This window comes from Endozoicomonas sp. 4G, from assembly GCF_023822025.1.
Taxonomy (GTDB): domain Bacteria; phylum Pseudomonadota; class Gammaproteobacteria; order Pseudomonadales; family Endozoicomonadaceae; genus Endozoicomonas_A.
This window is the reverse complement of the sequence record NZ_CP082909.1, coordinates 3,995,377-4,052,500: the sequence shown is the minus strand read 5'-3', so window position 1 is coordinate 4,052,500 and position 57,124 is coordinate 3,995,377. Positions and strand designations below refer to the sequence as shown.

General features: G+C 48.5%; 56 protein-coding genes, 1 tRNA gene and 3 rRNA genes (2 of these 60 running past the window's edge). 36 read left to right on the top strand and 24 right to left on the bottom strand.

Annotated elements, in window-relative coordinates; translation table 11 throughout:
* The 4 genes from K7B67_RS15820 to K7B67_RS15805 all read left to right on the top strand — a co-directional run.
* Positions 1 to 1,946 (top strand): 23S ribosomal RNA (locus K7B67_RS15820) (it extends 1,004 nt beyond the left edge of the window).
* Between the two features lie 199 nt (positions 1,947 to 2,145).
* Positions 2,146 to 2,261 (top strand): 5S ribosomal RNA (gene rrf, locus K7B67_RS15815).
* 78 nt (positions 2,262 to 2,339) lie between these two features.
* Positions 2,340 to 2,455: ribosomal RNA gene (rrf, locus tag K7B67_RS15810) — 5S ribosomal RNA — on the top strand.
* A gap of 18 nt (positions 2,456 to 2,473) precedes the next feature.
* A tRNA-His gene (locus K7B67_RS15805) sits at positions 2,474 to 2,549 on the top strand.
* A 49-nt stretch (positions 2,550 to 2,598) separates the two neighbouring features.
* Here K7B67_RS15805 and K7B67_RS15800 read toward each other — a convergent pair.
* Entirely contained in the window at positions 2,599 to 4,179 is a 1,581-nt protein-coding gene (locus K7B67_RS15800) for an FGGY-family carbohydrate kinase (protein ID WP_252176850.1), read from the bottom strand.
* A 112-nt stretch (positions 4,180 to 4,291) separates the two neighbouring features.
* Here K7B67_RS15800 and K7B67_RS15795 point away from each other — a divergent pair, with 112 nt between their 5' ends.
* The gene (locus tag K7B67_RS15795; RefSeq protein WP_252176849.1) at positions 4,292 to 4,999 is read left to right on the top strand and encodes a glycerophosphoryl diester phosphodiesterase; all 708 of its coding nucleotides are present in this window, start codon (positions 4,292 to 4,294) and stop codon (positions 4,997 to 4,999) included.
* 46 nt (positions 5,000 to 5,045) lie between these two features.
* Here K7B67_RS15795 and yjgA read toward each other — a convergent pair whose 3' ends face one another.
* On the bottom strand, positions 5,046 to 5,573 hold the full coding sequence (gene yjgA, locus K7B67_RS15790; protein WP_252176848.1) for a ribosome biogenesis factor YjgA: 528 nt from the start codon (positions 5,571 to 5,573) through the stop codon (positions 5,046 to 5,048).
* 11 nt (positions 5,574 to 5,584) lie between these two features.
* Between yjgA and K7B67_RS23895 the strand changes: the two genes are divergently transcribed.
* Together K7B67_RS23895 and pmbA are read left to right on the top strand one after the other, a co-directional pair.
* Positions 5,585 to 5,707, top strand: coding sequence for a hypothetical protein (locus K7B67_RS23895; protein ID WP_256484483.1), 123 nt, complete (start codon positions 5,585 to 5,587; stop codon positions 5,705 to 5,707).
* A 35-nt stretch (positions 5,708 to 5,742) separates the two neighbouring features.
* The gene (pmbA, locus tag K7B67_RS15785) at positions 5,743 to 7,098 is read left to right on the top strand and encodes a metalloprotease PmbA (RefSeq protein WP_252176847.1); all 1,356 of its coding nucleotides are present in this window, start codon (positions 5,743 to 5,745) and stop codon (positions 7,096 to 7,098) included.
* 32 nt (positions 7,099 to 7,130) lie between these two features.
* Here the strand turns inward: pmbA and mgtE are convergent, their stop codons facing one another.
* The 13 genes from mgtE to K7B67_RS15720 all read right to left on the bottom strand — a co-directional run bounded on the left by mgtE (position 7,131) and on the right by K7B67_RS15720 (position 17,842).
* Positions 7,131 to 8,489: a magnesium transporter gene (gene mgtE / locus K7B67_RS15780; protein WP_252176846.1), complete on the bottom strand. Its 1,359-nt coding sequence runs from the start codon at positions 8,487 to 8,489 to the stop codon at positions 7,131 to 7,133.
* A 47-nt stretch (positions 8,490 to 8,536) separates the two neighbouring features.
* On the bottom strand, positions 8,537 to 8,806 hold the full coding sequence (locus K7B67_RS15775) for an HPr family phosphocarrier protein (protein ID WP_252176845.1): 270 nt from the start codon (positions 8,804 to 8,806) through the stop codon (positions 8,537 to 8,539).
* A complete protein-coding gene (rapZ, locus tag K7B67_RS15770) occupies positions 8,803 to 9,663 on the bottom strand; it encodes an RNase adapter RapZ (RefSeq protein ID WP_252176844.1) in 861 nt (286 codons plus the stop codon). The genes K7B67_RS15775 and rapZ overlap by 4 nt, the downstream gene beginning before the upstream one ends.
* Before the next feature lie 262 nt (positions 9,664 to 9,925).
* Complete coding sequence (locus tag K7B67_RS15765; protein WP_155160602.1) at positions 9,926 to 10,207, bottom strand: virulence factor; 282 nt, start codon at positions 10,205 to 10,207, stop codon at positions 9,926 to 9,928.
* Positions 10,208 to 10,628: 421 nt separating this feature from the next.
* On the bottom strand, positions 10,629 to 11,081 hold the full coding sequence (locus tag K7B67_RS15760) for a PTS sugar transporter subunit IIA (RefSeq protein WP_252176843.1): 453 nt from the start codon (positions 11,079 to 11,081) through the stop codon (positions 10,629 to 10,631).
* 14 nt (positions 11,082 to 11,095) lie between these two features.
* Complete coding sequence (gene raiA, locus K7B67_RS15755; RefSeq protein ID WP_252176842.1) at positions 11,096 to 11,407, bottom strand: ribosome-associated translation inhibitor RaiA; 312 nt, start codon at positions 11,405 to 11,407, stop codon at positions 11,096 to 11,098.
* Between the two features lie 194 nt (positions 11,408 to 11,601).
* A complete protein-coding gene (locus tag K7B67_RS15750) occupies positions 11,602 to 13,056 on the bottom strand; it encodes an RNA polymerase factor sigma-54 (protein WP_252176841.1) in 1,455 nt (484 codons plus the stop codon).
* 179 nt (positions 13,057 to 13,235) lie between these two features.
* Positions 13,236 to 13,961, bottom strand: a complete 726-nt coding sequence (lptB, locus tag K7B67_RS15745) for an LPS export ABC transporter ATP-binding protein (protein WP_252176840.1) — start codon at positions 13,959 to 13,961, stop codon at positions 13,236 to 13,238.
* Between the two features lie 98 nt (positions 13,962 to 14,059).
* Entirely contained in the window at positions 14,060 to 14,647 is a 588-nt protein-coding gene (gene lptA / locus K7B67_RS15740) for a lipopolysaccharide transport periplasmic protein LptA (RefSeq protein ID WP_252176839.1), read from the bottom strand.
* Entirely contained in the window at positions 14,631 to 15,179 is a 549-nt protein-coding gene (lptC, locus tag K7B67_RS15735; protein WP_252176838.1) for an LPS export ABC transporter periplasmic protein LptC, read from the bottom strand. The genes lptA and lptC overlap by 17 nt, the downstream gene beginning before the upstream one ends.
* A 54-nt stretch (positions 15,180 to 15,233) precedes the next feature.
* On the bottom strand, positions 15,234 to 15,770 hold the full coding sequence (locus K7B67_RS15730) for an HAD family hydrolase (protein ID WP_252176837.1): 537 nt from the start codon (positions 15,768 to 15,770) through the stop codon (positions 15,234 to 15,236).
* Positions 15,767 to 16,741, bottom strand: a complete 975-nt coding sequence (locus K7B67_RS15725) for a KpsF/GutQ family sugar-phosphate isomerase (RefSeq protein ID WP_252176836.1) — start codon at positions 16,739 to 16,741, stop codon at positions 15,767 to 15,769. The genes K7B67_RS15730 and K7B67_RS15725 overlap by 4 nt, the downstream gene beginning before the upstream one ends.
* Before the next feature lie 150 nt (positions 16,742 to 16,891).
* Positions 16,892 to 17,842 carry a calcium/sodium antiporter gene (locus K7B67_RS15720; RefSeq protein ID WP_252176835.1) on the bottom strand — a complete coding sequence of 317 codons (951 nt, stop codon included), beginning with the start codon at positions 17,840 to 17,842 and terminating at the stop codon, positions 16,892 to 16,894.
* A 393-nt stretch (positions 17,843 to 18,235) separates the two neighbouring features.
* On the opposite strand from K7B67_RS15720, the gene K7B67_RS15715 reads away from it, so the two are divergent.
* From K7B67_RS15715 to K7B67_RS15660, 12 genes are all read left to right on the top strand, one after another.
* Positions 18,236 to 19,051, top strand: a complete 816-nt coding sequence (locus tag K7B67_RS15715) for an ATP-binding cassette domain-containing protein (RefSeq protein ID WP_252176834.1) — start codon at positions 18,236 to 18,238, stop codon at positions 19,049 to 19,051.
* Positions 19,048 to 19,842, top strand: coding sequence for a lipid asymmetry maintenance ABC transporter permease subunit MlaE (mlaE, locus tag K7B67_RS15710; RefSeq protein WP_252176833.1), 795 nt, complete (start codon positions 19,048 to 19,050; stop codon positions 19,840 to 19,842). The genes K7B67_RS15715 and mlaE overlap by 4 nt, the downstream gene beginning before the upstream one ends.
* Position 19,843: 1 nt before the next feature.
* Complete coding sequence (gene mlaD / locus K7B67_RS15705; RefSeq protein ID WP_252176832.1) at positions 19,844 to 20,305, top strand: outer membrane lipid asymmetry maintenance protein MlaD; 462 nt, start codon at positions 19,844 to 19,846, stop codon at positions 20,303 to 20,305.
* 40 nt (positions 20,306 to 20,345) lie between these two features.
* On the top strand, positions 20,346 to 20,645 hold the full coding sequence (locus K7B67_RS15700; protein ID WP_252176831.1) for a nucleotidyltransferase domain-containing protein: 300 nt from the start codon (positions 20,346 to 20,348) through the stop codon (positions 20,643 to 20,645).
* 78 nt (positions 20,646 to 20,723) lie between these two features.
* Positions 20,724 to 21,392 (top strand): ABC transporter substrate-binding protein, encoded by a 669-nt coding sequence (locus K7B67_RS15695; RefSeq protein WP_252176830.1) that lies wholly within the window; start codon positions 20,724 to 20,726, stop codon positions 21,390 to 21,392.
* A gap of 78 nt (positions 21,393 to 21,470) precedes the next feature.
* A complete protein-coding gene (locus K7B67_RS15690; protein WP_252176829.1) occupies positions 21,471 to 21,788 on the top strand; it encodes an STAS domain-containing protein in 318 nt (105 codons plus the stop codon).
* A 143-nt stretch (positions 21,789 to 21,931) separates the two neighbouring features.
* Positions 21,932 to 22,171: a BolA/IbaG family iron-sulfur metabolism protein gene (locus tag K7B67_RS15685; RefSeq protein ID WP_252176828.1), complete on the top strand. Its 240-nt coding sequence runs from the start codon at positions 21,932 to 21,934 to the stop codon at positions 22,169 to 22,171.
* A 25-nt stretch (positions 22,172 to 22,196) separates the two neighbouring features.
* Complete coding sequence (gene murA, locus K7B67_RS15680) at positions 22,197 to 23,459, top strand: UDP-N-acetylglucosamine 1-carboxyvinyltransferase (protein ID WP_252180592.1); 1,263 nt, start codon at positions 22,197 to 22,199, stop codon at positions 23,457 to 23,459.
* Positions 23,460 to 23,515: 56 nt separating this feature from the next.
* The gene (locus K7B67_RS15675) at positions 23,516 to 24,151 is read left to right on the top strand and encodes a DUF2441 domain-containing protein (RefSeq protein WP_252176827.1); all 636 of its coding nucleotides are present in this window, start codon (positions 23,516 to 23,518) and stop codon (positions 24,149 to 24,151) included.
* A gap of 81 nt (positions 24,152 to 24,232) precedes the next feature.
* Entirely contained in the window at positions 24,233 to 24,877 is a 645-nt protein-coding gene (gene hisG, locus K7B67_RS15670; RefSeq protein ID WP_252176826.1) for an ATP phosphoribosyltransferase, read from the top strand.
* Positions 24,878 to 24,929: 52 nt separating this feature from the next.
* The gene (gene hisD, locus K7B67_RS15665) at positions 24,930 to 26,234 is read left to right on the top strand and encodes a histidinol dehydrogenase (protein WP_252176825.1); all 1,305 of its coding nucleotides are present in this window, start codon (positions 24,930 to 24,932) and stop codon (positions 26,232 to 26,234) included.
* Positions 26,235 to 26,368: 134 nt separating this feature from the next.
* Entirely contained in the window at positions 26,369 to 26,941 is a 573-nt protein-coding gene (locus tag K7B67_RS15660; protein WP_252176824.1) for a hypothetical protein, read from the top strand.
* 7 nt (positions 26,942 to 26,948) lie between these two features.
* Here the strand turns inward: K7B67_RS15660 and K7B67_RS15655 are convergent, their stop codons facing one another.
* Positions 26,949 to 28,094, bottom strand: coding sequence for a trypsin-like peptidase domain-containing protein (locus K7B67_RS15655; RefSeq protein WP_252176823.1), 1,146 nt, complete (start codon positions 28,092 to 28,094; stop codon positions 26,949 to 26,951).
* A 164-nt stretch (positions 28,095 to 28,258) separates the two neighbouring features.
* Between K7B67_RS15655 and K7B67_RS15650 the strand changes: the two genes are divergently transcribed.
* The 4 genes from K7B67_RS15650 (at position 28,259) to K7B67_RS15635 (ending at position 32,110) form a co-directional block, all read left to right on the top strand.
* Positions 28,259 to 29,020 carry a Nif3-like dinuclear metal center hexameric protein gene (locus K7B67_RS15650; protein WP_276576706.1) on the top strand — a complete coding sequence of 254 codons (762 nt, stop codon included), beginning with the start codon at positions 28,259 to 28,261 and terminating at the stop codon, positions 29,018 to 29,020.
* Between the two features lie 372 nt (positions 29,021 to 29,392).
* Positions 29,393 to 30,604, top strand: coding sequence for a glycine C-acetyltransferase (locus tag K7B67_RS15645; RefSeq protein WP_252176822.1), 1,212 nt, complete (start codon positions 29,393 to 29,395; stop codon positions 30,602 to 30,604).
* Positions 30,605 to 30,626: 22 nt separating this feature from the next.
* Complete coding sequence (gene tdh, locus K7B67_RS15640; RefSeq protein WP_252176821.1) at positions 30,627 to 31,652, top strand: L-threonine 3-dehydrogenase; 1,026 nt, start codon at positions 30,627 to 30,629, stop codon at positions 31,650 to 31,652.
* A gap of 80 nt (positions 31,653 to 31,732) precedes the next feature.
* Entirely contained in the window at positions 31,733 to 32,110 is a 378-nt protein-coding gene (locus tag K7B67_RS15635; RefSeq protein ID WP_252176820.1) for a VOC family protein, read from the top strand.
* Between the two features lie 158 nt (positions 32,111 to 32,268).
* On the opposite strand, the gene K7B67_RS15630 is transcribed toward K7B67_RS15635, so the two are convergent.
* The 5 genes from K7B67_RS15630 to pstS all read right to left on the bottom strand — a co-directional run bounded on the left by K7B67_RS15630 (position 32,269) and on the right by pstS (position 36,681).
* Positions 32,269 to 32,670, bottom strand: a complete 402-nt coding sequence (locus K7B67_RS15630) for a hypothetical protein (protein ID WP_252176819.1) — start codon at positions 32,668 to 32,670, stop codon at positions 32,269 to 32,271.
* A gap of 251 nt (positions 32,671 to 32,921) precedes the next feature.
* A complete protein-coding gene (gene pstB / locus K7B67_RS15625; protein WP_252176818.1) occupies positions 32,922 to 33,785 on the bottom strand; it encodes a phosphate ABC transporter ATP-binding protein PstB in 864 nt (287 codons plus the stop codon).
* Entirely contained in the window at positions 33,782 to 34,624 is an 843-nt protein-coding gene (gene pstA / locus K7B67_RS15620; RefSeq protein WP_252176817.1) for a phosphate ABC transporter permease PstA, read from the bottom strand. Before pstA ends, pstB begins: the two co-directional genes overlap by 4 nt.
* Positions 34,624 to 35,550 (bottom strand): phosphate ABC transporter permease subunit PstC, encoded by a 927-nt coding sequence (gene pstC / locus K7B67_RS15615; RefSeq protein ID WP_252176816.1) that lies wholly within the window; start codon positions 35,548 to 35,550, stop codon positions 34,624 to 34,626. The genes pstA and pstC overlap by 1 nt, the downstream gene beginning before the upstream one ends.
* Before the next feature lie 81 nt (positions 35,551 to 35,631).
* A complete protein-coding gene (pstS, locus tag K7B67_RS15610) occupies positions 35,632 to 36,681 on the bottom strand; it encodes a phosphate ABC transporter substrate-binding protein PstS (protein WP_252176815.1) in 1,050 nt (349 codons plus the stop codon).
* A 350-nt stretch (positions 36,682 to 37,031) separates the two neighbouring features.
* Here pstS and K7B67_RS15605 point away from each other — a divergent pair, with 350 nt between their 5' ends.
* Positions 37,032 to 38,306, top strand: coding sequence for an MFS transporter (locus K7B67_RS15605; protein ID WP_252176814.1), 1,275 nt, complete (start codon positions 37,032 to 37,034; stop codon positions 38,304 to 38,306).
* A gap of 220 nt (positions 38,307 to 38,526) precedes the next feature.
* Here the strand turns inward: K7B67_RS15605 and K7B67_RS15600 are convergent, their stop codons facing one another.
* Positions 38,527 to 40,701 (bottom strand): heavy metal translocating P-type ATPase, encoded by a 2,175-nt coding sequence (locus K7B67_RS15600; RefSeq protein WP_252176813.1) that lies wholly within the window; start codon positions 40,699 to 40,701, stop codon positions 38,527 to 38,529.
* Between the two features lie 257 nt (positions 40,702 to 40,958).
* Here K7B67_RS15600 and K7B67_RS15595 point away from each other — a divergent pair, with 257 nt between their 5' ends.
* Positions 40,959 to 41,294 (top strand): hypothetical protein, encoded by a 336-nt coding sequence (locus K7B67_RS15595; protein WP_252176812.1) that lies wholly within the window; start codon positions 40,959 to 40,961, stop codon positions 41,292 to 41,294.
* Here the strand turns inward: K7B67_RS15595 and K7B67_RS24000 are convergent.
* Positions 41,231 to 41,488 (bottom strand): transposase, encoded by a 258-nt coding sequence (locus tag K7B67_RS24000; RefSeq protein WP_346658236.1) that lies wholly within the window; start codon positions 41,486 to 41,488, stop codon positions 41,231 to 41,233. The two genes, K7B67_RS15595 and K7B67_RS24000, sit on opposite strands and share 64 nt — an antisense overlap.
* 70 nt (positions 41,489 to 41,558) lie before the next feature.
* Between K7B67_RS24000 and K7B67_RS15590 the strand changes: the two genes are divergently transcribed.
* On the top strand, positions 41,559 to 42,941 hold the full coding sequence (locus K7B67_RS15590) for a transposase (protein WP_252176811.1): 1,383 nt from the start codon (positions 41,559 to 41,561) through the stop codon (positions 42,939 to 42,941).
* 52 nt (positions 42,942 to 42,993) lie between these two features.
* Positions 42,994 to 43,968 carry a Fic family protein gene (locus K7B67_RS15585; protein WP_252176810.1) on the top strand — a complete coding sequence of 325 codons (975 nt, stop codon included), beginning with the start codon at positions 42,994 to 42,996 and terminating at the stop codon, positions 43,966 to 43,968.
* Here K7B67_RS15585 and K7B67_RS15580 read toward each other — a convergent pair.
* Entirely contained in the window at positions 43,949 to 44,431 is a 483-nt protein-coding gene (locus tag K7B67_RS15580) for a heme-binding protein (protein WP_252176809.1), read from the bottom strand. The genes K7B67_RS15585 and K7B67_RS15580 overlap by 20 nt on opposite strands.
* A 198-nt stretch (positions 44,432 to 44,629) precedes the next feature.
* Here K7B67_RS15580 and K7B67_RS15575 point away from each other — a divergent pair, with 198 nt between their 5' ends.
* The 9 genes from K7B67_RS15575 to K7B67_RS15535 form a co-directional block, all read left to right on the top strand.
* Complete coding sequence (locus K7B67_RS15575) at positions 44,630 to 45,313, top strand: response regulator transcription factor (RefSeq protein ID WP_252176808.1); 684 nt, start codon at positions 44,630 to 44,632, stop codon at positions 45,311 to 45,313.
* Entirely contained in the window at positions 45,291 to 46,637 is a 1,347-nt protein-coding gene (locus tag K7B67_RS15570; RefSeq protein WP_252176807.1) for a HAMP domain-containing sensor histidine kinase, read from the top strand. The genes K7B67_RS15575 and K7B67_RS15570 overlap by 23 nt, the downstream gene beginning before the upstream one ends.
* Before the next feature lie 161 nt (positions 46,638 to 46,798).
* A complete protein-coding gene (locus tag K7B67_RS15565) occupies positions 46,799 to 48,244 on the top strand; it encodes a hypothetical protein (RefSeq protein ID WP_252176806.1) in 1,446 nt (481 codons plus the stop codon).
* Between the two features lie 198 nt (positions 48,245 to 48,442).
* On the top strand, positions 48,443 to 49,816 hold the full coding sequence (locus tag K7B67_RS15560; RefSeq protein WP_252176805.1) for an RING-HC finger protein: 1,374 nt from the start codon (positions 48,443 to 48,445) through the stop codon (positions 49,814 to 49,816).
* 67 nt (positions 49,817 to 49,883) lie between these two features.
* Positions 49,884 to 51,455 carry an RING finger protein gene (locus K7B67_RS15555; RefSeq protein ID WP_252176804.1) on the top strand — a complete coding sequence of 524 codons (1,572 nt, stop codon included), beginning with the start codon at positions 49,884 to 49,886 and terminating at the stop codon, positions 51,453 to 51,455.
* A gap of 67 nt (positions 51,456 to 51,522) precedes the next feature.
* Complete coding sequence (locus K7B67_RS15550) at positions 51,523 to 53,070, top strand: RING finger protein (RefSeq protein ID WP_252176803.1); 1,548 nt, start codon at positions 51,523 to 51,525, stop codon at positions 53,068 to 53,070.
* Positions 53,071 to 53,209: 139 nt separating this feature from the next.
* On the top strand, positions 53,210 to 55,003 hold the full coding sequence (locus K7B67_RS15545) for a hypothetical protein (protein WP_252176802.1): 1,794 nt from the start codon (positions 53,210 to 53,212) through the stop codon (positions 55,001 to 55,003).
* Between the two features lie 19 nt (positions 55,004 to 55,022).
* Positions 55,023 to 56,489 (top strand): RING finger protein, encoded by a 1,467-nt coding sequence (locus K7B67_RS15540; protein WP_252176801.1) that lies wholly within the window; start codon positions 55,023 to 55,025, stop codon positions 56,487 to 56,489.
* Positions 56,490 to 56,553: 64 nt separating this feature from the next.
* Positions 56,554 to 57,124 carry the 5' end (the start) of a hypothetical protein gene (locus K7B67_RS15535; protein ID WP_252176800.1) on the top strand. 1,019 nt of this gene lie beyond the right edge of the window, so the window shows 571 of its 1,590 coding nt (coding positions 1–571); the start codon lies at positions 56,554 to 56,556; its stop codon lies beyond the right edge, outside the window.

Sequence of the window (57,124 nt, the reverse complement as noted above, 5' to 3'; positions counted from 1 at the left end):
TAGTTAAGTGGGAAACGATGTGAGAAGGCCCAGACAGCCAGGAGGTTGGCTTAGAAGCAGCCACCCTTTAAAGAAAGCGTAATAGCTCACTGGTCGAGTCGGCTCGCGCGGAAGATGTAACGGGGCTCAAACTATTCACCGAAGCTACGGGGTTCAGTGGTCAGTTTTCAGTGGTCAGTTGTCAGTATGAGAAGACTGATGACCGACCACTGAAAACTGACCACTGCAACCGGTAGAGGAGCGTTCTGTAAGCCGTAGAAGGTCAACCGGGAGGTGGGCTGGAGGTATCAGAAGTGCGAATGCTGACATGAGTAACGATAAAGGGAGTGAGAGGCTCCCTCGCCGGAAGACCAAGGGTTCCTGCGCAACGCTAATCGGCGCAGGGTGAGTCGGCCCCTAAGGTGAGGTCGAAAGACGTAATCGATGGGAAACAGGTTAATATTCCTGTACCCCTTTTGACTGCGATGGAGTGACGGAGAAGGCTAGGCCAGCCCGGTGATGGTTATCCGGGTTTAAGGTCGTAGGCTGTGGACTCAGGAAAATCCGGGTCCACAAAGCCGAGAACTGATGACGAACCCACCAAGGTGGGGAAGTGGTTGATGCCAGGCTTCCAGGAAAACCTTCTAAGCATCAGGTCAAAAGGGACCGTACCCGAAACCGACACAGGTGGTCAGGTAGAGAATACCAAGGCGCTTGAGAGAACCTGGGTGAAGGAACTAGGCAAAATGGCACCGTAACTTCGGGAGAAGGTGCGCCGCTGCTGGTGAAGGGACTTGCTCCCCGAGCTGGCGGTGGTCGAAGATACCAGGTGGCTGCGACTGTTTATTAAAAACACAGCACTGTGCTAACACGTAAGTGGACGTATACGGTGTGACGCCTGCCCGGTGCTCGAAGGTTAATTGATGGGGTTATCTTCGGAGAAGCTCTTGATCGAAGCCCGAGTAAACGGCGGCCGTAACTATAACGGTCCTAAGGTAGCGAAATTCCTTGTCGGGTAAGTTCCGACCTGCACGAATGGCGTAACGATGGCCACGCTGTCTCCACCCAGGACTCAGTGAAATTGAAATCGCTGTTAAGATGCAGTGTATCCGCGGCTAGACGGAAAGACCCCGTGAACCTTTACTACAGCTTCACAGTGGATCTTGATGTTGCTTGTGTAGGATAGGTGGGAGGCTTTGAAGTGTGGACGCCAGTCTGCATGGAGCCAACCTTGAAATACCACCCTGGCAATATTGAGGTTCTAACCCAGGTCCTTTACCAGGATCGGGGACATTGTGTGGTGGGTAGTTTGACTGGGGCGGTCTCCTCCCAAAGAGTAACGGAGGAGCACGAAGGTTGGCTAAGCACGGTCGGACATCGTGCGGTTAGTGTAATGGTACAAGCCAGCTTGACTGCGAGAGGTACATCTCGAGCAGGTACGAAAGTAGGTCATAGTGATCCGGTGGTTCTGAATGGAAGGGCCATCGCTCAACGGATAAAAGGTACTCCGGGGATAACAGGCTGATACCGCCCAAGAGTTCACATCGACGGCGGTGTTTGGCACCTCGATGTCGGCTCATCACATCCTGGGGCTGAAGCCGGTCCCAAGGGTATGGCTGTTCGCCATTTAAAGTGGTACGCGAGCTGGGTTTAGAACGTCGTGAGACAGTTCGGTCCCTATCTGCCGTGGACGTTGGAAGTTTGAGGAGAGCTGCTCCTAGTACGAGAGGACCGGAGTGGACGAACCACTGGTGTTCGGGTTGTGTCGCCAGACGCATTGCCCGGTAGCTAAGTTCGGACGGGATAACCGCTGAAAGCATCTAAGCGGGAAGCCCCCTTCAAGATGAGACTTCCCTGGCCTTAAGGCCCATAAGAGACGTTGAAGACTACGACGTTGATAGGCGGGGTGTGTAAGCGTTGTGAGGCGTTGAGCTAACCCGTACTAATGACTCGAGAGGCTTGACCATATAACGCCAAAGCGATCTAGCAGCTGAAAGCTTGAAGCTGGAAGCTTGAAGCCGTACACAGTGAACGAGAGTGTTGAGCAAGAATAGACAGCGCAGCTTAAAAAAAGATTTGGATTCCAGAGCCTTAGCTTTCGAGAAACAGCTTCAAGCCTCCAGCTTAAAGCTTCCAGCTCAAGAGCCAACGGCTCGACCAGTTTTGCCTGGTGACCATAGAGCGTTGGAACCACCCGATCCCATCCCGAACTCGGTAGTGAAACGACGCATCGCCGATGGTAGTGTGGGGTTTCCCCATGTGAGAGTAGGTCATCGCCAGGCGCTTATTTTGAAACGTTGAAAGTACTTCAGCGTTTTGCTTCGAAATGATTAATAAAATCTTGAAGCAAACCAGTTTTGCCTGATAGCCACAGAGTATTGGAACCACCCGATCCCATCCCGAACTCGGAAGTGAAACGATGCATCGCCGATGGTAGTGTGGGGCTTCCCCATGTGAGAGTAGGTCACTGTCAGGCATTGAATAAATAAATGTGGTGGGCGTAGCTCAGTTGGTAGAGCCCCGGATTGTGATTCCGGTGGTCGTGGGTTCGAACCCCATCGTCCACCCCACTTTTAAAAAAGGTCTGGCTATTATGCCGGACCTTTTTTATTTCTGCATTCATGATTCATGACTCATGATCTTCTGATACTTCTGCTGATCTTCATACAGCTCAAGATAAATCCGGTATTTTTTGTCGTAGTAGCCTGCAAGGGATGTTTCAGGGTGCAGGGTTTCCCTTTGCTGGCTCATCACCCCCATAGCATCTTTTATGGACGTGTAAGTACCACAGGCGACAGCGGCTACCAGAGCACCTGATAGCAACATACAGTCGGGTTCTTCAGGCATTTTGGCTGGTATACCGGTGATGTTGACGTGTTCCTGAACAAACAGTGGGTTTTTGGCTAATCCACCACAGGGGCGGAGTTCATTGAAGCAGTAGCCATTTTCAGTAAGCCGTTCGATATTGTGCCTGGCGCCCAGTGCGATGGCCTGAATACAGGCCAGGTACCACAAGGCAAGGTTTTCAATGCTTTGATCGAGGGTCAGCCCAGTCATCATCCCTTTCAGGCTCATGTCCATCCTGGGGCAGCGGTTACCGGCAAAATAAGGTAAAAGATGAATGTCGTATGTTAGCAGGGGGATCGGCTGAGACTCTCCAGCCATGTTTTTCAGAACCTTGTTAAGGTATGAGTAAATGGTCTTATGGTTTCGTTTCGATTCATTCAAAGCGTCAGTATAGGAAGGGTGGCTGGTTATCAGGTGGTCAATTAAGGCTCCTGCTGCTGATTGCCCTACGATGTTGTGGTAAAAACCTTCAAGTGCCGAAGGCATGGGTCCCCAGGCTCCTTTAATAGTTCTTGCCGAACGGCTGCTGGCGACATAAATCGTTGAGGTGCCTACTACCATGCTGAGTTTGTTTTCCAAACAGCTATATTCCTTGTCCGACTGAATGGGGCCCAGGACAGCAAGACTGCCACCTGTACCATCAACAACTCCAGCAGCAACCGGTGTGCCTGCTGGCAGCCCTGTTGTTTCTGCTGAAGAGGCGCTCAAACCTCCGGGAATGGGGGAGGCGGGTAAAAGTAATTCTCCCCGTCTCAATTCGGGTTTATCAATACCTAGAACCTCGAGTACTTCCTGCGGTTCACAGGTCACTTTGGAGAAAAGGGATCGGGTAGTGACTCCTGTGAGTTTCCAGGTCAGGAAGTCATAAAGATCAAGAATCAGCCCGCATTGTGACCACAATTCAGGCTGCTCCTGCTTGAGCCAAAGCATTTTGGAAAGACACATCTCAGGAATTTGTTGACCGGGGGCATTTTGGCCAGAGCTTGTCTCGAACTGTTTGTTAATGATTTCTGATTGAGGTTGTGCACGATGATCCATCCAGCCAAGGATATTGGCTTCTGGATTATCTGGCAGGTGAAGGGGTTCCAGATTCTGATTGAGCAAAACCTGAGAGGCAGTAGCGTCAATGCCAATAGCTTTTATAGTGACTGGATGGTGATATTGCTCAATCAGTTGCCTGACAGAGACAATGAGGCAGCCATAGACGTCATCAGAAGACTGTTCCATTATGCCGGGGCTCTGCCATAGCTTTAGTTGCTGGATGTTTTTTGCCAGTACCTTTCCCTTTGTGCTAACCAGAGCAGACCGCAAACTGGCTGTACCGACATCAATACTGAGTAGCGCATCGCCCATCGTTAATACTCCTGATAACAATTTTCTATGCTGCCTGCGGCTTTATGCCGCAAAAGTAAGCATAATAGCAGACGAGTAAATCAGCGGGCTTTGAAGGGGTAAGCAGATGTTTATGGACTCAGTAATCGGGCATCGGGGTGCAGCCGCCCTGGCTCCGGAAAATACCTTGGCTGGCATTCAGAAGGCGGCCGATTTGGGACTGAAATGGATAGAGCTGGATGTAACTCTGCTGGGAGATGGTTCAGCGGTAATGTTCCATGATTCAACAATGAGCAGAACCACTTCAGCAAGTGGGCATTTAAAGAGAAAGAATCTGGATCAGGTCGCTGTCCTGGATGCCGGAAGCTGGTTCTCAGAGGCGTTCGCCGGTGAAAAGGTACCCACACTGATTGAAGCACTGACTTTAATCAAAAAGCTGAATTTGGGCCTGAATCTTGAGTTAAAGCCAAACCGTTGTGATTTAAAGCTTCTGGTTGAGGAAGTGGTGGCAGCCCTGGAGGCCGCTGATTTTCCTGAGGATCAGCTGCTGGTCTCAAGTTTTAATCATAAGGCTCTGGTTTTGTATCGGGCAAAAGCCGACAGCAGGATCGGCTGTCTTTTCGAATCGCTGCCTCGAAACTGGAAGCATAAAGCCAAACAGGTTGATGCCAAAACGATTCATTTGAACGGCAAAAAACTGAAAGAGAAAAAAGCGCAGGAAATCAAAACGGCAGGATATGAGTTGTATTGCTATACCGTTAACGAAAAGGATATGGCTGATCGATTAAGAGGCTGGGGAGTTGATGGCGTTTTTACGGATAACCCTTCTTTAATTGGTTAACAGGATTTCAACAGAGTGCCAGCGGGCACTCTGCTGCAACGTAAGATCAGTGTCCTTCGTCTACTTCCCGCAAGTATTTGAACAGCTTTCTGGAAGCGGCGGGTGGCTTTTCCTGTTTGGCTTCCTTTTGAGCGTTACGCACCAGTTGTCGTATGTGTTGATGATCGGCTTCAGGGTATTTCTCGAGGTATTCAGTGAGTACCTCATGCCCCTCATTGATCAGGCGGTCACGCCAGCGCTCCAATTGATGAAAGCGACGATTGTATTCCTCACTGGTGGAATCCAGGCTTTCCAGATACTTCTGGATAGGTTCCAGCTCCTGGTCTCGCATTAATTTGCCAATGAAGCCCAAATGCCGTTTGCGGGCATTATGGCTTTTAATGCGCTTGCTCTCATCCAGCGCTTCTCTCAGGCGTTCATTCAAAGGCAGTTTGTCCAGCACGCCGGGCTTCATATCCATCAAACGGGCACCGATGGCTTTGAGCTCGTCCATATCGCGTTTGAGCTCGGATTTGCTGACGTAAATGATTTCTTCAGCGTCGTCTTCAAATTCGAAGGGTTCTTGGTCTGACATGATTCAGGTCTATGCAAAGAGGTGTCGGCATTTTACTCCAGTTACAGGCATTCAGCCATGAGCGCATAAGGAGCCATGAGCGTGGTTTGTTTCTCGTTCACTATGGGCATTTGCAGCTGGGCACGGCACAATAGGGCTTACACGTATAATTCTGGAAGGCAGGAAGTTCATGGGTGATAAAACCAATGCTGTACTGGATCCCCGTTCTGAAGAGGATCGTCTGAAGACGCTGGTCAGCGATATTCTGGATGAAGCCCGACGTCAGGGGGCAGATGCCTGTGAAGTCGGTGTCAGTCTGGACGCAGGTCTTTCGGTGGGGGTCAGGATGGGGGATGTTGAAACGGTGGAGTTTAACCGTGATCAGGGTTTTGGTATCACCGTTTATCAGGGCAAGAAAAAAGGATCAGCCAGTACTTCAGACAGCACACCTGAAGCCATCAGAGAGACGGTGAAGGCGGCCTGCGATATAGCTGGATATGCCTCGGAAGATCCCTGTGCCGGTCTTGCTGATGCTGAGTTAATGGCGACAGAGCTGCCAGAGTTGGATCTTTATCATCCCTGGGGCATTGATGCCGAGGCAGCCATAGAGCTGGCTTTGAAGTGTGAAGAAGCTGGCAGAACGTTCAGCAGTAAAATCAAGAATTCTGACGGTGCCAATGTTGGTACCCACCAGGGCTGTCGTGTCTATGGAAACAGTCACGGCTTTATAGGCAGTTATATTTCCAGCCGTCATAGCCTGAGCTGTGTTCTGATTGGTGAAAAAGCTGGTGAAATGCAGAGAGATTATTGGTACACCGTCGCCCGTGATGGCAATGATCTGGAGTCTGCAACGGATGTGGGTCGCAAGGCGGCAGAAAGAACGATAGCCCGTCTTGGTGCCAGAAAAGTACCAACGGGTCAGGTCCCTGTTCTGTTTGCGGCAGAAGTGGCTTCAGGTCTGGTATCTCATCTGCTGGAAAGCATCAGTGGCGGCAGCCTTTATCGACGGGCCTCATTCCTGCTGGATCATCTGGGTAAGCCAATATTTCCTGACTGGGTGCGCATCCATGAGCAGCCGCACCTGAAAAAAGCACTGGGTTCAGCCAGCTTTGATAATGATGGTTTGGCGACCCGGGCCAAGGATTTTATCTCAGACGGGGTTCTGGTCAGCTATCTTCTGAGTACTTATTCTGCCCGTAAACTCGGTATGGAAAGTACTGCTAACGCCGGAGGTGTTAATAACCTGTTTCTCGATAGTAATGCGGGCGACAGGGAAGCGTTATTGAAACAGATGGGAACGGGCTTGCTGGTGACGGAGCTGATGGGTCAGGGGGTGAATACTGTCACCGGCGATTACTCAAGAGGTGCAGGAGGCTACTGGGTTGAAAATGGCGAAATACAATATCCGGTATCGGAAGTAACCATCGCTGGAAACCTGAAAGATATGTTTATGAACATGGCGGCTGCAGGGAATGATTATGACCGCAGAGGGAGTATTCAGACCGGTTCAATCCTGATCAGTGAGATGACTCTGGCGGGTGAGTGATAATGGCTCAGCCTGTTGTCCAACAGGCTGAGTCAACCATAAAACAAGGTAGCCAGCCCCAGAAAGGAAAGAAAACCAATCACATCAGACGCCGTAGTCAGTATGATAGTGCCCGCCAGTGCAGGGTCAATTTTCATGGATTTGAGGATAACGGGCAGGCTGGCACCGACGATAACGGCAGTGCTGATATTGATAATCATGGCGCAGGCAATAACCAGTGAAATAATCGGGTCGTGAAACCATAAATAAGCGATCAGGGAAACCAGCGCAGCCCAAAGTATCCCATTAAGAAATCCGGCCATTAATTCACGACTGAGAAGCCATCGAAGGTTGGTTCGACTGATCTGGCCCAGGGCCATGCCTCGAATTACCAGCGTCAGAGCCTGACCGCCGGCATTGCCGCCCATTCCCGCAACAATCGGCATCAGCACCGCCAGGGCAACGACCTTGTCGATGGTGGCCTGAAACATACCAATGACAGAGGCGGCAATAAAGGCGGTTATCAGGTTGATGCCCAGCCAGATAGCGCGCCGACGGGCTGTTTTCAGTGCCGGGGCAAAGGTGTCTTCATCGTCGTCCAGGCCTGCCATGCTCATCATGGAGTGTTCAGCTTCTTCCCGGATAACATCCACTACGTCATCAATCGTAATACGGCCCAGCAGCTGCCCCTGCTCAGAAACCACCGGTGCTGATACCAGGTCCTGCCGTTCAAACAATTGGGCGACCTGACTGTCTTCCGTATCGGCGGGGATGGGTTGCAGGTCGGTTTGCATCACTTCAAACACCGTGGCTGAAGGGGCAGTGGTCAGGAGTACTGATAACGGTAGTGCGCCAATGTATTCATCTCTGCGGTTGACGACAAACAGACTGTCTGTCATTTCCGGAATATCCTGATGGCGTCTGAGGTAGCGAAGGACAACATCGAGTGTGCTGCTGGGGCGGATGGTGATGACATCGGTATTCATCAGTCCACCGGCGGTATCTTCCGGATAAGAGAGCACCGCTTCCACCCGTTGCCGATCCTGGCTGTCCATGGAATCCAGTACTTTTCGGGTGATGGTGTCGGGCAGCTGCTGGAGGAGGTCAGCGATGTCATCAACGTCCTGGCCGGCAGTAATGGCTTTCAGTTCTGCCACATTCATCCTGTCCAGGAAAAACTGTCGTACTTCGTCACTCAGCTCCTGCATGACATCGCCTTCCATCTCGCGATCGATCAGGCGCCAGAGCAGGCTGCGGAGCTTGGGAGGAGAGGATTCCAGCAGGTGAGCTGCATCCGAAGCCGGAAGGCCGTTCAGCATACGTCTGAGTTCAGGAGAAACGCCGTGCTCCAGGGCTTCGTTGAGTTCCTGAAATGCTCTGTCTCCGATACTCAGTTGTAGCTGTTGTACCATAGGTGCTTGCCCGGCTGTATAAACAGAGATTGAATGACGAAAAGTGACTATTCACCTTCTTCAAAAAAATCATTGATCAGATGGCACAAAGCCGCACAGGCCTCATTTTCATCATGACCTTCAAACGTTAAATCAAGGACAGAGCCTTTTCCAGCAGCCAGCATCATAACCGCCATAATACTTTTGCCATCCACTTCACGGCCATTAAAGCCCACCTTCACCTGGCTGGCAAAAGCCGACGTTGTGGAAACAAATTTGGATGCTGCCCGTGCGTGTAGACCGAGCTTATTAATGATGGTGATTTTTTTCTGGATCATTGTTGAGAAAGCTCCCGATGCCTGACCTGAACACAGTCAAAACGTTCTTTGAGCCAATCGCCCAGTTTTTCGCTGATAAATACGGAACGGTGCTGCCCCCCGGTACAACCGATCGCAATGGTCATATAACTGCGTTGCCCGGATTCGAACCTGGGTAACCATTTTTCCACGAATGTACTGAGATCTTCAAACATCTCATTGACCATGGGCTCTGATGCCAGGAAATCTTTAACCGGTTGATCCTGACCGGTGTAGGGTCTTAAGGCTTCAACCCAGAAAGGATTAGGCAGGCAGCGAACGTCAAAGACGTAGTCGGCATCAACCGGCATGCCGTGCTTGAAGCCAAAAGACTGGATCATCAGGGTCATGCTTTTGCTGGTGGCGCCGCAGACTCGTTGTCTTATCTGTTCTCTGATTTCATGGACAGACAGGGGGGAAGTGTCCAGCCTGACATCGGCTTCTTCCGCCAGAGGAGCCAGCAGCTTCTGTTCCAGGTTGATGGCTTCTGTGAGGGATACCTCATCGTTGCTGAGAGGGTGGCGGCGGCGCGTTGAGCTGTAGCGCTTCATCAATGTGTTGCTGTCTGCGTCCAGGAAGATGACCTGACACTTAATGCCCTGTTTTTTTAATTTATCAAGCAACGTCGGAAAGCGTTCCATGGCGCCCGGTACATTACGGACATCAAGACTGACCGCCATACGGGTCAGTTCCCCCAGGCTGCTTTTGAGGTTGGTCGGCAGGTCATTCAACATGCTGGCAGGGAGGTTGTCTACGCAGTAAAACCCTTCATCTTCAAGGGCGTGAAGGGCGGAACTTTTGCCGGAGCCTGAACGTCCACTGATGATGATCAACTTCATTGTGTGTGTCCTTCCCGATGGTGTGACCGTATAAACAGGTTTCTCACCTGGTTCTGCGTGGGGCAAGTCTATCAAAACTTAATGAGATTAGAACCAGCCGTTTTCTTTTATTCCAAGCATAGTTCGGATATTTCTATTTCATGCAGTTTTGATGGATAACTTGATGGGGGCACGCCATAGAAAGGAAAAAAATCGCATATTAAGGGTCTCTAAATAGCCTACGAGCAGCATACTTGATACCCTTGCATAGCTGATCTTTATGTCAGCCTTCCTTGATCATTTCAGTGAAATCAGACCACTGCTCAACTCTGAAAGCTCTAATGTCTCTCACGGAAGCTGGGAACCAAGGTAACGATTTTAAAGCGGTAATGGCACGAAACAGATTGGCCATGTTTTCGTCTTCAGTTACATAGAGGCTTCCCTGTACCCGGTTAAAACCAAGTTTGGACAAGGTCGAGCCAATCTCGATATAAGCCTGCGGTACACCTTTCGGGTGATGTTTCTCGGTTTCTGCAACCACAAGATCAAAGGCAATAGCGAACATCAGTGAGCCACCGGATCATTTTTGATATTCGAATACCTATACTCGGTCTCTTCGCCTGACTCAGGGATCTGAATTAATACTATCCAATCATCCTGATCAACCGGCCTGACGGGAGCGACAATTTTATATGCTGGTCCTAACTCACCAAACTGTCGATATTGACCGATCAGTTGAGGGGCAGGAAATGGTTCATGGGGCATTTTCAAGTCACCTTGTCATCAACACTCACTTAAGAGTAGGGAGTTGAGAAAATTGTTTCAAGAGTAGTTTTTGAGAGCCCGAAAGCAAGATTTTTCGGGACAGATTTTTGGGGCGGTCTATCCCACTGAACCGGCAGAGCTGGCAGGATATTACGGAGTAGAAAACATTTTGCCTGCTCTTTCTGTTGCCAGAGGAGCACACAAAATGTTTTTTAGCTACTTTAAACGGGGCGACAAATGATGTTGTAAAGTGCTTCCGGGGTTTCTGCAGCTCGCATCTGGCTCAATAGCACTTCCGATTGAAAACGCTCAGCCACGGCTTGCAATATATCCAGATGCTCCTGATCGTTTTCTTCCGGAACAATGAGCGCGAACACCAGGTCGACCGGCTGCTTATCCACAGAGTCAAAGTTAACAGGTTCTGACAGTTTCATCAGAAGTCCGGTGGGTTGCTGACAGGCACTGGAGCGGCAGTGGGGTAAGGCTATTCCCTTGCCCAAACCGGTGGTCCCGAGCCGCTCCCTGTTAATCAGCTTGTTAAACAGATCCTTGGCGTTGATAGCGGGAACATGTTCACTGATGATTTGTGCAATGATTTCCAGGATTTTCTTTTTGCTGGCCCCCTGCACATCGCAAAGGGTGCGCCCGGGGGTAAGAATGTTTTCGATAATCATACAACGATCGATGCTTACAGACGGCCGCTGGCACCCTGCAGCCGGTCAAGCGTCTTCTCTTTGTGTTTCACCAGTTGCCGATCCAGTTTGTCAGACATGTCATCAATGGCAGCGTACATGTCCTCAGCCTCGGCGGTTGCATTGATATCCGCTCCACGTACGTGCAGAGTCGCTTCCACTTTATGATTCAATTTCCCAACACTCAGGGTGACCTGAACGTTCGTAATCTGATCAAAGTGTGCGCCAAGGCGGTCGAGTTTTTTGGTGACATAATCTTTCAGAGCCTCAGTCACCTCTACATGATGTCCACTGATGTTGACTTGCATGTAACGCTCTCCTGCTGATCCCGATTCTCGACATAGGACTGCCCCCGGGATTGTATGGGCAGCCCTGATTGAAAGTCTATCACTGTCAATGACAGTTGGCGCTGTTCTGAGACAAAAAATCTAAGGGCCGATTTGTGGTATAAAGGATCGTTTACCTCCACCGCTAAAGGCTTACCACCTCAACCGCTGAAGGCTCAGATAAGTTGCTTACGTTCATTCGATGGCGGAATATTCATTGATTCGCGATATTTGGCGATGGTTCTCCTGGCCACTTTGATTCCCTGGTCCCCGAGTAAACCGGCAATTTTGTTGTCGCTCAGTGGTTTTTTCGGGTTTTCATCGGATAGCAGTTTTTTAATCAGGGCTCTGATAGCGGTAGATGAGCACTCTCCGCCAGAATCTGTGCTGACGTGGCTGGAGAAAAAGTATTTCAGTTCAAATACGCCTCTTGGAGTGTGCAGGTATTTCTGGGTAGTGACCCTGGAAATAGTGGACTCGTGCATGTCCACCGCCTGAGCAATGTCAGCCAGCACCAGGGGCTTCATAGCCTGTTCACCCTGCTCCAGGAACTCTTTCTGGAATTCAATGATTTTGTTGGCGACTTTTAGCAGGGTTTCGTTACGACTTTGTAAGTTTTTCAGAAACCAGCGAGCTTCCTGCAACTGGTTTTTCATAAATACATTGTCCCGACTGTTATTAGCGCGTTGAACCATGGCCGCGTAACTGTCATTGATACGAAGCCTGGGCAGAGACTCTGAGTTCAGTTCAACCACCCAGCGATCCTTGATTTTGACAACTGAAATGTCGGGGGTGACGTATTCTGTTTCCGTCTGGCCGATTTTGGCTCCCGGCCTTGGGTTGAGACTCTGAACCAAACTAAGAGCCTCCCTCAGTTGATGCTCTTTAAGACGGGTACGGCGCATGATCTGAGCGTAGTCACGGCTGGCCAGTGCCTGTAGGTGATTCTGGATCAGCAGGTGGGCTTCTTTCAGGAAGTGGGTTTCTTGTGGCAGTTGGTTGAGTTGAACTTCGAGGCATTCTTTCAGGTTGCTGCTGGTGCAGCCCACCGGATCAAAGTGAAGAGTCCGTCGTTGCATGACCTGAAGCTCTTCAAACGCCAGATCGTCTATCTGTTGTTGTAGTGACAGATAAATCTCCTGCAGGGAGTGAGTCAGGTATCCATCATTGTTGGTGGCTTCGATAACAGCCAGACCCAGTAGTCTGTCTCTGTCTGTCATGGGGGTCAGGTTTAACTGCCATTCCAGGTAGTCCTGAAGGGATTCAGAGATCCGGGAGCGGGCAAAAGGGTCAAGTTCTTCATTGCTTGTGGCAGGCAGGCTGGAATAGACATCGTCCCATCCGGAGTCAACAGGCAGGTCATTGGGTATGCTGTCAGCCCACTCGGGTTCTTCCGGTTCCGGGGTCTGTTCTGCTTTTTCATTGAAGTCAACGGGTTGCTCCCCTTCATCACGGGATACTGAGGGTTCTTCAACAGACTCCTCAGACTCCAACATAGGGTTGGACTCCAGGACCTCCTGGATTTCCTGCTGAAGATCCAGAGTGGAAAGTTGTAGAAGCCTTATGGCTTGTTGCAGCTGAGGTGTCATGGTCAGCTGCTGGCCCATTTTTAGCTGTAAGGATGGCTTCATAGGGCGATCGCATACCTTTACTTCTATGTCTGCGCTGAGGGGGCTGGTTTGGTGCCATTAACCCCCGGCAGTTATTTCTCAGTGCCTGCTCATTATTATGATTGGGCTACTCTCCATGTCATCGCGATTATAATCATATCTGCTGCTTCGGGAAAGTGGATTCAGCACCCGGAAGCTGGTCAGAGGCTAAACTGGTGCCCAAGATAGACGTCACGAACCTTCTGGTTAGACAGAACAGTCTGACTGTCACCTTCAGCAATAATAGTTCCTTCACTGACAATGTAAGCTTTTTCGCAGATATCCAGCGTTTCCCGGACGTTATGATCGGTAATCAGGACTCCGATACCGCGCACTTTCAGGTGCGTGATAATAGCCTTGATGTCGCCAACAGAAATGGGATCAACACCGGCAAAGGGTTCATCAAGCAAGATAAATTTGGGGTCAGTACAGAGCGCCCGGGCAATTTCCACCCTGCGCTTTTCACCACCGGAAAGGCTCATCCCCAGGTTATCCCTGATATGATTGATATTGAATTCTTCCAGCAAGGACTCCATTTTTTCCGTGCGATCTTTCCTGGAAAGGTCGGAACGGGTTTCCAGTATCGAAAGCAGGTTATCGGTGACCGTCAACTTCCTGAAAATAGACACTTCCTGTGGCAGATAACCCAGGCCAGCCCTGGCTCGGCCATGCATAGGTTGATGAGTTAAATTCTGGCCACTGAGGTCTACCTGTCCACCATCTGCTTTTACCAGACCGACAATCATGTAGAAGCAGGTGGTTTTACCGGCTCCGTTGGGGCCAAGAAGTCCGACAATCTGACCACTGTCGACAGTCAGGGATACGTCTTTGACGACCTGTCTGCCTTTGTAGCTTTTGCTGAGATGTTCTGCCTTAAGCGTTGCCATCCGGAATCTGTCTTCCTGTTTAAAAGCTGGCTGTCGTTTGTTTGACAGCCCTTTCAAGCTTGTTGAGTGGTTGAGCTAATGGTTGTTCCTGACAGGGTCTACTGCTTTTGCTCAGGTTTGGGCTGGTAAATCATTTTCACCCGGCCATCCGGGCTGCTTTTGTTTTCACTGCTCTTGGCGTTCACAGTCTGTCTGGTCAGGTCGTAATCAATTCGTTCACCTGTGAAAGTATCACCCTTCTGGGTCAGCTTGGCCTGCTTGATCAGTTGGATTTTATCGTCGGTCACCTGATAATCAATAGTATGACCCCAGGCTTGCAGGGTACCCTGGTTTTCAGGCTGCTGTTCTTCGTAGTAGGCTCTTTTCTTATAGCCTTCTGCCACGATTTTCTTAACTTCCTGCTGGACGGAGTACACCGTCACCTTATCTCCGGTAATCCGGGTAGTGCCCTGAATCATAACGACATCACCCTTGTAGATGGAGATGCCGTTCTTGTTATCGATATCTGCTGTGTTGGATTCAATCTCAATAGGCTTCTGTCGATCGGATGGCAGTGCCTGTGCCATAGCTGGAAGCAGTACCATAGCTCCCAGCATCAGGTAATGTTCAATCTTTCTGCGACGGCGCTTTGTGTCTGGCCACACCTTCGGAACAAGGCGCTTGCTCTGGTCATGGCTTTGGCTCATGAAATCCTCTTACCCTAGACTTGAGTTTAATCAGACTCTCCTTGTAGAAAGCCTCCATACCAATGGCACGTGTACGTCCGGTGTCGTTGGTGATCAGCACCGGTCGATCGGTGACGGCCAGTCCCTTTTCAGAATATATAGTCATGAAATCAGTGTCTACGCGCACCTTGCTGCCGTTATTGAGATCCGTCTGGGTCATCACGACATCATCCCAGAGCTCTATATCCTCGTTGCCGGGTAACAGTTTGCCATGAAGGGCATCGGTAACCACGGGCTTTTGCGGGTTGCTGAAGTTCTCCAGGTGAGGGGTTTGCAACAACGTTGTGTCGTTATGCGGGTAATGGGTGATGCTGTCCGAAACCAAAATGTAATCCAGATCACCCTCTTGGTTGTATTGGGTGATTTGAGTATCAATAAGATAGTAGTCAGCGTTTTCACGAACCTGGGGCTGCTTTTTTTGCGTCCCTACATGGAGATTGCTGTCATAAGCCCAATAGCCCATGCCGACCAGTGTCAGCATCAGAAAAACCATCAGTATCAAATTCCGACTGGGCATCAGGTTATTGGCTCCTAGCTATTTTTAACGTTATTTCAGGTAACTGGCCAGCATATCATCCAGCTTGCCTTTGGCTGCCAGTATAAAGTCACAGAACTCTCTGGCCGCCCCTTCGCCGCCACGATTTGAAGTGATGGCGGGTGAGTGCTCGCGAACGTAGTAGTGTCCGTTAGGAACAGTACAGCCAAAACCAACCTGTCGAATGGCCGGGAGGTCGGGCAGGTCGTCACCGATGTAGGCTATTTCTTCAAGACTCAGGCCCTGGCCTTCTTCCTGAAGCAGTTCTTGCAAAGCGACGAACTTGTCTTCACGCCCCTGGTAGAGAAAATCGACGCCCAGGTCAGACGCCCGTTTTTCAACAAACACCGATCGACGACCAGTGATTATGGCGGTTTTCACACCAGACTGCTTGAGCATTTTCAAGCCATGACCATCCAGAGTGTTGAATATTTTCAGCGATTCGCCCTGCTCACCAAACAGCAGTTTGCCGTCAGTGAGGACGCCGTCGACATCAAAAACAGCCAAACGCACTCTGGCGGCTGCGGATTGTAACGAAGCGCTGATCATACTACCCCCGCTTTCAGTAGGTCGTGCATATTAATGGCACCAATCAATTCGTTATCGTCATCCACGCAGATCAGTGCGTTGATTTTCCGGTCATCCATAATTTTCAGGGCTTCAGCTGCAAGAATTTCCGGGTGGATGGTTTTGCAGTGGTCGGTCATTACGTCATCAATCAGTGTGGATTTGGGGTCAACACCCTTGTCCAGAGCCCGACGCAGATCCCCATCGGTGAAAATGCCTATGACATGGCGTTGGTCATCAACAATGGCAGTCATCCCCAAACCTTTGCGAGTGACTTCCAGCAGGGCGTCGCTCATCGGGGTACCCAAAGCAACCTCTGGTACCCGTCTGCCAATGTGCATGATGTCTTTGACTTTCAGAAGCAGTCGTTTGCCCAATGAGCCGCCGGGGTGAGAAAATGCAAAGTCTTCAGCCGTGAACCCGCGGGCTTCCAACAGGGCGATGGCTAATGCATCGCCCATAACCAGAGCGGTTGTCGTGCTGGAGGTGGGTGCCAGATCCAGCGGGCAGGCTTCTTTTTCTACCCCGGTGTTGAGGTGGGCTTCAGCATCTTTGGCCAGCGTTGAATCGGTGTTACCGGTCATACTGATCAGGGGCGTGCCCAGTCTTTTCAGCAGCGGCAGCAGGGTAATGACTTCGCTGGTTTCACCTGAATTGGAAAGTGCCAGAACCACATCTTCACGGGTGACCATTCCCATGTCGCCGTGGCTGGCTTCCCCTGGGTGCACAAAGTACGCAGGGGTGCCGGTGCTGGCCAGGGTTGCGGCAAGCTTGCGGGCAATATGGCCTGATTTGCCCATGCCAACGACGATAACCCGGCCACGGCATTCCAGCATGATACGGCAGGCTCTGGCAAAGCTGCCGTCGATCCTGGCGATCAGGCTCTGAACAGCTTCCAGTTCCATGGTGATGGTGCGGCGACCAATTGAGGTAAACAGCTCGTCAGTAGTCATATTGCATACAGATTAGTGGTGACATGACTATTCTATAGCGCCTTTTGTCTCAGTAACAGTTCTGGATAGCAGCATTAGAGCCCAAGCATCGCAATCAGTTCCTTACTGATCCCGGTCTGAAGAAATAATCGGACTACCGGGATCCATCATTCAGTTTTGAATAAACAGCCAGGCACCGTAGAGGGCGTATATAGAAAGCAGGGCAACGCCGGTCACTTTACCTAACTGTCGAGGCTTTTTACCGATCAGGCAGAGCAGGGCCAGCAGCAGGGTCATGCCCAGCATAACGGGGTAATCCCTCAGAATAACCGCTTTATCCAATGCGCCAGGAGCTACCAGCCCCGGCATGGAGAGCACCGCTAGAAGGTTAAATATGTTTGAGCCAATGACATTACCCAGGGCGATATCATGATGGCCTTTCAGAGCACTGGTGACCGAAGCGGCCAGTTCTGGCAGGCTGGTGCCGATGGCGACAATCGTCAGTCCGATCACCAGGTCGCTGATGCCCATCATCTTGGCGATCTCAGTGGCTCCCCATACCAGTAACTGTGAGCTGCCCAGCAGCAGTAAAAGACCAGAACCCAGCATCAACCAGGCCTTGGCCGGAGACAGTTCTGGAATTTCTTCATCTTCTACCAGTGGTTCATCAGGGTGTTGTTTCTGCCAGCGAATCATCAGGTAAAGGGTAATGAAGAGACCCGCCAGCAGGATCAGGCCATCTATTCTGCCGAGATAGCCATTGGCAATACAGAGACCGGCTACCAGGGATATCACGACGAGAAGAGGGATTTCTCTCTTGGCCAGGGCGGCTTTAACAGGCAGTGGTGCGATCAAGGCAGTAACACCCAGAACCAGACCTATATTGGCAATGTTTGACCCCATGGCATTACCCACGGCCAGTCCGGGAAACCCTTGCAGGGCAGCCATCAGGGAGACCAGGATTTCTGGAGCAGAGGTGCCAATAGAGACCACTGTCAGACCGATCAGCATTCTCGACACATTCATGTTGCTGGCGGTGGCAGCGGCACCGGCAACAAAACGGTCTGCACTCCAGGTCAGGATAATAAAGCCAACCAGAATGGCAGCAAGGGCAATGAGCATAGGATGAATTCTCTTCTCTAATTCAGGGTGATTGGGTGAGATACTTTTTTTCACACGGGAAGCGGTAAGACGACTTTATGCAATCATTGTTTTGTGAAAAAAATATTACCGGAAAGGAAACAGTAGTCCTCAAAGTCGGCCATTTTATTAGGCATTGTTCAGTCAATCCAGACCTAAATAGTAAATATTAAGACTCAGTCTGCCGGTGGTGATAAGGGTAAAAAGTCAGTAAATGGGTCGTTTGGATGCCTTGATGCCGAATAAGTGTACGTTCTGGTGGTTCAAAAGACAGTCAAAAGTCGCCATAATTGGGGCAGGGGGTTGGTGCTAACCGTTAATGGATGATGGCTATTACTGATCGCGGTCCGTGCATATACAAGGAATCGCCTTCCAATGACAGAGGCAAGTGATAACTTTATAGAGATCCGTGGTTTGACGTTTCATCGTGGTGATCGAACTATTTTCAAGGATATTGATATCACCATTCCCAGGGGAAAGGTGGTGGGTATCATGGGGCCATCCGGTACCGGTAAGACCACGTTACTGCGTTTGATTGGGCGACAACTTCGCCCTGATTCCGGGCAGATTTTTGTCGATGGCCAGAATCTTGATTTGCTCTCCCGTGAAGAACTGTTTCGTACCCGCCGTAAAATGGGCATGCTGTTTCAGAGCGGCGCACTCTTTACCGATTTGTCGGTGTTTGAAAATGTCGCCTTCCCTTTGCGTATTCATACCAAACTGGCTGAGCCGATGATTCGGGATATTGTTTTCATGAAGCTCGAAGCAGTAGGGCTTCGGGGCGCCTGGTCGTTAATGCCGGCAGAACTGTCAGGTGGTATGAATCGTCGTGTGGCGCTGGCCAGGGCGATTGCATTGGATCCGGCTATGGTGATGTACGATGAGCCGTTCGTAGGACAGGATCCCATCGCGATGGGGGTGCTGGTCAAACTGATCAGAATGTTGAACGACGCTCTGAATATTACCAGTATTGTGGTATCCCACGATCTTCATGAAACAGCTTCAATCTCAGACTATCTCTACCTGATCGCCGACGGTGAAGTCATTGGTCAGGGCGAGCCGGACAGTCTGATGAACTCCAATGACTCCCGGGTTAAGCAGTTTATGAATGGATTGTCTGACGGTCCGGTGCCATTTCATTATCCGGCACCCGATTACAAAAAAGCCTTGCTGGATGGGGGGATCGGATGAGTGCAGGTATTTTTGACAGAATGGCGCAGTTGGGTCGCTTTGGGCTGGATCAGATTCAGTCCATGGGTCGGGCAGGGATTTTTCTGGTACTGGCTATCTTCTCTCGTGCCGGTTTCAGTAACCGCTTCGCTTTATTGATTCAGCAACTCTACAGTGTCGGTGTCATGTCGCTGATCATTGTTACTGTGTCGGGGCTGTTTATTGGCATGGTGTTGGCGCTGCAGGGCTACAACATTTTGATTCGATACGGTTCAGAAGATGCGGTGGGCCAGATGGTGGCCCTCAGTCTCCTGAGAGAGCTGGGGCCGGTGGTTACCGCTCTGCTGTTTGCCGGACGTGCAGGTTCTGCCCTGACCGCTGAAATAGGCTTAATGAAAACCACAGAACAACTCTCCAGTATGGAAATGATCGGGGTTGATCCGCTTAAGCGAGTCATTGCTCCCCGCTTTTGGGCCGGGGTTATCTCTATGCCACTACTGGCTGCCATTTTCAGTCTGGTCGGTATATTGGGAGCTGTGATGGTGGGTGTCGATTGGCTGGGTATTTATGAAGGTTCTTTCTGGGCCAGTATGCAGTCTTCGGTCAACCTGGTGGCGGATATAGGAAATGGACTGATCAAAAGTCTTGTATTTGGCTTTGTCGTGACCTGGATTGCTGTGTTTCAGGGTTATGATGCGACTCCCACTTCAGAAGGGGTCAGCCGGGCTACAACAAGGACCGTTGTTTATTCTTCTCTGGCCATTCTGGGGCTGGATTTTATTTTGACCGCTGTCATGTTTGGAGAACTCTAAGATGCGGATGAGAACGGTAGAGATAAGTGTTGGCGGTTTTATGTTGGCCGGGATGCTGGCGTTGGTGGTACTGGCGCTAAAAGTCAGTGGTCTTTCATTAGACAGCGGTAAGCAAACCTACACCGTGACAGCCATGTTCGATAACATCGGAACCCTTAAGCCAAGAGCCAAAGTTGCCTTGGCCGGTGTCGTCATTGGCAAGGTCACCAAGGTTGAGCTCGACAAAAAGACCTACATGGCAAAAGTTGAGATGGAGATCGACTCCCATATTGATAACATTCCCGTCGACAGCACCGCCGCCATCGTCACAGCAGGGTTGCTGGGTGAAAAGTATATAGGTATCAGCATTGGCGGGGACACACATTACATCAAGCCCGGAGGTCGCTTTGAGGATACTCAGTCAGCCGTTATTCTGGAAGAATTGATTGGCAAATTCCTTCTGGGGTCGGTGGATAAAGGCTAATTGTTATGGATGTCAGCTAAGGGCAGGTCAGGAGGAGAGAATGTCAAAGCTTACCATAAACGAATTGCGTGAATATCGTGCGAGTATCATACGCATAGTTGAAAGTTATCACTGCTCTAATCCGAGGGTGTTCGGGTCTCTGGCCCGAAATGGCTATATCGAAGAGGGGAGTGATGTTGACATTTTGGTAGAATCCACTGGCCAGACAACGCTTTTTGATATCGGTAATATTGAATGCGATTTGAAAGATCTGTTGAATGTTCCTGTGGACGTAGTAACCCATGAATCTATTTATGAACCCTACAGAGAGCAAATAGAACAGGATATGAGGGCGCTGTAGTCCAACAAAATTTGCCAGAGCTCAAAGGGCAATTAAAGTCAATTTAGAAAGCCTGTATAAAAGAAGATGGATTCGAGAATGAAAATGATAAAGTCTGTTCAACAGTTCATAATGGTCCTGACCTGTCTGATGATGGCAGGAGTGTCTTATGCTGCACCTGTCTTGCAACCCCCTGAAGAAGAAGTCAAAAAAATCACCGCCGAGCTACTGGATACGTTCAATAAGAACAAAGAGCAGTACCAGAAAGATCCTGAAGGTTTCTTTAAAGAAGTAGATCGTCTTTTATCGCCAGTCGTGGCTTTTGATGAGGTGGCCCGCTATGTCATGGGTAAATACGCTCACCGCAGTCCTGATCAGGTGGATAAGTTTGAACCGGTATTCAAAGACAGTCTGATCCGTTTCTATGGCAAGGCGCTGTTGTCGCTGGACGACACCCGTTTAGTGATAGAGGGCGTTGATAAAACCTCTCCTGAGTTACTGAAACAATATCAGAAAGGGCAAACCAGTCGTATACCCGTTAAGATGAAGGTTCGCACCAGCACCAGAACCGTCGAAATTTTTTACTCAATGGTGCATGTTGATGGCCGCTGGAAGCTGCGTAATGTGACCATTGAAGGGATTAACATTGCCAAGCAGTTCCAGAGCCAGTTTGCCGATGCCATGAGCAAGCACAGGAAAGTGCCTTACGTGGTAGAGAACTGGGCCGAGATTATGTCGGCTTCAACGGCTAAGGGTGCCAAGAAGTAAACCTGTCTATTTTTGCAACTTTTTTGCAGCTTTTTTGCAGCTTTTTTGCAGCTTTTTTGCAACTTGGGAATCCAGATTATGCAGCTTGAACGATTGGCACCAGGGCAGTTTTCTCTTAACGGGATTGTTAATTTTGATAATGCGGTGGAGGTGGAGAGTGAAGGGCGAAAGTTGCTGGAAGAGGATATCGTGCCCGGAAGCGTCCTGAGAGTCAGCCTTGGACAGCTGCTCAAAGGGGATAGCTCAACCCTTTCAGTGTGTCTGTCCTGGATCAGGCTGGCTCAGAGTAAAAGGGGTCATCTCTGTCTTTCTGACATGCCAGGGGAACTTGACGCTCTGGCCAGGGTCTGTGGAATAGCACCGATTTTGCGGCAAAACACCTGTCCTGCTTCCTGATTAAACGAAAGAGCTGCCTTTTAGCTGCCAGTCCTTTCCGGGACTGGTCAGTGCCGCCAATGTCCGATATGATTCACCGATTTGCTCACATACCTGTACAGACAGTGCGGGTTTGCTGAGTGACCGTTTTGAGAGGTGAATGCATGCAAGCCACCGAAGTGAAGGCGCTGCTGGAAGAAAGTATCTCCGGATCCAGGGTTCTGGTAGAAGGGGAAGGATGTGACTTTCGGCTGACTGTTATCAGTGACCAGTTTGAAGGGGCCTTGCCTGTCAAACGTCAACAGATGGTGTACAAGCACCTGAATGAACTGATTGCCAGCGGTGCCATTCATGCAGTGACCATGACCACCCTGACACCTTCAGAAGCCGAGCGCCAGGCCTAACCAGCGGATCACAGGTGAAACTATGATGGATAAACTGATTATCACTGGTGGTACGCGTCTGGATGGCGAAATCCGTATCTCCGGTGCCAAGAACTCTGCACTGCCTATTCTGGCAGCTACCCTGCTGGCGGATGACCCTGTTACCGTCTGCAACCTTCCACACTTGCACGATATTACCACCATGTTTGAGCTGTTTGGCTGCATGGGCATTGACCTGATGGTCGATGAGCGTATGAACGTAGAAGTTCATGCCAGCACCATCAAACAGCTGAAAGCACCCTATGAACTGGTAAAAACCATGCGTGCTTCCATCCTGGTACTGGGGCCTCTGCTGGCCCGGTTCGGTCGTGCTGAAGTCTCGCTGCCCGGCGGTTGTGCCATTGGCAGCCGTCCGGTTGATCTGCATATTCGTGGTCTGCAGGCAATGGGTGCTGACATTGTGGTTGAAGACGGTTACATCAAGGCCAGCATCAAGGACCGTCTGAAAGGTGCCCGAATCTTTATGGATACCGTGACGGTAACCGGTACTGAAAACATTCTTATGGCCGCCTGTCTGGCAGACGGTGAAACCATTATCGAAAATGCTGCCCGTGAGCCGGAAGTGGTTGACCTGGCCGAATGCCTGATGACCATGGGGGCCAAAATTGAAGGCGCCGGTAGCGATGTTATTCGTGTTCAGGGCGTTGAGCGCCTGAAAGGATGTACCTATTCCGTATTGCCTGATCGCATTGAAACCGGAACCTATCTGATCGCTGCCGCTGCCACCGGTGGCCGTGTTCGCCTCAAGGATACCCAGCCTGATCTGCTGGATGCGATTCTGATTAAATTGCGTGAAGCCGGTGCTTCCGTAGAATGGGGTGAGGATTGGATCGAGCTGGATATGAAAGGTAAACGTCCGGAAGCGATTGATCTTAAGACTGCTCCCTATCCTGCCATGCCCACCGATATTCAGGCCCAGTTCACGGCGTTGAACCTGATTTCTGAAGGCGTAGGCAGCATTACAGAAACCGTCTTCGAAAACCGCTTTATGCATGTTCAGGAAATGAAACGCATGGGGGCTGACCTGAAAGTAGAAGGCAACACGGTTGTGATCAAAGGGGTTGATTCCCTGAAGGCGGCACCGGTGATGGCGACGGATTTGAGAGCCTCAGCCAGTCTGGTGATTGCGGGCCTGATTGCTGAAGGTGATACGGTGGTTGAGCGTATCTACCACATTGATCGTGGCTACGAATGTATTGAAGAGAAGCTGCAACAGCTGGGTGCCAAAATTCAACGGGTTCCTGCCTGATAATATTCTTGGGGAAAGCTAGCAGCTTTCCTCTGTTGTGCAAGCAAGGAGAGACATTGAGCCTAATTGATAGTGAAGTTGATTATTTTCATATCAACAGAAAAACAGCATGGTCTCCCCATGACGTTTTGATGGAGGGGGAGCAAATTGATATTGGCGGAGCTAGTAATCCCTATTTTAGCTTCTTCGAAAAGTCCAAAAAGACAGTCCCGGTTAAAAATAGTGAGGATGGGTCAGTATTGCAGGTGCCAGGGGTTGGGTTTGTTGGCGCCGTAGCTAGGGGAGAGGTTCAATCTGATAATATCGCAGGGATAGCTAGTGACCTCTTGGGTCACTTTGTTTCGTACCTTCGCGAGTTAATCTGGGAAGATGTTAGAGCCAAGGAGTTTCCACATCTGCCATCTAGACAACGTTGTATTTGGCTTATTCCAGACATGGAGGGGGTCAAGTTTTGGATTAACAGAATTGGCCTTAAAAAAACTGACTTTCAGGTGCTCCGGGTGCGTGGCCAAGGCCGTATTCATACCGCAAGCGAGCTTTACCTCCTTGGTGATAGTGAGCCAATGGAAGAGAGTCTAGCGAAAGCTAGGCAGTACTGGCTAGGAGTAGTCGAGGATCATACAACGAAGGAAGTTATTTTCGAAGGTCGGTTAAATGTTCAAGAAATTGTTAGTCCGGAAGAATATACATAACAATCAAAGGCAGTCTTACAATCACGTCATGTTTGATTTGGTGTAAACTACGCCACTTAACGCGTAGGAAGCCTGTCTCAAATGTCCAGCCAGATCACCATTGCGCTTTCCAAAGGGCGCATACTCAAAGACACCCTGCCACTGCTCAAGGCAGCGGGCATTGAATTAGCAGAAGACCCTGCCAGCAGCAGGAAACTGATTATTGCTACCACTCATCCAGACGTCAATCTGTTGATTGTCAGAGCCAGTGACGTGCCTACTTATGTGGAATATGGCGCTGCTGATGTCGGTGTGGCAGGAAAAGATGTGTTACTGGAACATGGATCGACAGAGCTTTATGAGCCTCTGGATTTGCGGATTGCCCAGTGCAAGCTGATGACTGCCGGTAAAACCGGGCATCAGGAGCCGGCCACCGATCGAGTTAAAGTGGCGACGAAGTTTGTGAATGTTGCCAGACGCTATTATGCCTCTCAGGGGCGTCAGGCCGATATTATCAAACTCTACGGATCCATGGAGTTGGCGCCGCTGGTGGGCCTGGCAGATGTCATTGTTGATGTTGTGGATACCGGTAATACCCTGAGAGCCAATGGGCTGGAGCCAAGAGAATTGATTGCCCAGGTATCTTCCAGATTGATCGTCAACAAAGCTTCCATGAAAGTGAAGTTTGAGACCATCAATACGCTGATTCAGCAATTAAAAACTGCAGTTGACGTCCAAACCCATTAACGACCACGCCTGATAACTTCTTCATGGTAAAAACGTACGACGGAGTAATAGTATGACGGTGAATCCTGTAAAACTGAGCTACAGCAGTCAGGATTTCAATGAGCAATTGGATCGTCTGCTGGCTTGGGAAGGTGTCTCTGATGAAGAGGTTCAGCATCGTGTTAAGCATATTATCGCTGAAGTGCGCGCCCGTGGTGATGAGGCGCTGGTAGAGTTTACCCGCAGGTTTGATCGCCTTTCTGCATCCACCATGGCCGATCTGACTCTGGGGGAAGAGCAACTTCAGAAAGCGCTGCAAACCCTTCCACAGGAACAAAGACGGGCTCTGGAAGTAGCCGCCGACAGAATCAGAAACTATCACGAACATCAGCTGCAATCTTCCTGGAGCTACCAGGAAGAGGACGGAACCCTGCTTGGACAACAGGTGTTGCCTATGGATCGTGTGGGTCTCTACGTGCCGGGAGGCAAGGCTGCCTATCCTTCGTCGGTTATGATGAATGCTATCCCGGCTCAAGTGGCGGGTGTCAAGGAAATTATCATGGTGGTGCCGACACCGGACGGTGTCATAAATGACATGGTGCTTGCCGCCGCCGCTGTTGCTGGCGTCAGGAAAGTCTTTACCATAGGCGGAGCCCAGGCGGTAGCAGCTCTTGCTTATGGTACCCAAACCGTTCCCCGCGTCGATAAGATCGTCGGCCCTGGCAATATCTATGTCGCTACTGCCAAGCGTGAGGTGTTTGGTCAGGTGGGTATCGATATGATCGCAGGCCCTTCTGAAATCATGATCGTGTGCGATGCTCGTACTGATCCGGACTGGATTGCCATGGATCTGTTTTCTCAGGCTGAACACGATGAAGACGCTCAGGCGATTCTGGTCTCCCCGGATCAGGCTTTTCTTGATCAGGTTCTGGCCAGTATGCGGCGGTTGTTGCCCGAAATGGAGCGTAAAAAGATCATTGCCGAATCGCTGAACAACAGAGGTATTATGATCCATGTTCCGGATATGCAGGCCGCCTGTGAGGTCACCAACCGAATCGCTCCTGAACATCTGGAATTGTCTGTAGAAAATCCTCAGGCTCTGCTGCCGGATATCCGTCATGCCGGTGCTATTTTTATGGGTCGTTACACGGCTGAAGCCTTGGGAGATTACTGTGCCGGACCGAATCATGTACTGCCAACGTCCGGTACTGCCCGGTTTTCTTCACCACTGGGCGTTTACGATTTTCAGAAGCGCTCTTCGTTAATTCACTGCTCACCCGCAGGTGCCTCAGAAATGGCGAAAGTGGCTTCCGTGCTGGCCCGTGGAGAGTCCCTGACGGCTCATGCCCGTTCAGCAGAATACCGCATCAGGAAATAAACGATAAAAACAGCTCACGAGTTAAAAAAAGCACTGGCAACCCTCAAAGCCAGTGTAGTGAAAGGAATTTAACAGGCTTACGCAGCAGCTGCTATGTTGGTTACTCTCAATCAGTTAAAGAGGTAGAGGTGAGCATGTGCAGAGTACTTCGGAAGTCATTACTTGCAGGTTTATACCCGATTTTACTGTGTCTTAATGGTTCGGCCCTGGGTTCTTCTCAAACAGAAGCCGTTTGTCATACATCTGGAAAAAAGGTGTGTGTCACGATTGAACAGAGTGATGATGAAAAGTGGCTTTGGCTTTCCACATCATGCTATTCGAACTGTGATTATTATCACGATACTTTTGTGGATCGGTTTCTTCCCCTGGAACATCTGGCTGATATTAACGGCTTCGGAATGAATCTTCGGAAAAAATCAGAAGATAAGCTTGTTTGGAGCCATTACAAGCTTGACAGAACCCATAAAAAGCAAGCTATGGCCTTTGAGGTGGAAGTAACGAAGCAGGATCGCTTTGAGAGTTTTGATGGCAAGCAGTTCAGCCCGAAATTATTGGATGATCTGTCGAGGATCCAGCCTGTAACCGCGGAACTCCTGAATCGTTACTATGCCAATTTCACTGGATGGGTTTGGTCGAGCGTAACTCATGTTGCTGCTTTTTTTACTGGTATTATCAGCATGATTGCGTTGGCACATACGTATATGTAAATCCAAGTCAGTTGACCATATTGGGTCGGGTCGCGACAACCGCTTTCACCACCAGCGGTTGGTTGTTACGCAAAACCTGTAGGGTGACTTCACTTCCCGGTGGCTCCTGGGCCACCATGTTCATGACTTTCCTGCCATCACTGGTGCTGATGTTATTGATGGCTATCAGAATATCTCCTCGTTTCAGGCCGGCCCTATCTGCTGGACCATCGTCGTAGACACCCGAAATCAAAATGCCAACATTGCTTTTAACTCCATAAGCTTCTGCCAGCCGGCTGGTGAGCGGTTGTGATTCTATGCCCAGCCAACCCCGGACAACACGACCGTACTTAATGATGGATTGAGTGACAAATCGGGCCATGCTGGAGGGAATAGCAAAGCCCACGCCTTCATTACCTCCGCCCCTGGAAAACAGCAACGTGTTAATGCCCAGTAATTCACCGCGGGTGTTGATCAGGGCTCCCCCCGAGTTACCGACGTTGATGGCGGCATCCGTCTGAATAAAATCCTCATAAGTATTGAGGCTAAGGTCATTTCTGCCGGTTGCGCTGATGATCCCCATGGTGACCGTTTGCCCCAAACCAAAGGGGTTGCCTATCGCCAGAACCACATCGCCTACTTCAGTCTGACCAGAATTTGCCAGATTCAGGTTCGGTAAATCCTTCAGGTCAATCTTCAGTACCGCCAGATCCGTCTCCGGGTCTCTGCCGACAATAGAAGCGGACTCTTCCCGGCCATCTTTCAGTACCGCCACAATTCGGTCGGCACCTTCAATAACATGATTATTGGTTAACAGATAGCCGTCAGGGCTGATAATAACTCCGGAGCCCAGGCTGGTTTCCACCTTGGCTCTGCCAAGATTATTCTCTGTAAAGGGGCTTTTAGGCATTCTGGAGCGGTTGGCGTCATTGACCAATGTTGCGGTAGCAATGTTAACCACCGCAGGTGCTGCTATCTTAACGGCTGAGCTGAAGGAAACCTCGCCAATGCCCAACAGCTGTTCGCCTCTGTTGAGCATATTATTGACACTTATTTGCGGCAGGCCGAGCCAGTTCGGAGCAAACAATATCACCAGCAGGGCTATAACCAGACCAGACAGGGCAGGGTAGATAAACTGGTTGAGGAATCTTATCATGATGCGTTTTTCGGTCATTATGGGCCCGCTGGAAATAAAAATGCTCGAAACCCGAAAGTCAGCAGTACAATGACCTAATATACCTGTATTCCGTGGCTGATAGATAGCCCCGGCACCTTTAAGAAGCTGGTCATGGGCATGACCAGCAGGCTCTTGAATTCTAAAAAATTGTGGAGTGGAAAATGAGCATCACCCTGAAGCAGCTGGTGAAGATTCTGGAAGATGAATTACAACCAGGGCTGTTCAAAGATTATTGTCCCAATGGCCTTCAGGTTGAAGGAACCGACCAGGTTAACCGTCTGGTGACGGGCGTAACGGCCTGTCAGGCTCTGATTGACAGAGCCGTTGAACTCAAAGCCGACGCGGTACTGGTTCATCACGGTTACTTCTGGAAGGGAGAAGATTCAGCCATTGTGGGTATGAAAAAACGTCGGATTGAAACGCTGCTCAGGCACAACATCAGTTTGATCAGCTATCACCTGCCCCTGGATGGGCATCAGGAACTGGGTAACAATGCCCAGTTAGCCAGACTTTTGGGCTGGCAAACAGAAGGTGGTATGGAGCAGGGCAAGGCTCGCTCTGTAGGCAGTTGGGGAACCACTGCTGCGCCGGTTTCCCTGGCAACTCTGGGTGGTCAGATTGAAGCCAGGCTGGGCCGAAAACCCCTGCTGATTTCGGGGGGAGACCATGAGATCAAAACCCTTGCCTGGTGCACAGGCGCTGCTCAGCGGATGATTGATATGGCTTTGGACCTGAAGGTCGATGCCTATGTGAGTGGTGAAATCTCAGAATCCACGGTCCACTTTGCCCGTGAAAATGGCATTCATTACATCAGTGCCGGGCACCATGCGACCGAGCGTTATGGTGTCAGGGCTTTAGGCCAATGGCTGGAAGAAAAACAGGGCATTGAGCACCTGTTTGTCGATATCGATTCTCCCGTTTGATCATTAAAGGCTTGATCAGGAATAGGTAGTCATAGGAGCCTGACCAAGAATAGCTGCCCTACTGCGGCGACAGCAAATTGGTCTAAAAATCCGCTTTTGTTCGTCAAATAGCTAGCTATTCTCCTCACAAAACCGAATTTTTATCCTCAATTTTCTGCCGTCCTCGCTACGGGCGCCATTCTCGGTCAGGCTCCTAGACGTTATGGCGTGGGTTCTCCAAGCCAGAACTTATGTGAAGTCTTACGAAATAGGTATAAGTGCTGGTACAGAGTCTTGACTCCCTGATTCAATATTGCAGCTCTTTTACAATAGGGCATTGGCACTTGACCATCCTGGCCAGCCCCCTCATACCCTTTGTTTTCTGGAGCTAAAATGAAAGCCGACTTTTACGCTGGACTGCATGAGCAGCTGGAAGACCTTAAAAAAGAAGGTTTGTACAAAAGCGAGCGAGTGATTACCTCTCAGCAGCAGGCTGATATCACGGTGAACACCGGTGACGAGGTAATTAATTTTTGTGCCAACAACTATCTCGGGCTGGCCAATTCCCCGGAGCTGATCGGAGCGGGCAAACAGGCACTGGATAAATACGGCTACGGTATGGCTTCCGTTCGTTTTATCTGTGGTACCCAGGATGTTCACAAACAGTTGGAAAAGCGTATTTCCGAGTTCCTGGGCATGAACGACACCATCCTGTACTCTTCCTGCTTTGACGCCAATGCCGGCCTGTTTGAAACCCTGCTGGGCCCGGAAGACGCCATTATCAGTGACTCCCTGAACCATGCCAGCATTATCGATGGTGTACGTTTGTGCAAGGCTAAGCGTTTTCGCTACGCCAACAACGACATGGCAGACCTGGAAGCCAAACTGAAAGAAGCAACCGAAGCCGGTGCCCGTTACAAGCTGATCGCAACGGACGGTGTCTTCTCCATGGATGGCGTGATTGCCAATCTCGAAGGTGTTTGCGATCTGGCCGACAAGTACGATGCCATGGTTATGGTGGACGACTCCCACGCCGTCGGTTTTGTCGGGGAAAATGGCCGTGGTACCCACGAACACTGTGGTGTGATGGACCGTGTCGACATTATTACCGGCACCCTGGGCAAGGCTCTGGGTGGCGCTTCCGGCGGTTATACCTCTGCCCGCAGTCCTGAAGTTATCGACTGGCTGCGCAACCGTTCCCGTCCTTACCTGTTCTCCAACACCCTGAGCCCCACCATTGCCAGTGCTTCTATCAAGGTTCTGGATTTGCTGGAATCCGGTAGCGAGCTGCGTGAGAGGCTGCGTCACAACTCCGATTATTTCCGCACTGAGATGGAAAAACTGGGCTTTACCCTGGCGGGTAATGGCCATGCGATCATTCCGGTCATGCTGGGGGATGCCTCTCTGGCCACTGAGTTTGCGGAACGAATGCTGAAAGAAGGAATCTATGTAGTAGGCTTCTCCTTCCCTGTTGTTCCAAGAGGCGCTGCCCGAATTCGTACCCAGATGTCGGCCGCTCATAATCAGGAACATATGGATCGTGTTATTGCAGCCTTTGCCAAAGTAGGCCGTGAGCTGGGCGTTATTGCCCAGTTAGAGAGCTGAGTGAATAAGGAACCTGATAGATATGAAAACCCTGGCAAAACTAAAAGCAGAAAAAGGCATCTGGCTGGCCGACAGGCCCAAACCAGAACCTGGCTATAACGACGTTCTGATCAAGATTCGCAAAACCGCGATCTGCGGAACCGACATGCACATCTACAACTGGGATGAGTGGTCGCAAAAAACCATCCCGGTAGGGATGCACGTGGGTCACGAGTTCATTGGCGAAATCGTCGAAATGGGCGAAGGCGTGCGTGGCTTTGAAATAGGCCAGCGGGTCTCCGGTGAAGGTCATATCACCTGTGGCCACTGCCGTAACTGCCGTGCGGGCCGCCGTCACCTGTGTAACTTCACTGTGGGTGTGGGTGTGAACAGGGATGGCGCTTTCGCAGAATACCTCTGCATTCCGGCGACCAATGCCTTCCCGATTCCCGATGACATCAGTGATGACCTGGCCTCCATCTTCGATCCCTTTGGTAATGCTGTTCATACCGCATTGTCGTTTGATCTGGTGGGTGAAGATGTATTAATTACCGGTGCCGGTCCCATCGGCATTATGGCGGTTGCCATCTGCAAGCATGTTGGTGCTCGCAACGTTGTTATTACTGATGTCAATGAATACCGCCTGGACCTGGCCCGTAAAATGGGTGCAAACCGTGCTGTTAACGTGGCTACTGAAGACTTGCAAGAGGTGATGGCAGAGCTGGGTATGGTAGAAGGCTTTGACGTTGGTCTGGAAATGTCCGGCAATGGTCGTGCATTCCAACAGATGCTGGAATGCATGAACCACGGTGGTAAGGTATCTCTGATGGGTATTCCCTCCAGCGATACCACCATTGACTGGAACCAGGTGATCTTTAAAGGTCTGGTGATCAAGGGTATCTATGGTCGCGAGATGTATGAAACCTGGTATAAGATGACCAGTATGCTCCAGTCCGGTCTGGATATTTCCCCGGTGATTACCCACCGTATGTCTGTCGATGAATTCCAGAACGGTTTTGAAATCATGGGTTCCGGCCAGTCCGGCAAAGTGATTCTTGACTGGGGCTGATCCTCACTGCTGTCGATGTTGAGGCGCTCTGTGCTCTTCAATATCGGCTTGTTGCATGCTTGGGAATAAGCAACCTTACCTTGAAAGGTGAATTTGTGATCGACCACTTTGAAATAAAAACAATTAACTTTGAGTCGTGTAAATCATTCTATGAAACTGCACTTCAGCCTCTGGGGGTTGAACTGAAGTGGGCGGATGAAAGTGCTGCCGGTTTTGGTCGGCAAGATGCTGAAAAGGTCAGTTTTTTGATTGAAAAACACAGTGCCAGCACACCTTCTCACATCGCTTTTTCTGCATCTAGCAAAGCTGCGGTTGAGCAATTTCATCAGGCAGGTATTCATGGAGGGTTTCAGTGTAACGGCGAGCCCGGAATACGTGAACACTATGCACCAGGATACTATGCTGCGTTTTTGCTTGATCCTGATGGTAATAATGTCGAAGCTGTTTTTTATTTGTAGTCTTAACTTTCAAACGCTCAATTATTTCAGGCCGGTTCGGGTGTGCTTATGCGTCGCCGGATGCCTTCAGGCTACGCTGGTCGTGTGGTGCAGATTGAGGTGGAAGACACCAGCCCGGTGCGGCAGATGGAAGCGGCGCAGAGTGTTAGTAAGCTGGTTTAAACGTGAAAGTACCAGTTGACTGCCGTTACGGAAACAATGGTCAACAGAACGCTGCCAAAGGTGACCAGGTATTGCCGGTTGATGACGGTGTGGATTTCGGTTTTCAGTTCGGCGTATGCCCTGGAGTTTTCCATTTTTACTTCGTAGTAGCGAGCGTCTGACTCGGCTTTGCGAGCGTCTGACTCGGCTTTCATTGCTTTGAATTCGGCATCAAACTTGGCGTTCATTGCGTCCATTTTTTGACTGAAAAACGCCTGATGCTGCAAGATGGCCTCTTGCATAATAAGCACGTCTTTCTTGCTGGCATTGTGATCCGGGTCGAGGGAGGCGCTGACTTTTGCCGCCAGCTCCTCGTCAATGCCGATGTCTTTGAGTTGTTTGAACAGCGATTCCGACACGCTCAGCTCCTGTGAATGGATGAAAGAGGTTGAAGCATAGACCATGAATGGCGCTAACAACAAAAAACCGGGCATTACATCCCCACTCCCTCAAAAAGTTGTGGTTTTCTGTGGAGGAGCTACTTTCGCTTGAGCTGAAGGACCTGTATCAGAGAATGGTTCGTTCTTTTCGGGATCTGAGAGATGAGTTTTAAGGGACGGATGGTTGCAGGAACCGTGGAGCCAGCGGCCCCACAGTCAGAGGCTAAAACTTAACCAAAGTCACCGGCAATATAGTCGCGGGTTTTCTGGTTTTCAGCATCCTTGAAGATCTTTTTGGTTTTATCAAACTCGATCAGCTCACCCAGGTACATAAAGCCCGTGTAATCAGAGATACGCATCGCCTGTTGCATATTATGAGTCACAATGACAATGGTGTACTTCTTGCGAAGTTCAGTAATCAGCTCTTCAATAGCGGTGGTGGCCAGTGGGTCCAGGGCTGAAGTGGGTTCGTCCATCAGGATCACTTCGGGTTCCAGGGCGATGGTGCGGGCAATGCACAGACGCTGCTGCTGACCGCCGGACAGGCTGCTGGCATCGGCATTCAGTTTGTCTTTCACTTCTTTCCAAAGGTGAGCGCGTCTCAGGGCTTTTCTGACACGAATCGCCATTTCTGGTTTGCTCAGCTCACCCTGCATTTTCAGACCGAAGGTAATGTTGTCGTAGATAGACATCGGGAAAGGTGTTGGTTTCTGGAAAACCATGCCGACTTTGGAGCGCAGTTCGTTCAGGTCAACACCCCGTTGCAGGATATCTTCGTTATCCAGCAGAATCTCACCCTCAGCCGACTGGCTGCCGTACAGGTCGAAGATGCGATTCATGGTACGCAGCAGAGTGGACTTGCCGCAGCCGGAAGGACCAATCAGAGCCGTTACCTTGTTGTTGTAAATCGGCATGTTGATGTTCTTCAGGGCTGGCTCAGCACCTTTGCTGTAAAAGAAACTGAGATCTTTGATCTCCATTCTTGGTTGCAGAGTATTCTTGGCCTGGCTGGTTTCTGTCTTGATTTCAGTCAGGCTTTCTGTAGCCGCAGGAGCAGTAGCAGTAGCAGTAGCAGTAGCAATGGTCATGTTCATTTCGCTGCCTTTCGAGCTTTGATCCAACGCGGTAAAGCAGTGGACAGGAGATTGATAATCAGAATAAATACGGTAATCAGCAGCGCACCGGCCCAGGCCAGTTCATTCCAGGATTGGAAGGGGCTCATGGCGTACTGATAAATGGTCACCGGCAGGTTAGCCATGGGCTTGTCCAGTTCGGTGCTCATGAAATTACTGTTCAAGGCGGTAAACAACAGAGGTGCGGTTTCACCGGTTATCCGCGCTACAGACAACAGAATACCGGTAATAATGCCGGGGCCCGCTGCCCGATAGCAGAGCTGGGTAATCACTCGCCAGCGTGAGGCGCCCAGTCCGCTGCCCGCTTCTTTCAGGGTGGTTGGCACCAGTCGCAGCATTTCTTCCGTGGTGCTGACAATAATGGGCAGTGCCAGAATAGCCAGTGCCGTGGCACCGGCCCAGCCAGAGAAGGAGCCAGTGGTGACCACCACAACCTTGTAAACAAACAGACCCACCAGGATCGAGGGTGCACTCATCAACATACCGTTGAGAAAGCGCAGTGATTCAGCCGTTTTTGAACTCTTATCGGATTCAGACAGCCAGGTTCCGGCCAGCACACCCAGAGGTGCGGCAATCAGAATACCGAGTCCGGTCAGAATCAAACTGCCGACAATGGCGTTTTTCAGGCCACCATGACTGCCGGGTCCCGGAGTCAGTTCGGTAAAGACATGGAGACCCATGCCGGCAATACCTTTGCCGACCAGGCTGGACAGTACGCTGGCCAGAACCACCAGGCCAAACAGCGCACAAAAGGTGCAGAAGCCGATAAAAGCGTAGTTCTTGATTTTCCTGACGGGCATTATCGCTTCCTCAACAGTAGACGGGCTATACCCATCACAATAAAGGTCAGTACAAACAGTACCAGTCCCAGACTGATCAGGGATGAGATGTGCATCTCATTGGTCGCTTCGTTGAACTGCTGGGCAATCGTGGAAGAAATAGAGCTCGCAGGCATGAACAGCGATGTCTCTATACGGTTGGCGCCGCCTATGACAAAGGCCACCGCCATGGTTTCGCCCAGGGCGCGACCCAGGCCGAGAATACCAGCACCCACGGCGGCATTCTTGATGCTTGGCAGCAGCACCCGGGTAATCACTTCATAGGGCGTAGCGCCAACACCGTAAGCCGCTTCCCTGACCACATTGGGAATGGTTTTCAGGGCATCACGAGTCAACGCCGTAATGATGGGCAAAATCATGAAAGACAGAATGATGCCCGCCGTCAACAGGCCGATGCCAATGGGTGGGCCGTCAAACCAGGGGCCAATCAGCGGCAGGCCAACCAGGTTTTCCAGCGCCCAGAATTGAAAGCCTTCTGAGAACCAGGGAGCAAAGACGAAGAGGCCCCACATACCGTAAATAATACTGGGTACCGCCGCCAGCAGTTCAATGGCCATGCTGATAGGACGGCTGATCCAGTCAGGAGCCAGCTCAGCCAGGAAGATCGCTGTGCCCAGACCCACAGGAATGGCAATCACAATCGCAATCAACGAAGAAACCAGGGTGCCGTAAATGGCAGAAGCGGCACCAAACTCACTGTTGACCGGATCCCAGATATTACGAAACACAAAACCGGGGCCAAACTCGGAGAGAGCCTGCCAGCCGCCGTCAATCAGGGAGAGGATGATCCCGATCAACACCAGAAAAATCAGAATGGCGCTGGTGAAACTCAGTCGATAGAAGATTGAGTCACCCTTCATTGCGCGGGGCATCGAAGTTAAAAGCATAAGCAACAACAAGACAGCTGACCAGCGTAGTGCCGATCAACTGTCGTTCGTTTCCTGTATGAGAAAGACTAGAGAAACCGTTTACTCGATAATGGTTTGGCCGTTGCTGGTCAGGTCTTCTTTCCAGACGTTCTCTACCATGTTGACTACGGTTTCCGGCATTGGAATATAATCCAGATCGGCTGCGAGTTCATCCCCTTTCTCGTAGCTCCACTCGAAGAAGTCGATGATCTGCTCAGCTTTCTCGGCGTTAACCTGATCTTTGTGCATCAGGATAAAGGTCGCCGCAGTCATAGGCCAGGAATCAGCACCAGGCTGGTTGTTCAGCAGCAGTTCGAAGCCTGGAGCGTTTTTCCAGTCAGCATTGGCAGCGGCTGCCTGGAAGGTTTCCATACTGGGCTGCAGGAATTTGCCTTCAGCACTGTCCAGCTGGGTGTAGGTCAGGTCGTTTTGTTTTGCGTAGGCATATTCAACATAACCGATCGCACCACGGGTACGGCCTACAAAGTTTGCGACACCGGCGTTACCGTTACCACCGATGGTGGTTGCTTCTTTCGGCCAGGTGATGTCGGTGTTTCTGCCGATCTTTTCTTTCCACTCAGGGCTTACCTGGCTCAGGTAGTCAGTGAAGTTGTAAGTGGTGCCGGAGCCGTCTGAACGGTGAACGACGTAAATAGCCTGCTCAGGAATCTCAATGCCTGGGTTCAGAGCGGTGATGCGCTCGTCGTTCCACTTCTTGATTTTGCCCATGTAGATGTCGGCCAGGATTTCGCCGGTCAGTTTCAGTTCGCCTGACTCAATACCAGGTACGTTGATAACCGGAACGATAGCGCCCATGACCATTGGGAACTGGATCATCTCTTCTTTGTTCAGTTCTTTGATATCCATAGGTGCGTCACTGGCGCCAAAGTCAACGGTCTTGGCAGTGATCTGACGGATACCGCCGCCGGAACCGATGGCTTGGTAGTTGATGCGAATACCGGTTTCTTTCTGGTACTCTTCAGCCCACTTGGCGTAGATCGGATGTGGGAAGCTGGCTCCCGCACCGTTGATCACTTCGGTCTTGGCTGATGCAGAAAAGGATGCTGCAACCAGCATGGATGACATTACAACAGACTTTAGTAACTTCACTTTTTTTCTCCCCGAGAGACTCGCTTGGAGTGTTTGCGTTTACAAAGAAAAATCTTTTGCCGCGCCGTTAACTGTCAGTGGGTTGTGCAAAATACTTTTCTGTTAGTTCAAAATTGAGTGGTTGCAAGAATAGGGGAGAAATATTTCAGTAATGTTACAGGCGTGTTTGGATTTTATGACATTGACGGTTTGTGACTCTGAAGGGCCTGTCCTGCGTGGCTTGTCGTCGTATATTTTGTCTACTGTCTGTTTACTTTCTTTTGAGCAAGGGATATGGTGACTTTTCGTTTGAAATAAAAATCTAGCCATGATATTGGACGAAGTTAAGGCCGGTTTGGAAGAAGAAAAAAATGATCAGGCATAAAAGTTTTTATATTTATCAAGTGGCAGACGTACTGTTTACATCATCCTGTAGAGCGTTGGCTATGCTGTTTACATGGGCGATGATAGACGTATATGGTTTACAGGTAGAGTTAGGCTGGTTTATATCTTCATCATGGGCGCTACAGGTTACCACTCTTATTTTATTTGGCTTTATTTCAGACCGGTTTGATAAAAAGAAAATCGTTCTGACATGCTCTGGAATAACCCTTGTATCCGTTGCACTGCTAAACCTTACAACCATAGATAATCATTATCAGATAGGACTTATCTATCTAATATCTTCTGTTTTAGCCATTGCTATACAACCTATAGGCTCCAGTATTGCTCCTTGTCTTTACCAAGATGAAAATCTGGAAAAAGCATTCAAGGTTAGAGGGTTTGTTAATTCTATAAACATGATTCTTGGTGCTGCTATTTCAGGGTTTGTGATCAGTCGATTTGATATTAATAATACGTTGATTATTATTAATTTTTCCATAGTTGCTTCATTCTTTTTGTTCTTCGGCGTGAAACCTGATAGAAGTCAGGAACGCGAAAAAGAAGAGGCAGCCACAAACTCTGTGAAGATCCTGTTTCTTAATAAAACAGAACGAGTTTTAGTCTTCGTTTGCTCTTTATCAAACTTTATACTGATGCCTTTGTTGTCTTACATTGTGCCGATTAAAATTATTGATGAGTATTATTCGGGGACAGTTGAGCTGGGTATTTCTGAATCCTTGTTTGGAGTAGGGATGATTGTCGGAAGCACTTATTTGTCCAGTAAATTTAATAAGTGGTTTGGCGTAAAAAACACCACGGTTGCAAGCATAAACTTTCTATCCATGGGATTGTTGCTTATTGTTTTTATCAATAGTTTATGGGCGATCTATGCAGGCTTATTTGTAGCCGGCCTTGGTGTTGTTATATACAATGTAAACACAACCAACATAAGGTGTTCAGCGACTCCCCCGGAGATGAGAAACTCTTTTGAATCAATATTTCTCGCCTTTTGCATAATATCCATACCATTAGGTTTAGCTTTCTCAACCTTTATGGTTAAAGTGGGGAATATTGATTCTATTTTAATGATTTTTGCAGCCTCTATTTCAATAGCTTCTGTTTTTGTTATGACTTCCAGGGGTTTTAATAAGGTATCCAAGCTATCACCCAATGATCTTAATGGGGCATATGCAAAAATGTATCCAGATGTTTATCAAAAGAACCAGGATTCTTTTGGAAAAGGAGTGGGTAACGGAGTGTAGTACGTCACTTCAATGAGTTCGATGTGAACAATCTACGTTCATCCTGAGCGCCCTTCGACTCCGCTCAGGATGTACGGCCGAAGGATGTGGACTCCGAACCAACAATAAAGATCGTGCCAACCACCCTTCGACTCCGCTCAGGGTGAACGGAGCTTGGGTGCCATTAATAGAGGGAACCCGTCAATTACATTGAAACCGTGCACTACCATGCCAGTTTTCACTACTTTCTCATAAGCCTGAGTGCATTCAACGTCACCAGAACAGTACCGCCTGCATCTGAAAGCACTGCCGCCATTAAACCCGTCATACCGAACAGGGTGGTCATCAGGAATAAAGTATTAACGGCCAGTGCCAGGGCAATATTCTGACGGGTAATTTTTGCCGTATTTTTTGATAACTGAATCATTCGGGGTAATTCGATCAGACGCTCGTGGGTGAGGGCTGCATCGGCGGTTTCCAGCGCCACGTCACTGCCCCGTCCCATGGCAATACCCAGCTCAGCGGTTTTTAGTGCAGGGGCATCATTGATGCCGTCGCCCACCATAGCAACAGCACCATTATGTTGCGACTGGATGTCCTGAACGGCTTTCACCTTATCTTCCGGTAATAACTCCGCCTGGTAGTCTATGCCCAGTTGGTCGGCAATGGCCGCGGCTGTACGACGGTTGTCGCCAGTCAGCATGATACTGTCAACACCGATACTGTTGAGTTTTTTGATGGCTTCAATGGCGTCGTCTCGCAGGGTATCGGCCAGGCCAATAAGACCCAGGATGGTTTCTTCATCTTGCACGACGACCACCGTATTGCCTGCTGATTCCATAGACTCGATGGTGGACTTGTTTACCCCAAGATCCCTGTCGTCAATATAACGGGGAGCGACGACTTTTATGTTTCTCCCTGAAACGGTGCCCTGTACCCCACGCCCTGTTAACACCCGAATATCCGTGGCTTCTGAACATCTCAGGTTTCTGCTTTTGGTTTCATTCATAATGGCAGCGGCCAAAGGATGGCTGGAGCCCATTTCTACAGAACCTGCCAGAGAGAGGACTTCATCTTCCTGCTCGCTGATGCCCACGACACAGGTAACGCGAGGCTTGCCTTCAGTCAGGGTGCCGGTTTTATCAAAAGCCAACACCTTGATATTTCTCAGTTGTTCCAGGGCTGCGCCACCTTTAACCAGTGCGCCGAAGCGGGCGGCAGAAGCCAGAGCAGAGGTGACGGCTGCGGGAATGGATACCACCAGCGCACAGGGGCAGGCAATCAACAGCAGAGTCAGGGCTTTATAGGCCCAGGGTGTCCAGGCTGCACCGGCGAGCAGTGGTGGGATGATCATAACCAGAGCGGCCAGCCCCATCACCAGTGGTGTGTACCAGGCACTGAAGGTATCCACCATTCTGGCTACCGGTGCCCGGCGTTCTTCTGCCTCTTCTATCAGAGTAACGATGCGATCAATGGCGTTCTCACCGGGTTGTGATACCACCGTTAATCGAGCGGGTTGATCGACCGCCATGGCACCTGCCATGATCTTTTCACCCGTTTCCCTGTTAACGGGTATGGCTTCACCCGTCAGTGCACTCTCATTAAAACAGCCCAGGGTGGAATCAAGAATGGCATCCACCGGTAAACGATCACCGGGTAAAACTTCAATCTGTTCTCCGGGAACCAGAAAGTCGGCAGGCACTTCTATGCGTTCACCGTCTTGTAGTTTCCAGGCGGTGTCTGGCGTCAGTTGCATCAGGCTTTTAATACCGGCTTTGGCTTTTCTTCCGGCAAAACCTTCCAGCAGTTCACCCAGGGAGAACAGTAGCAATACCAAACCCGCTTCAATGGTTTCCCCCAGAATCAGGGCACCCAACGCGGCAACGGTCATCAGGGTTTCAATACCGAACCAGGTGCCATTGCGAATCTGGTTGAGTGATTTTCTGGCAAAAGGCACAACGCCCAGAGCCGTCGCCAGCAGAAAACCTGATGAACCCCATGTCGAATCAAAAAGCATAAAAATTCCCGCCAGAGTCATCAGTACGGCCAGCAGGATGAACGTTGAATGGGCTTTCCAGAGAGGCGCTTCCACTGCTTTCTGGTGTGTGCTTTTCAGGGTGAAGCCCAGCTGCTTTACTGTTTTCTCGATGGTTTCGGGGGAGGCTTTCTGATCCAGGTCAACCAGCAGACGCTCGGTAGCAAAAGCCACTCTGACCTGCTTAACACCGGCGATGGTTGCCAATGCTTTTTCGATATTGCTTGCACAGCTGGCACAGTCCATTCCGCCCACGGACCATTTGTAGCGGCTGGTTGTTTCAGCGCTGGTGGCTTGAATGGTGGCAGCTTCAATGGAGGTGGCGGGCTGAACCCTTTTTTCTGCTGAGCAGCAACTTTTGGTGGTTGAGCATGTGGGCATGGCTGCACCCTCCCTGAAAAGGCATGACATATCAAAATGTATTTATATGTTATGCCGGATTGCAGGAGAGTCAATTGGTTTTTTTGCTTAATGCCTCCTTTTTGAATACTTTTCTATATCTCAAAATATTAATATTTTGAGATATATGAAGTGTTAACTATATTCTCATCTCAATAAAGCTAAAATCTGAGAATTAAAAGGCAGGCTTAAAAGTGAGCAGGTACAGGAACCCACCTCCAAAAAAAGCATTTCCAGAAGTGCTGAAGCAGATACAGAGTGAAATGCCAGAGCAGCTATCGGCGTATATGGATTACTGTATTGCAACCGCTACCAATGGGCAGTACTACCCCTTTCATAAGTTCCGTTTCAAAGTAAGCAAAGGTGTAGAGCCCACTCTGGCCTGGCACCTGATCAGGGAAGCCAGAAGGAGAGCCAGTAAGCCCTTACCAGGCATGATCAGCAAAGAGGGCCAGGTAGGCAGCTATGTCCTGACTCCGGAAATTCTTGGTGCTATTTCTATGATTGATCGTCATGCAACGGATGGAAACATGGAAAGCATTGATAAAAAAAATAGGCCGCTTGAACAAGCTTGAACGAAATTAAGGGCGCAATCCCGCTTCTTTAGAGGCGGGTCAAGCCCTTGCAAGGCGTTAGCCTTGCTGTGACAGTCGCTTCGTAGCCGGTCGATCATTTCCTTGGTGAACACGTTTCTACGGTATTTAGTACCAAATACTAGATGTACGTTATTCCTAAATACACAGGATTTACATGATTTCCGTTCGTACATACAAACTTCATATTTGACTGATATTTGTAACCAGACTAGCATGAAGCCATTCAATTCAACAGGTTATGTAATGCTTCAAGGTATCCAACTCAAAGCCAATCCAACAGATCAGCAAAAGTTGGTTCTGTCTCAGTGGATGGGTTGCGCTCGGGTTATCTGGAATGCAAAGTGTGATGAACATCGCTATTACAGTACCTACGCCAGAAAGTATTGTCCTGTTGGTACTCATGCTCCGGTCGATCAGAAGACTTCGCAATTCAAAAGCAAAGAATTAACACCCTGGTTATCCGATTGTCCCAGCCAGATAATCAGAAACTCGGCTACCAACTGGTATCAGACCTACCATAAACACATTAATGGCCAGTGCGGTAAGCCAAAGAAAAAGCCAAAATCTGACAAGGGCAGCATTCACCTTACCAATGAAGTGTTCCGGTTCGATGTCTGTGAAGATGGTGTAACCCGTCTTTTTATTGGCACAAAGACTAATAATATTGGTTATTTGTCGTTTAAAACTCACCGCTCATTCAACGAACCAAAATCCATTTACATTAGAAAAGAGGCTGGTCAGTACTTCGTTTCTTTCTGTTATGGCGATGGATCAGAAGAACCAGCAACAGAAAAAGAGCATTTGGAATACCTTAAAGGTGCTTCCAAAGAGTGGCTGGAAGAGCATGTTATCGGCGTGGATCGAGGTGTTGCTATACCTGTTCATACTGGCGTTAAGCCTTATGACTTTACAGAAAACCAGACAAAGAACATGGATAAGCGCCAGCGATACCTAAAGAGGTTTCAGCGCCGTTTGTCTCGCCAAACCAAAGGCTCTAACCGTCGTCAGAAAACAAAGAACAGGATTAGCAGGCAGCACAAGAAAGTAGCCAACATTCGGCAAGATTTCTGCCACCAAACCAGCCGTAAAATGGTCGATAGCAAGGCCAGAGTCATTGTTTTCGAGGATCTGAAAACCTCAAAAATGACTCGCAGGCCAAAAGCAAAAAAAGATCAAAACGGTAAGTTCATCTCCAACAAGGCGAAACAAAAAGCCGGACTGAACAAGGCCATTCTCAACGTAGGATGGCACTTCCTGGAAACTTACACCCGATATAAAGCAGCAAGAGCAGGCAAAGCAGTCTTCAAAGTGCCTGCACCCTTTACGAGTCAAGAGTGTGCTGATTGCGGTCACACTCACCCCGACAACCGCAAGACACAAGAACGGTTTCTTTGCGGCCAATGTGGACACTTTGACAACGCTGACAGAAACGCCAGCATCGTAATCAAGAAACGAGCAATTAAGTTTTTCATGGACTCTGGAACGGAGTTGGTTGGCAAAGGAATTCCTGTGCTGACTAAAGGACGTGGAGCGAAATGTAAGTCGGGAAAGAGCAAGCCCTCTTCCGCAGCTCGCAGTGAAACGTCAAAAAAGAAAAGAACGGTAACTAACCCGGTAGTTTCTTAGTATTGGAAGCTCGCTCCTTTAGAGGCGAGTAGTTCACTACCTGATCGAAGATTTGGTTAAAGATGAAGCTATCAGTAGCAGCCAGCTGGAAGGAGCCAGCACCACAACCATTGTCGCCAAAGATATGTTGTCTTCTGAAAGAACACCAAAGACGGATTGTGAAAAAATGATTCTTGGCAATTTCAAGATGATGACTTTTGCCTGGAGGAGCAGAGACAAACACTTAACACTAGACCTGATCAAAGCAATGCATGAGACCGGTGTATCCGGCATTGATGACGACCGGTATACGCCCGGTTTTTTCAGGCAGACCGATGATGTATTTGTTGAAAACTCAGAACACGACGTTGTTCATGTGCCACCATTGGCCAGCGAGCTTAACAACCGTTTGCAGGCATTGTGTGACTGGATAAATGCCGGCCAAGCCGATGACGCTGGATCTGCAGACTACATCCACCCTTTGATCAAAGCTCTGTCACTGCATTTTGCTATAGGGTATGAGCATCCTTTCAGGGATGGCAACGGTAGGGTAGCAAGGTGCCTGTTCTACTGGTTTATGTTCAAGCATGGTTATTCTGCGTTTAAATACATTGCGATCAGTGTGCTTCTCAATCAGGCGCCTACTCAATATGGGCGGTCGTATCTGGATACAGAAACGGATGATATGGACCTGACTTACTTTTTTGATTACCAATCCCAGGTCATCATAAAAGCGATTGTTAAGTTCAATGAGGCCTGGGTGGATAATTTTAAGGTCACTAATGAGTTTCAATCCTGGCTTTTGTCATCTGGCAAGTTGAGCGAGCTGTCCAGGAATCAGTCAATAGTACTTATGACTGCTGTGAATAGAAGTGTACCGGCGTTTACGGCCAGGAATGTCCAGGATCTCTTAAAGTGCTCAAACAACACAGCCATGAAAACCCTTAATGGGCTTAGCGACCTTGGATTTTTTGATAAATTCAAGGTCGAAAGGACATCGGTTTTCAAGCTGAAAGACTTGCAGGAAATTATTTTAGGGCCACCTTGATCGCCTGTTCTGCACAAGCCTGGTCCAGGTGACCGCCGGGTGCACCGCCAATTCCGATGCCACCGACAATCTGTCCGTCAACTTTGATGGGCATACCGCCACCGAGCAGTAACATGCGTGAATCCATATCTTTCAGGCCTTGCAGGAAAGGCTTGTCGGTCACCAGTTTGGCCAGGTTGGCAGTGGGTTGACCCATGGAAGCAGCAGTGAACGCTTTTTTCTGAGCACTGTCCACCGTGTGTGGGCCGGCCAGTTCGGAACGACCGAAAGCTTTCAGGGAACCTGTGCGGTCAACAACGGCAACACTGACGTTATAACCGTCTTTGTGGCAGGATTGCAGACCCTCGTTGACCAGTTCCAGGGCGGCGGTATCAGTCAGGGTTGGTAGGGCCGTGGTTTTTGCCTGTGTGCCAGTAGCCAGTCCGGTAGCGATGAAAGCCAGTGCGATGATGCTCTTTTTCATGATGATCCTCAGTGCTTGTTGTTTTTATGGTAGGTTGCTGTTGCCTCAGCGTCTGGCGATAGATTAGCGAGCGACCATTGCCCCGACCTTGCCTGAACATTACAGACTGGAAAGATTTCTTCTTTTCTCACGGTTTACTGGTACTCTATGCACGAAGAAAAATACTAATAATGTGTCGCTGGATTTTGGAGTAGACCGTTGAATATTCTGGTAGTAGAAGACGACTCAGTTATATCCACCTTTATCAGGGATGGCTTGAAAGAACACGGTTATGGCGTGGCCCGGTGCCAGAGTGCCGAGGAAGCCCTGAATAAAGTAGTGGTTGAGCCTTTTGACCTGGCCATTGTCGATATCATGCTGCCGGGCATGAACGGTCTGGATCTGGTGAAAAATCTCAGAGGGCAGGGCGTCAGCTTTCCTATTCTTTTCCTCAGTGCCCGCAAGACAGTAGACGACAAGGTTTCTGGTCTGCGAATTGGTGGCGATGACTATCTCACCAAACCCTTTTCCTTTAATGAACTGCTGGCACGGGTTGAAGTGTTACTGCGACGAAATCAGTCGGCCCAGACCCTTGTGTCGGAGCCGTTGAATTTCCACGGTCTCAGTTTTGACCCGTCCCGAAAGCTGGCCTGGCGGGGCGATAGAAAACTCTCCCTGCAACCCAGGGAGATGGTTCTGCTGGAGTTCTTCCTTCGCAACCGTGAGCGAGTGATTTCCAGAACCCAGATCATGGAGCATGTCTGGGATTACCAGTTCGATCCACAAACCAATGTTGTTGATGTTCTGGTCTGTCGGTTGCGAAGCAAAATTGACAAGGATGAACCCGTCAAATTGCTGCATACGATCAGGGGGATGGGTTATGTACTCAGGGCCGGAGAATAAATCCGCTATGAGTGAAATGACGCCAACCAAGCGAGTACTCACTCTCTGGTTTGGTGTCATTATGATGGTGATTGCTTCTGGTCTGGGAGCCGTCAGTTATCACTTGTTTGAAAAAGAATTAGTCAATCGTGATGTCCAGCTGCTGAAAGTGATCGGCAATAATATGCGGCGCGTGTACAACAACAATGATCAGAAAAAGATTCTGGCAGTGCTGGAACGTGATCGTTATTTCCTGCGGCTGAGTGCTTACAGTGCCAGCCTCTGGGCAGAGAGTGGGGAGTTGTTGTTTCATGAGGGGGCTGACCTGCCATTTTCTTCAATAGAAAGGCTGGCTGACGGCAGTCTGGTGAGCAGGCAGAAACTGGGCAGTCAGACACTGGTCCTGAGTCTTTCCAGCGCCCTGCGTTATGAAGAGTTGGCCAGCTTTCGCAATGTCATGCTGTTAACGCTGTTGGCTCTCTGGGTCATCAGTATTCTGCTGGTGGCCTGGCTGAATGATCGGATGCTGAAACCCATCCGCAAGCTGGTGGAGCATGTTAAAACATTGCAGAGAAAGGGTTTGCAGGATCAGCTACCACTGTCGTCTTCAAGGAACAGTGAATTGGGCCAGTTAACACTGCTCTTTAATCAGCAGATGAGCCGGATTGATCAGTTGATAGGCAGTCTTGAAGATACTTTGAATGCCGCCGCCCACGATCTTCGAACCCCTTTGACCCGGATGCGGCTCAGTGCCGAAAAAGCCATGATTAATAATGATCCCCAGGCGTTAAAAGAGAGCCTGATGGACTGTCTGGAAGAAAGCGAAAGAATGTTGGCAATGGTCAACAGTCTGCTGGACGTGGCCGCTGTCGAGCAGCACCTGGACGCCAGAGATCGCACCCGAACCAATTTGTCTGAGCTGATTACTGAAGCAGCGCAACCTTATGAATATCTGGCACAAGAGAAGCAGATTCATCTCAGCTTTGAGTTGCCCGGGACCATGAATATTCTCGCCAGTCCAAACCGATTGCGACAGGCATTTGCCAACCTTCTGGACAATGCCCTCAAGTTTACCCCCGAACAGGGCCATATTCTGGTTTCGGCCCGAAAAGAAGACGACGAGTGGCGGGTATCAGTGAAAGATACTGGCAGGGGAATAACCGAGTCTGACCTGCCTTATATTTTTGACCGCCTTTATCGGGGGGATGTCAGTCGTAAAACACCGGGGTTTGGTCTTGGGCTGTCGTTAGTCAGGGCGATTATTGAGGCCCACGATGGCAGGATCAAGGTAGAAAGCAAAAAAGGGCAGGGGGCTGAGTTTAACTGCCTGTTGCCAGCCGCTTAACTGCGTCAAAACACTTCGAAAATGGACTGTCACCTTCCCGGCTGTATTCGGATAAGCTTTTCCTGTAGTGCTTTATAGACTATATGAATATGTGCTAAGGAGTTCATGCAGGGCTCATTAATAGTAGTAATGCAGCTGTTTCAACAAATGCAGGTGACAATATGACCCAGCCATGTGTCTTAAAGACACTTTTGTTTTCAATATTTTTGTTTTTTTATCAGCAGGGGCTGGCAAACGACACCTATGGTCTGGAAGAATTTCTCAAGCATCAAAAAGAAAGCCGGGAACCGCCTTCAAAAAAACAAAAGCGTACAGGTCAGCTGAACATGAGCCCTCAGCTGAACATGAGCCCTCAGCTGAACATGAGCCCTCAGCCGAACATAAGCCCTCAGCCGAATATGAGCCCTCAGCCGAACATAAGCCCACAGCCGAATATAAGCCCACTTGAAAACATCCGCATTGGCTTTGTCAGGCTTAATTTGGAATCTGACGATTTATCTGGAGATGAGCGGCTGGAGACCTGTGAAGGTTGCGAGTTTACTGAGCAAGATTTTGAACGCCTGAAAAGCTTTTATCTTAATTATGTGAATGTGGGGGATCCTCACTATCGAAAATTTCGCATTCAAAGAGTGCTGAGACTCATACATCGTATATTCGCTACGAATACAAGTAGGACTCTTAGACTGAATATGTTGGAAAGACATCTAATCAATGTAAAGGCAAAAATCCTGTTTGAACAATTGTTTATGTCTGTAAATGTAAATGACAGAAGTAATCCTTGTTATCATCAATGCATGTTAGATGTTAGGACACGAACGTCCAATTGTGCCTGCGCTAATACCAGTCTGGCCTTGATGTTTTATGCTTTTCTTGGGCCCTACTTCCTTTCCCCGCGTGACCTTTTTGTTTACGGTGAATCTTTGTCTATCGGGTATATCAAACAAAGCTATGCTGACGCATTCGATAATGCACTGTTTTCTAAAAATATCAATGGATACACTTCTCCGCAAAGCATGGCCCATCAATTAAATGCAGCCGGATTGAACGCAGAAACAGCACTTGTAATTGGTTTAATTACAATGGCATCTGCTGCTTTTCGCTGCTGCAATTCAGAAGTGGAATTGCCAGAGACACTGGAAGCTTTGTTGCATAGATACTTGCCAGATCTGGCTGCTGTCTACGATTCTATCGCCGGTCATTTCGATCCTGAATGTGGGTGCCCTGACCCCAGGGTTATGTTTGCCGAAAGTGATATGAAAGCGCTTATACACGGTATTATGGGTATTGACCTCAATTCTGAGGGCTCAGACGGTGAGTATTCTGTTGGGGATTCGGATTCTGAGGATCAAGACCAGTCAATAGTTATTCAACAACAAAATGAACCGATAGCCCAGCCAAGACAGGAAGTAGCAAACCAAACGGCAACAGAGGAAGAGGGTGCTGTTGGCGGCGCCACAGGAGTCACCAAAAAATGTGAATTTTGTGGCAACTCACTGCAAGAGTCACTGCAAGAGTCACTGCAAGAGTCACTGCAAGAAATGGTGAGGTTTGAAAATTGTGAACATGTGGGTATGTGTCAGGATTGTATTGAGCAAATGATACGGTAGCAGAGCGGTTGCCCCTATTGTCGAGTAAAATTGAATTCATACAAGAAGCATGTCGATGTGTCCCATTAAAACGGGTTGTCATCTTTTCAGCTTTATCCGGATGAGCTTTTTTTATGGGTCGCCATGGACTATATAAATGGATGCTAAGGAAAGCTCACTAATAGTAATACAGCTGTTTTAACGAATTCAGGTGACAGTATGACCCAGCTATTTGTCTTAAAGACACTTTTGTTTTCGCTGTTTTTGTTTTTTTACCAGCAGGGGCTGGCAAACGACACCTATGGTCTGGAAGAGTTTCTCAAGCATCAAAAAGAAAACCGGGAACCACCTTCAAAAAAACAAAATAGTACAGATCAGCCGAACATGAGACCTCAGCCGAACATGAGCCCTCAGCCGAATATGAGCCCTCAGCCGAATATGAGCCCTCAGCCGAATATGAGCCCTCAGCCGAATATGAGCCCTCAGCCGACGATAAGCCCACTTGAAAACATCCGCATTGGCTTTGCCAGACTTAATTTAGAATCTGACGATTTATCTGGAGATGATCGACTAGAAACCTATGGTTTCGAGGTTACTGAGCAGGGTTTAGAACGTTTACATAGCCTTTATTTGAATTATGTGAACACGGGTGATCCCGAATATCAAAAAGTTCGTATTCAAAGAATGCTGAGACTCATGCATCGTATATTCGCCATTAACATAAATGTAACCAGTGAAAAAAGCGAGGAAGAGAGAGAGCTAATCAAACAAACGGTAATAAGCCTTTTTCGTCCGTTTTTTTTGTCTGAATACATAAATGGCAGAAGCAATCCTTATTACCATTATTTCTTTTTAGATCCGGATGCGCATGAATCCAGTTATGCGGGTGCTAACAACGGTTTAGCCCTGATGTTTCTTGCGTTCCTTGGTCCTCACTGTCTTAACAAGGGTCAGCTTTATATCTACTTTAGTTTCTTGTATAACATTTATACCGGAGAAAGCTACGATCAAGCATTCGACAGTGCATTGCTTTCTAAAAATATCAATGAGTATCATTCCCCAGAAAGTCTTGGCAATCAATTAAATGCAGCGGGATTGGGTGCAGAAACAGCACTTTTAGTCGGTTTAACTGCAATGGCGTCAGACGCTTTCCATTGCATTAATTCAGGACTGCGATCGCAAGGCACACTGGAAACTTTGTTAATACAATACTTGCCCTATGAGTTTCTGGTCATTATCTACAACAATATAGCCAGGCATTTTCGCCCTGGGCGTTCGTTCCGTGTACCTGTACATATGTACACCAAGATCGGCATGGAATGTTTTATCTTCAGTATTATGGGTATTGATCCCATACCTAGATTACCGGAGTCATCAACAGAGGAAGAGGGAGCCGTTGGCGGCGCCACAGGAGTCACCAAAAAATGTGGAGTTTGCTACGAGCCTCTGCAAGAAATGGTGCTTTTCGAAAATTGTGTACATGTGGGTATGTGTCAGAACTGTATTGAGCGACTTATAGATGAGAAGGGCTGTTGTCCCTATTGTCGGGTAGAATCGAAATCATACAAGAAGCTTATCGATATATCTAATTAAAACGGGTTGTCACCTTTTCTGCGGCATCCGGATGAGCTTTTTTTATGGGTTTTTATGGGCTATATAAATGGGTGCCAAGGACGCTTTCACAAAGCTCACTAATAGTAATACAGCTGTTTTAACGAATTCAGGTGACAGTATGACCCAGCCATTTGTCTTAAAGACACTTTTGTTTTCGCTGTTTTTATTTTTTTATCAGCAGGGGCTGGCAAACGAAACCTACTGTCTGGAAGAGTTTCTCAAGCATCAAAAAGAAAACCGGGAACCACCTTCAAAAAAACAAAATAGTACAGATCAGCCGAGCATGAGCCCTCAGCCGAGCATGAGCCCTCAGCCGAGCATGAGCCCTCAGCCGACGATAAGCCCACTTGAAAACATCCGCATTGGCTTTGCCAGACTTAATTTAGAATCTGACGATTTATCTGGAGATGATCGACTGGAAACCTGTGAAGGTTACGAGGTTACTGAGCAGGGTTTTGAACGTTTGCATAGCCTTTATTTGAATTATGTGAACACGGGTGATCCCCAATATCAAAAAGTTCGTATTCAAAGAATACTGAGACTTATACATCGTATGTTCGCCATTAACATAAATGTAATCAGTGAAAAAAGTCAGGAAGAGAAAGAGCTAATCTACCAAACGGTAGAAAGCCTTTTTCGTCCGTTTTTTTGGTCTGAATACATAAATGGCAGAAGCAATCCTTATTGCCATTATTTCTTTTTAGGTCCGGATGCCCATGAATCCAGTTATGCGGGTGTTAACAACGGTTTAGCCCTGATGCTTCTTGCGTTTCTTAGTCCTCTCTATCATAGCAAGGATCAGCTTTATATCTACTTTAGTTCCATGTATAACATTTATACTGGAGAAAGCTACGATCAGGCATTCGACAGTGCATTGCTTTCTAAAGATATCAATGAGTATCATTCCCCAGCAAATCTTGCCAATGAATTAAATGCAGCCGGATTGGGTGCAGAAACAGCACTTTTAATCGGTTTAACTGCAATGACATCAGACGCTTTCAATCGCATTAATTCAGGACTGCAATCGCAAGGCACGCTGGAAACTTTGTTAATACAATACTTGCCCTACGAGTTTCTGGTCATTATCTACAACAATATAGCCAGGCATTGTTGCCCTGGGCGTTCGTTCCGTGTACCTGCACTTATGTACACCAAGATCGGCATGGAATGTTTTATCCACAGTATTATGGGTATTAATCCCATACCTGGATTACCGGAGTCATCATTGCCAGAAGAACTGGAGGATCAAACGGATTATTCTGAGCATTCAGACGATGAAGGTTCAGACGGAGAGTTTTTTGTTGAGGGGGCTGATTCTGAGGATCAGGACCAGTCAATAGTCATTCAACAACAAAATGAACTGATAGCCCAGCTAAGACAGCAATTAGCAAACCTGACGACAACAGAGGAAGAGGGAGCCGTTGGCGGCGCCACAGGAGTCACCAAAAAATGTGGAGTTTGCGACAAGTCACTGCAAGAAATGATGCTTTTCGAAAATTGTGTACATGTGGGTATGTGCCAGAATTGTATTGAGCGACTTATAGATGAGGAGAGCTGTTGTCCCTATTGTCGGGTAGAATCGAAATCATACAAGAAGCTTATCGATATATCTAATTAAAACGGGTTGTCACCTTTTCAGCTGCATCCGGATGAGCTTTTTTTATGGGTCTTTATGGACTATATAAATGGGTGCTATGAACGAGCTCATTAATAGTAGTGCAGCTGTTTTAACGAATGCAGGTGGCAATATGACCCAGCCATGTGTCTTAAAAATATTGTTGTTTTCATTGTTTTTGTTTTTTTATCAGCAAGGGCTGGCAAACGACACCTATGGTCTGGAAGAATTTCTCAAGCCTCAAAAAGAAAGCGGGGAACCGCCTTTAAAAAAACAAAAGCGTACAGATCAGCCGGACATGAGCCCTCAGCCGACCATAAGCCCACTTGAAAACATCCGCATTGGCTTTGTCAGACTTAATTTAGAATCTGACGATTTATCCGGAGATGATCGACTGGAAACCTGTGAAGACTACCAGGTTGCTGAGCAAGACTTTAATCGTCTGGATCGCTTTTATTTTAATTATGTGGGCATGGGTGATCCTCAAAATCGAAAAGTTCGTATTCAAAGAATGCTGAGACTCTTTCATAGTATATTTACTATTAACACGAGCATGACCCTTAGGCAAAGCCAGGAAGGTAAAGAACTCATCAAAGAAACGGCGAAAATTCTTTTTGATCAATTGTTTTTTTCTAACAACATCAACGGTAGAAGCAATCCTTATTACGATTATTTCTATTTAATGCCAGAGCTACATCAAACCAATTCTGTTGGTCTTAACAACGGTTTAGTCTTGACCTTTATTGCTTTTCTTGGTCCCCACTGCAAATCCGAGGAGATACTTCATACCTACATTAGTATGTTACATAACCTATATACCGGACAAAGCTACGATCAAGCATTTGACAGTGCATTACTTTCTGAAAATATCAATGAATATAGTTCTCCGCAAAGCCTTGCCAATCAATTAAATTTAGCCAAATTAGATGCAGAAACAGCACTTGTCATTGGTTTGACTGTAATGGCATCAGGCGCTTTAGAGTGGATTAATAAAGAACATGAACCGCGGGATACACTGGAAGTCTTGTTGATAAGATTCTTGCCAGTAGAGCTTCTGGTGACTGTCTATAGCAATATAGCCAGTCATTGTCGCCATGGACGATCGTATCGTGTGCCTGGGATGATGTATGGCCTGGCTGCTATGCAAAAGTTTACACAGGGTATTGTGGGTATTTACCCCACTGGTGCATCATTGGATGCAGCAAACGCAGAATTGAGGGCAGAAAACGCAGAATTACGGGCCGCTTTAATGGCTCATAATGAGCGTTCAGACAATGTAGATTCAGAAAGTGAGGCCACTGTTGAGGAGTCTGATTCTGAGGATCAAGACCCGTCGATCGTTATTCAACAACAAAATGAACTGATAGCCCAGTTAAGACAGGAATTAGCAAACCAAACCGCAACAGAGGAAGGGGGGGCCGTTGGCGGCGCCACAGGAGTCACCAAAACATGTGGAGTTTGCCGCGATCCTCTGCAAGAAATGATGCTTTTCGAAAATTGTGTACATGTGGGTATGTGCCAGAATTGTATTGAGCGATCTGTAGAGGAGGAGGGCTGTTGTCCCTATTGTCGGATAGAATCGAGTTCATACAAGAAGCTTATCGACGTGTCTCGTTAAAACGGGTTGTCACCTTTTCAGCTGCATCTGGATGAGCTTTTTTTATGGGTCTTCATGGACTATATAAATGAGTGCTAAGGATGCTCACAAAAAACTCATTCATAGCAATACAGCTGTTTTAACGAATGCAGGTGACAATATGACCCAGTCATGTGTCTTAAAGACACTGTTGTTTTCAGTGTTTTTGTTTTTTTATCAGCAGGGGCTGGCAAACGACACCTATGGTCTGGAAGAATTTCTCAAGCATCAAAAAGAAAGCGGGGAACCGCCTTTAAAAAAACAAAAGCGTACAAATCAGCCGGACATGAGCCCTCAGCGGACCATAACCCCACTTGAAAACATCCGCATTGGCTTTGCCAGGCTTAATTTAGAATCTGACGATTTATCTGGAGATGATCGACTGGAAACCTGTGAAAGTTACGAGGTGGCCGAGCAGGATTTTGAACGTTTGCACAGCCTTTATTTGAATTATGTGAACACGGGTGATTTTCAATATCGAAAGGTTCGCATTCAAAGAATGCTGAGACTCATGCATCGTATGTTCGCTATTAACATAAATATGACCCATGGAAAAAGCCGGGCAGAGAGAGAGCTAATCAATGAAATGGCAGAAAGCCTTTTTGATCAAATTTTTTTGTCTGAAGACATAAATGGCAGAAGCAATCCTTATTACGATTATTTCTATTTATATCCGGAGGAGCATGAGCCCGATTATGCGGATGTTAACCACGGTTTAGCCCTGATGTTTCTTGCGTTTCTTGGTCCCCACTTTCTTCGCAAGGCTGAACTTCAAATGCACTTTAGTTCGTTGTGTAACCTTTATACCGGAGAAAGCTACGACCAAGCATTCGACAGTGCATTGCTTTCTGAAAATATCAATGAGTATTATTCCCCGCAAGGTATTGCCAGTCAATTAATTGTAGCCGGGTTGGATGCAGAAACAGCACTTCTAATTGGTTTGGCTGCAATGGCGTCAGCCGCTTTCCAGCGCATGAATTCAGGACAGGAATTGCAAGAGACACTGGAAACTGTGTTAGCACTATGCTTGCCATATGAGCATATGGTTGTTGTCTACAACAATATGGTCAAACATTGCCGCCCTGAACGCTCGTGTTGTGTACCTGGAGTTATGTATACCTTGACCGCCATGGAAGAATTTACCCATATTATTGTGGGTATTGACCCCGCACTTCTATTACCGGAGTTATCAAGGCCAGAAGAATTGCAATTTCTAGTAGATTATATTGAGCGTTCAGACCGTGCAGGTTTAGACAGTACGAGTTTAGACAGTGCAGATTCAGACCGTGCTGCTTTATACCATGCTGTTTCAGACAGTGCAGATTCAGACCGTGCTGCTTTATACCATGCTGTTTCAGACAGTGCAGATTCAGACCGTGCTGCTTTATACCATGCTGTTTCAGACAGTGCAGATTCAGACCGTGCTGCTTTATACCATGCTGTTTCAGACAGTGCAGATTCAGACCGTGCTGCTTTATACCATGCTGTTTCAGACAGTGCAGATTCAGACCGTGCTGCTTTATACCATGCTGTTTCAGACCGTGCAGGTTCAGACCGTGCAGGTTCAGACAGTGCAGATTCAGACAGCGATACTTCTTCTGAGGACTCTGATTTTAAGGATCAGCACCAGTCAATAGTTATTCAACAACAAAATGAAGAGATAGCCCGGCTAAGACAGGAAGTAGCAAACCAAGCTGCAACAGAGCAAGAGGGTGCCGTTAGAGGCGCAACAGGAGTTACCAAAAAATGTGGAGTTTGTCTCAAGCCACTGCAAGACATGATGGGGTTTAGGAGTTGTGAACACGTAGGTTTGTGTCAGGTTTGTATTGAGCAAATTATAGATGAGGAGAGGGGTTGCCCCCATTGTTCGGTAAGATCGAAATCGTACAAGAAGCATATCGACGTGTCCCATTAAAACCAATGCAGGTGACAATATGGCCCAGCCATGTGTCTTAAAGACACTTTTGTTTTCAGTGTTTTTGTTTTTTTATCAGCAAGGGGTGGCAAACGACACCTATGGTCTGGAAGATTTTCTCAAGCATCAAAAAGAAAGCGGGGAACCACCTTCAAAAAAACAAAAGCGTACAGATCAGCTGACCATGAGCCCTCAGCCAAACATAAGCCCACTTGAAAACATCCGCATTGGTTTTGCCAGGCTTAATTTAGAATCTGACGATTTATCTGGAGATGATCGACTGGAAACCTGTGAAAATTACGAGGTTACTGAGCAGGGTTTTGAACATTTGTACAGCTTTTATTTGAATTATGTGAACACGGGTGACCCTCAAGGTAGAGAGGTTCGCATTGAAAGAATGCTGAGGCTCCTACATCGTATGTTCGCTATTAACATAAATACGACCCATGGAAAAAGCGAGGCAGAGAGAAGGCTAATCAAGCAAATGGCAGAAAGCCTTTTTGAGCAATTTTTTTGGTCTGAAGAAATAAATGGCAGAAGCAATCCTTATTACGATTATTTCTATCTATATCCGAAGGAGCATGAGCCCAATTATGCGGGTGTTAACCACGGTTTAGCCCTGATGTTGGTTGCGTTTCTTGGTCCCCACTTGTTTCACAAGGATGAACTTTATAGGCACTTTAGTTCGTTGTATAACCTTTATACCGGAGCAAGCTACGACCAGGCATTTGGCAATGGATTGCTTTCTGAAAATATCAATGACTATCATTCTCCGCAAAGTGTTGCCAATGAATTAAATGCAGCCGGATTGGATGCAGAAACAGCACTTCTGATCGGTTTGGCTGCCATGGCATCAGCCGCTTTCCAGCGCATGAACTCAGGACTGGAATCGCAAGAGACACTGGAAACTTTGTTAACACGATGCTTGCCATACGAGCTTCTGATCGTTGTCTACAACAATATAGCCAGACATTGCCGCCCTGAACGCTCGTATTCTGTACCTGGAGTTATGTATACCGTGACCGGCATGAAAGAATTTACCCACACTATTGTGAGCATTGGCCCCATATCTGCATTACCGGAGTCATCATTGCCAGAAGACCTGCACTTTCTAATGGATTATGTTGAGCGTTTCGACCGTTCAGGTTCAGAGAGTGATACCTCTTTTGGAGAGTCGGATCCTGAGGATCCAGACCCGTCAATCGTTATTCAACAACAAAATGAACTGATAGCCCAGCTAAAACAGGAAATAGCAAACCAAACTGCAACAGAAGAAGAGGGAGCCGTTGGAGGCATCACAGGAGTCACCAAAAAATGTGGAGTTTGCGAGAGGCCACTGGAAGTAGTAATAATGGGGTTCGAAAATTGTGAACATATTGGTTTGTGTCAGGTTTGTATTGAGCGACTTATAGATGAGAAGAGCGGTTGCCCCTATTGTCGGGTAGAATCGGATTCATACAAGGAGCATGTCGACGTGTCTCGTTAAAACGGGTTGACACCTTTTTAACTGTATCCGGAGCTTTTTTTATGGGTCTCCATGGTCTATATAAATGGATGCTAAGGAAGCTCACACAAAGCTCATTAATAGTAATGCAGTTATTTTAACGAATGCAGGTGACAATATGACCCAGCTATGTGTCTTAAAGACATTTTTGTTTTCAGTGTTTTTGTTTTCAGTGTTTTTGTTTTTTCATCAGCAGGTGCTGGCAAACGACACCTATCGTCTGGAAGAATTTCTCAAGCATCAAAAAGAAAGCGGGGAACCGCCTTTAAAAAAACAAAAGCGTACAGATGAACCGGGCATGAGCCCTCAGCCGACCATGAGCCCTCAGCCGACGATAAGCCCACTTGGAAACATCCGCATTGGCTTTGCCAGACTTAATTTAGAATCTGACGATTTATCTGGAGATGATCGACTGGAAACCTGTGAAGGTTACGAGGTTTCTGAGCAGGATTTTGAACGTTTGCATAGCCTTTATTTGAGTTATGTGAACACGGGTGATCCTCAAAATCGAAAAGCTCGTATTCAAGCAATGCTGAGACTCATGCATCGTATGTCCGCTATTAACATAAATGTGACCAATGGAAAAAGCCAGGCAGAGAGAAAGCTAATCAAACAAA

Coding starts and splice junctions, on each gene's coding strand:
- K7B67_RS15765 (WP_155160602.1), bottom strand. CDS start 10,207: ATGTTCGCTATTGCCTTTGATCTTGTGGTTGCAGAAACCGAGAAACAT.
- K7B67_RS15565 (WP_252176806.1), top strand. CDS start 46,799: ATGACCCAGCCATGTGTCTTAAAGACACTTTTGTTTTCAATATTTTTG.
- K7B67_RS24000 (WP_346658236.1), bottom strand. CDS start 41,488: ATGTACGAACGGAAATCATGTAAATCCTGTGTATTTAGGAATAACGTA.
- K7B67_RS15650 (WP_276576706.1), top strand. CDS start 28,259: ATGAGCATCACCCTGAAGCAGCTGGTGAAGATTCTGGAAGATGAATTA.
- lptA (WP_252176839.1), bottom strand. CDS start 14,647: ATGAGCCAAAGCCATGACCAGAGCAAGCGCCTTGTTCCGAAGGTGTGG.
- yjgA (WP_252176848.1), bottom strand. CDS start 5,573: ATGTCAGACCAAGAACCCTTCGAATTTGAAGACGACGCTGAAGAAATC.
- tdh (WP_252176821.1), top strand. CDS start 30,627: ATGAAAACCCTGGCAAAACTAAAAGCAGAAAAAGGCATCTGGCTGGCC.
- K7B67_RS15800 (WP_252176850.1), bottom strand. CDS start 4,179: ATGGGCGATGCGCTACTCAGTATTGATGTCGGTACAGCCAGTTTGCGG.
- pstB (WP_252176818.1), bottom strand. CDS start 33,785: ATGAACATGACCATTGCTACTGCTACTGCTACTGCTACTGCTCCTGCG.
- mlaE (WP_252176833.1), top strand. CDS start 19,048: ATGAGTGCAGGTATTTTTGACAGAATGGCGCAGTTGGGTCGCTTTGGG.
- K7B67_RS15715 (WP_252176834.1), top strand. CDS start 18,236: ATGACAGAGGCAAGTGATAACTTTATAGAGATCCGTGGTTTGACGTTT.
- K7B67_RS15775 (WP_252176845.1), bottom strand. CDS start 8,806: ATGATCCAGAAAAAAATCACCATCATTAATAAGCTCGGTCTACACGCA.
- K7B67_RS15730 (WP_252176837.1), bottom strand. CDS start 15,770: ATGATCAGCGCTTCGTTACAATCCGCAGCCGCCAGAGTGCGTTTGGCT.
- K7B67_RS15580 (WP_252176809.1), bottom strand. CDS start 44,431: ATGAAAAAGAGCATCATCGCACTGGCTTTCATCGCTACCGGACTGGCT.
- K7B67_RS15555 (WP_252176804.1), top strand. CDS start 49,884: ATGGGTGCCAAGGACGCTTTCACAAAGCTCACTAATAGTAATACAGCT.
- K7B67_RS15540 (WP_252176801.1), top strand. CDS start 55,023: ATGGCCCAGCCATGTGTCTTAAAGACACTTTTGTTTTCAGTGTTTTTG.
- raiA (WP_252176842.1), bottom strand. CDS start 11,407: ATGCAAGTCAACATCAGTGGACATCATGTAGAGGTGACTGAGGCTCTG.
- K7B67_RS15695 (WP_252176830.1), top strand. CDS start 20,724: ATGAAAATGATAAAGTCTGTTCAACAGTTCATAATGGTCCTGACCTGT.
- pstC (WP_252176816.1), bottom strand. CDS start 35,550: ATGCTTTTAACTTCGATGCCCCGCGCAATGAAGGGTGACTCAATCTTC.
- K7B67_RS15720 (WP_252176835.1), bottom strand. CDS start 17,842: ATGCTCATTGCCCTTGCTGCCATTCTGGTTGGCTTTATTATCCTGACC.
- pmbA (WP_252176847.1), top strand. CDS start 5,743: ATGGGTGATAAAACCAATGCTGTACTGGATCCCCGTTCTGAAGAGGAT.
- K7B67_RS15645 (WP_252176822.1), top strand. CDS start 29,393: ATGAAAGCCGACTTTTACGCTGGACTGCATGAGCAGCTGGAAGACCTT.
- K7B67_RS15600 (WP_252176813.1), bottom strand. CDS start 40,701: ATGCCCACATGCTCAACCACCAAAAGTTGCTGCTCAGCAGAAAAAAGG.
- K7B67_RS15700 (WP_252176831.1), top strand. CDS start 20,346: ATGTCAAAGCTTACCATAAACGAATTGCGTGAATATCGTGCGAGTATC.
- K7B67_RS15605 (WP_252176814.1), top strand. CDS start 37,032: ATGATCAGGCATAAAAGTTTTTATATTTATCAAGTGGCAGACGTACTG.
- K7B67_RS15725 (WP_252176836.1), bottom strand. CDS start 16,741: ATGACTACTGACGAGCTGTTTACCTCAATTGGTCGCCGCACCATCACC.
- K7B67_RS15560 (WP_252176805.1), top strand. CDS start 48,443: ATGACCCAGCTATTTGTCTTAAAGACACTTTTGTTTTCGCTGTTTTTG.
- K7B67_RS15750 (WP_252176841.1), bottom strand. CDS start 13,056: ATGAAGCCATCCTTACAGCTAAAAATGGGCCAGCAGCTGACCATGACA.
- rapZ (WP_252176844.1), bottom strand. CDS start 9,663: ATGAAGTTGATCATCATCAGTGGACGTTCAGGCTCCGGCAAAAGTTCC.
- mlaD (WP_252176832.1), top strand. CDS start 19,844: ATGCGGATGAGAACGGTAGAGATAAGTGTTGGCGGTTTTATGTTGGCC.
- K7B67_RS15545 (WP_252176802.1), top strand. CDS start 53,210: ATGACCCAGTCATGTGTCTTAAAGACACTGTTGTTTTCAGTGTTTTTG.
- K7B67_RS15685 (WP_252176828.1), top strand. CDS start 21,932: ATGCAAGCCACCGAAGTGAAGGCGCTGCTGGAAGAAAGTATCTCCGGA.
- K7B67_RS15550 (WP_252176803.1), top strand. CDS start 51,523: ATGGGTGCTATGAACGAGCTCATTAATAGTAGTGCAGCTGTTTTAACG.
- hisG (WP_252176826.1), top strand. CDS start 24,233: ATGTCCAGCCAGATCACCATTGCGCTTTCCAAAGGGCGCATACTCAAA.
- pstA (WP_252176817.1), bottom strand. CDS start 34,624: ATGCCCGTCAGGAAAATCAAGAACTACGCTTTTATCGGCTTCTGCACC.
- K7B67_RS15660 (WP_252176824.1), top strand. CDS start 26,369: ATGTGCAGAGTACTTCGGAAGTCATTACTTGCAGGTTTATACCCGATT.
- murA (WP_252180592.1), top strand. CDS start 22,197: ATGGATAAACTGATTATCACTGGTGGTACGCGTCTGGATGGCGAAATC.
- K7B67_RS15655 (WP_252176823.1), bottom strand. CDS start 28,094: ATGACCGAAAAACGCATCATGATAAGATTCCTCAACCAGTTTATCTAC.
- K7B67_RS15760 (WP_252176843.1), bottom strand. CDS start 11,081: ATGATTATCGAAAACATTCTTACCCCCGGGCGCACCCTTTGCGATGTG.
- hisD (WP_252176825.1), top strand. CDS start 24,930: ATGACGGTGAATCCTGTAAAACTGAGCTACAGCAGTCAGGATTTCAAT.
- K7B67_RS23895 (WP_256484483.1), top strand. CDS start 5,585: ATGCAAAGAGGTGTCGGCATTTTACTCCAGTTACAGGCATTCAGCCAT.
- lptC (WP_252176838.1), bottom strand. CDS start 15,179: ATGGTTTTTCTGATGCTGACACTGGTCGGCATGGGCTATTGGGCTTAT.
- K7B67_RS15690 (WP_252176829.1), top strand. CDS start 21,471: ATGCAGCTTGAACGATTGGCACCAGGGCAGTTTTCTCTTAACGGGATT.
- K7B67_RS15570 (WP_252176807.1), top strand. CDS start 45,291: ATGTACTCAGGGCCGGAGAATAAATCCGCTATGAGTGAAATGACGCCA.
- K7B67_RS15590 (WP_252176811.1), top strand. CDS start 41,559: ATGCTTCAAGGTATCCAACTCAAAGCCAATCCAACAGATCAGCAAAAG.
- lptB (WP_252176840.1), bottom strand. CDS start 13,961: ATGGCAACGCTTAAGGCAGAACATCTCAGCAAAAGCTACAAAGGCAGA.
- mgtE (WP_252176846.1), bottom strand. CDS start 8,489: ATGGTACAACAGCTACAACTGAGTATCGGAGACAGAGCATTTCAGGAA.
- K7B67_RS15795 (WP_252176849.1), top strand. CDS start 4,292: ATGGACTCAGTAATCGGGCATCGGGGTGCAGCCGCCCTGGCTCCGGAA.